We start from the raw sequence: 56951 nt of genomic DNA on the forward strand, positions 1-56951 counted from the left end.
TTCGGCAACCCCGCCAGCGCATAGGAGACCAGTCGCGCACCGAAACTATGCCCGATGAGGTGAATGCGGGGTGCACCGTCAGGGCCCGACAATGAGGCCAGCAGTGGGCCAAGGCCGCGTTCGCCGATGACTCCAGCCCGGTTCTTCATCTCGTAATAGCTCATCGTGCGCAGGATCTCGCGCGCCCCTGACCACAGCCCGGCGAAGGGATTGCCCAGCCCCTGGGCGGAGCTCGTGGATTTCGGTGCCATGGCCGCGGCTTGCCCGAACACCGCGAGCGGATCGCTGTTCACAATGCTCGACTCTCCGCTGTCCTCTTCCGACTGGGGCTTGGTAGTGACGAGTCCGGCGGCCAAGGTGAGGAACTCGATGAGCTTGGCGGACTGCTGCGGTTTCTCGTCGAGCAGCTCGCCCATCGTCTTGAGCTGCTCTGCCTGGCCTGGGAAGCGTGGGGCCAGCGCCGCCGCGAGCTGCGCACCTGTCGAAGGGACCGGCGGCGCGCTATCCGGATCGTCGTCGGGCAGTAACACCGACGGCCAGTTGATCCCCGCGACGGCCACACCCTCTGTGTGGCCGCCGAGCTGGTCGGCGATCAGCGAGAACATCGCGGTGTAGAGCTGGCGTGCTGAAGTCACACTGTTGTTCCATCCGTGCGACATCACGAACAGATCGGTGATGCCCCCCGCCGCCACGGCCGCCGGCAGACCCCCGTCACCGTCGCCGGTGGCGTCATTGAGTGAGCCGTCGGCATTGAAATCCGGTTCGTAGTAGGGCAGTCCGCTAATCGTTACCGTCGTTGTCATGACGTCCTCGCTTTTACGTGTTGGATAGTGCGCGCATCAGGTCGACCAGCCCGGCGCCCTGGAAGAACTCGTGGCGCCCCAGATCGACGGCCGACTTCAGGAAGATCTCCTTGACCTCCTGCGGTTTACCCGCGAACTCCGTGCGGGCCGACAAGAAGGCAGCGATCGCACCCGAGACGTGCGCGGCGGCCATCGAGGTCCCGCTGTCCTCGATGTAGTTGGCGGCTCCTTCGGTGCCGTCGTCCTTCAACAGATCAATGCCCTCGGCCATGAGACCGGTTGCCGCAGAGGTGATCCGCTCGCCCGGCGCCACCAGGTCGGGTTTGCGTCGGCCGTCGAGAGTCGGCCCCTTGGAGGAGTCGAAGGTGACACCGCTGGTGTGTGGCCGGTATCGGTGGACCGAACCGACGGTGATGGCGGTGGCGGCATTGCCGGGGTCGGTGATGGTGGACAGCTGCCCGTACACGTCGGCCGTCGTTCCGAGAATCGCAGCACCCACACCGGCCGCGGCGGTGCCGGCACCCAGGTTCCCCGCGCTCACGACGCACACCACGCCGGAGCCGGTAAGCAGATCGAGTTCACGACACAGTGGACTTTGACCTGCCGCGTAATCCCTTGGCATCCAGCCGCATCCCAGTGACAGATTCACGCCGTGAATCTGTAGGTCATTGCCGTAGCTGTTGATCTCACGCACGTAGTTGAGGGCATCGATGAGCACGCTCGACAGCGTCTTGCCGTCGTCGTCGAGGACCTTGAGGCTCACCAGGTTGGCGTGCGGCGCCACCCCGGACAGCCGCGATCCCTGTGCCAGCATCCGCGGAACCCATTCCGGAAGTCCCTCGGCCGTCGGCTGGGTGGAGGCGATCCGGATGAGTTTCGGGTCGGTGGGTGATTCGCCCGCGATGATGCCGGCCACATGGGTGCCGTGTCCGTACACGTCGACGAGGGGGCCCTTCGAGGCTTCCGGAGTAAGCGTGAAGTCCTTGTGCAGGGGACTCACGGAGTCTGCGGTGAGGGTGCCGTTGGCAGCGAAATGCGGGTGCTCGGCATCGATTCCCGAATCCAGCACCGCCCATACGACGCCGGTGCCCCCGGAGCCATAGGTACGGATCGCCGCGTCTGCCTTGATCGTCGTGAGCGAGCGGTCCAGATGTGCCTCGACCACCAGGTCGGGCCACACCCGCCGGATCAGCTGCAGTGCTTGTTGGGCGCTTTTGGCGCTCGAGGACTTGGCGCCCCCTCGGACCAGACGCTGGATCTCGTCGGGGGTGAGCATGCACCGCACATAGTGGCGGCCGACGGGCGTTGGCGCGGGTGGCTCGTCGCGCAGCACCCGGTGGAACATGTGCAGGAATTGATCCCGCACATCGTCGGGGTCGACACCAGCACCGACGAGAAGCTCGATCAGCACCATCCTGCGGTCGTCATTGTCGGTGACCAATGCCTTGGCCTCGCCCGGCAGCGCCGTCTGCGGATCGGCGAGCACCATCGGGCTGATGACAGAGGGCCGCTTGGGGCCGCGCGGCACCGGGCTAGTCACCGCACACCAGGCATGAATCCAGTGGGGATCATCTGACGATTGTGGACCCAATGGCCCTGGCCGGTCATGAGTATTCGACTACTCGGTCGGCCCGTTGGCCCACGCGGGCGTCCACGGTGCAAAGGGGTTGGCGACACCGGTCAGCGCGGGCTGCAGGGACGGGAAGTGCCGGAGCAGGACCGAGCGCATCGAGTTATCCCTGACCCACGCAATGCCTTCCGGGGTGTAGATCTCGGGCCGGAAATCGGTTGTAAAGAATCTGTCGCTCTCCAGCCGTCGGGACGCCATCAGCACGAAGATCCGGAAAGCTGTGTCGCTGAACCCAAATCCTTTCGGTTTGGGCTCTGCGTACAGCCCGATCATCAGGTCTACCCGCTCCACGTCGCCATAGATCGCCGCGAGTTCCCGGGCGACCACCGGGTCGTCGGTGAGTTCGGTGAAGGAAGACACCGGCCGCAGCCGCAACATCCGCCGGAACTGGTTGTAACGGGGCACACCCCGTTCACGGACCCGAAGCACGTCGATGGCGGCGAGGTCCAGAATCGACCCGTCCGGTCGCTCCAGACGCTGCAGATGGCGCGGGAAGTTATGCAGGGTCAGTGCGCCCGGATTGGCACGACCGAACGAATAGATGATGTTCTCTATCGAGGTCTCACTGAACCGGGTCCGGACATGTTGGACGGCGAGATCGGGCAACTCCTGCTCGGCGATTACGGAGTCGTCGGATGCCGATCGGAGCACGAAATGATCGGGGATGAGCGGGTGCATCCGGTACACCGCGACAAATTCCTCGGTCAGTGAATAGGGCACGTCATGCAGACTCGTCGGTGAGCCCGGAATGCCGCGCAGCAGAGCATTATGGGGCTGACGGCGGAACAGCTTGCTCAAGCGCTCACCGAGAACGCCGGACCAGTTCGTGTGCATCGCGAACACCGTGGAGGGGTGCCCAATGATCGCGGGGGTCCAGTCGATCGTATGGATTTTCGCCATGAGTGCGGTGTTGACCAGGCGGGCCTTGTCGTACAGCTCTTGATCCGACATTCCCGGGTGGCTGGCGGCCAGCTGCGCGCAGATCGCATTGTGCTCCCGCATGAACAGCGAATGCAGGACGGCCAGACCAACCCAGAAGTTGGCGGTTGTCTCTGATGCGCTGGCCAGCTCTTCGACATCGGCCGGCGGCAGACCGAGCTTGTCCAGCCGCAGTGTGCCTCCGGTCCCGGAGCGCAGCGCGTCGGCGATGGCCCGGGTGCCACCGTAAACCTGCGATCCGTCCCACCAATGGGTGTCCTGGGTGACGAATGTCGGGGGACCTGACGCGTCGGGACAGGGATCGGGCGCGGTGCGGCGTATCTGCATCGGGCGCTGCGGCCACGGATCGTCCTCATCGAGTGGCAAGGCCCAGGGCTCGGACTCGGCGGTGTTATGACTGAACCAGTCGTGCACCTCGAACTGGATCCACGCCGCCGCCAGCACGTTCAGCGTTGTCGCCGGAATGAACTGGTCACGGGTCAGCAGTCTGCGGCTGATCAGCCGGGGATTCGGGTCCAGGAGTTGCCCGGGAGGTTCCGGGAAGGTCTGTGCCAGTGGTGCGTTGCGTCCGAATCGGCTTCCCGCCGAACCCATGAGCGGGTGATCGAGATTGTTGTAGGTGCCATCCATTGTTCGGGCGGTGCGGTAGCCGGTATTCTCCGGCGGCGGTGATCCGCCCGGTGCCCGTCCCGTGTCGAACAGATTGTCTGCCCGTAATGCGTTGCGTAGCCCGATGAGTACTGCGATACCGAACGCCGGCGGCAGTCTGGACCATCCGACCGACCGATCGATTCGTGTCGCGAGCCACGACGCCAGAATGGCGGCCGAAGTGGCGGGTCTGTCCTTTTTCGGCATACCGATAATGCTGACAAATCCAGTGGCCTGGAACGTGAGTATTGAACTACTCGATCCCAGGAAATTCGGATTTGCGAGAGCGCCGGGAATACCTCGTCATTTCACCTGCATCGATCCCGGTCGCGGCGCAGGATTGAGTAGTCGTGTACTCGTGCGCCCCCCGCCGGCCTTGACGACACTGACCAAGTCACCGTGTCCGACGGATATCGACAGTCTCGGACCACTATTACGGGAGGACTGGACCGCAATGGGCACAACGGAGCGACCACTCGACGCGACGCATACCTACCTTCGGTACGACGAGGACATGAATGTGGCTCCGCCGGGCGAGGAGGAGGCCATCGACAAGATCATCAAGGTATTGCACACGAACAACGAACGGGCCTTCCGGAAGTATCGGCATGCCGTCCGCGATGCACACGCGAAGAGTCACGGCATCTTGCGCGGCGAGCTGACGGTCTACCCGGACTTACCGCCGCACCTACGCCAGGGCATGTTCGCGACTCCCGGTAGATACCCGGTCATCTCAAGGTTGTCTACGACCTCCGGCCTGCTGCGCAGCGACCGGATCCGGGGCGTGCGGGGCCTGGGTATCAAGGTCCTGGGTGTCGACGGTGCGCGTACTCTCCCGGATGACGAGGCCACCACCCAGGATTTCGTCCTGGTCACCCATCGCGAGTTCCTCTTCGCGGGTGCAAAGGCATATCTTCGGCGGGGAATGCCGACTGCATGGTTGCTAGCGCGCCTGCCGGACACCGCGCTCAGGCTCGGTAGCAACCTTCTCGGTGGCGTGGCGAAATTTCTTCCACGCGTGGGACTCTCACTACCGGAATCGGTGGCCGTGTTTGTGCGTCCCAACACGCACATCCTTGGCGACACCTTCTATTCCTCGGCGCCGCTACGGTACGGAGAGTATGTGGCCAAGCTCAGCTACGTACCCCTGTCACCGTCGGTGCGGGAGCTTGAGGGGGTGCTGCTGCCGGAGCCCATTGTCGACGACGAGCTCCGTCACTTGGTCGCAGAGTTCTTCCGGCACAACAGCGCTGAGTATGAGCTGAGGGCGCAGCTATGCACCGATGCCAAGACCATGCCGCTCGAGGATGCCACCGTCGCGTGGCCGGAGGCGGACTCGCCGCACCGGGGAATCGCCAAAATCGTCTTCCCCGTGCAAGATTCATATAGTGCCGAGCGGCAGGTATTTGGCGACGACGTGCTGTCCTTCAACTCCTGGCGTGCCCTGGCCGCGCATCGGCCGCTGGGATCGATCAATCGGCTGAAACTTCGAGTTTACGAGGCATCCAGCAACTTTCGGCATGAGAAGAACGGGGTGTCGCGGATGGAGCCGGCCGGGGTCGAGGATCTGCCGGACTGAGATGGTTGCGATGACACCTACGATCACCAAACCCGCCGCGCAGGAGAAGTTGTCCGGCGGACTGGCCCACGCAAACCGGTATCGCGATCTAGACTCTCTTTCCATGTCGGGGAGCTGGCAGTTGCTCGACCGCCCAACCGAATTCGAGGCTGTCCGCACAACGCTGACGGACAATCTGTCGTGTGGGGTGGTGTTGGTCGGCTCCGCCGGGGTCGGCAAGACAACCCTCGCGCGTACGGTCACCGACTCATTGGGATGCCAGGTTCGCTGGGTGGCATGCACCGAGTCGTCGCGGAGCATTCCACTGGGTGTGTTCGCCCATTGGATACAGACCACTGGGTCGCGTGATCCGGCCGCGCTTATTGCCGCGGCGCGGGAATCCATTGTCGCAACGCCACATCCGATCATCGGAATCGACGACGCTCATCTGCTGGACGACCTCTCCGCGACATTGCTGCATCAGATCGCCGTCGGCCATGCGTGCCGGCTGGTTGCCACTGTGCGTAGCGGCGAGCCCGTTCCGGACGCGGTCACCGCATTGTGGAAAGACGACTACCTGCGGCGGTTCGAGCTCGAGGCGTTCACGAAGGAGCAGAGCGTCGCCCTCGTCGAGTCGGTGCTCGGCGGAGCGCTCGAAGGCCTCAGCGCTGACGTGATGTGGGAGTCATCCGGTGGCAATCCGCTGTTCCTTCGGCATCTGGTGGAAGGGGCTGTCGAGGCCGGATCCCTCACCGCTGTCCACGGGGTGTGGCAGCTGCGCGGCCACACGGTTGTTCCGTCGGGATTGGCCGCACTCCTCGGAGATCGCCTCGAACAGCTGGACGGCGACGTGCTCAATGTGCTGAAACTGCTGTCCTTGTGTGAACCGCTCGATCTCGACACGTTGTGTGAGATCGCCGGGGGCGACGCCCTGGACGGGGCGGAGATCACCGGCTTTGTCCGTGTCGAGGCCGACGGCCGACGGATCAATGTGCGGTTCAGCCATCCGATGTTGGGCGAGGTGGTCCGGCGCAGAGTGGGAACCGCATCGGCGCGACGGCTGCGAGGTCAGCTCGTGCGCGCGCTCCGGGAGCGCGATATCGACTCGGCCGCCAAGCGCATCCGGCTGGCGCAGCTCTCGGTCGACAGCGACGAGGCCACCGACCCCGCTCTCTTGGTCTCCGCGGCGAAGGACGCGGTGTACCTGTCCAACCTGCCAGTTGGGGAGCACCTGGCGCGGTGCGCGGTGGAACGTGACGGCGGACTGCGTGCCGCCGAGGTGCTCTCCCGGGCTCTGCTGTGGCAGGGCCGGCCCGAGGAAGCCGAGCAGGCGCTCGCCGAGTTTGATCCGGACGAGCTCGACGAGCTTTCGCTGGTTCTCTGGGGCCTTCCACTCGTGTCTATCGCGTTCTGGTCGATGGGCGATGTCCAGCGTGCGCACGGGCTGATGGCTCTGCTCCGTGAACGGGTACAGCATCCCGCCCTGAAACTGGTCGTCGATGCGACGGGGGCGGCGTTGGCCGTGCACGAGAATAAGTTCGATGAGGGGCTGGCCGCCGCGACCCTGGTGCTGTCGGACCCGGAGGCTCCCCGGCAGGCAGTGGAATTCGCGGCATTCGGTATCGGGCTGGCGCTGCCCGTCGCCGGACGCGGTGACGAGTTTGAGCCGATCGCGGCGAGGTGCCGCGCTCAGAAACGGTCCACCGACGGCATGATCGCGGTGATGGTGCGCTACTGCGACGTGCTGGCGCTCGTCTACACCGGTCAGCTCCGGCTGGCCGACCGTCGTGTTGCTGAATACACCGAATTCTCCTCGGCCGGACAGTTTCTCGCATGGGCGATAGCGCGCATTATGGCCGGGCTGGTCGCGGTGCACCGCGGCGCCTTCCCTACGGCGATATCTTCGATCGAGCAGGCTCTGGCAGCGCTCAATGCCGAGAGGCCGCTGCCGTGGCAGCTGCCGGCGCGGCTTCTGCTCGCCCGTGCCTACGCGGCACTCGGGAAGGTCGAAGATGCCGAGCGCGTGTTGACCGAGTCGGGGGAACACTCGGGGCAGTTCGTCGCGTTGCACGACCCCCAGCTGTTGATCGCGAAATCATGGCTCGCCGCCGCGCGCGGTGCGGATCGGTCGGCGGTAGACGCCGCCCGGCGTGCGGCCGATGCGGCACACACGGCCGGTCAATACGCGGTGGAGGCGGAGGCCTTGCACCACGCGGCACGGTTCGGTGACCGGACCGTGGGGCGCCGCCTCGAATCACTGATACCGCGGGTTCATGGCCCGTTGGTGGGGCTGTACGCCCGGCATGCGGTCGCGGTCGGCACATCGGACGCCGCGGCACTGGACGCGGTGAGTGGCGAGTTCGAGAACGCCGGCCTGCTGCTCTCGGCGGCGGATGCCGCGGCACAAGCGGTGGCGCTGCGCGGCCGCGATGGGGATAGAAGCAAGTGCGCCGAGTCTGCCGCGCGCGCACTGCGGATCGCAGGCCAATGCGGTGGCGCGGCCACACCGGCGATCCGGGCCGCCGCCCGACCACTGCCGGTCACGGCACGTGAGCGTGAAATCGCGGCGCTCATCGGGGAGGGACTGTGCAACCGCGAGATTGCCGAGCGTCTCACGCTGTCGGTGCGGACCATCGAAGGTCACATCTACCGTGCGTGCATCAAACTCGATGTCGCAGATCGTGATCAGCTTGCCAAGATTGTGTGGAGCGATCTGGCCAACCCTCAGGAATAGACGTACGGCGCGCGATCGGCTGCGCGTCAATCTTCCGTGGTGCCTTCTGATGCTGGTCGCTGAAGAACGGTGCGCTCATGCACCAAGTAGCCGGATGCCACGGAGAAGAGGACCGTGATGGCCGATCCGACGTCTCCGGGTATCTCGATATTGAACTTGCCGAGGACGAAGACCAGGACAACCGAGATCGCACCGGCGGTGCCGCTGGCCGCGACCTTGGTCGTGGGTGCGTGTGACGGCTGCCGGACTGCCTGTCGTTCAAGCATTGTCATGATCGGCCCCTTTGGGTGATAGGTCTTCTCGAACCGTAGGTCCGGCGGGCGGACGCCCACACGAGTAGCGGGCTACTTCGTTCGTTGGGGGCGATGACGTGCCGTCTTTGGGATCGGGCCGGGCTCGCGCTTACCGCCGTCAATGCAGGTAGTGGACCACTCGTTCGAAATCGCACGGCTCTGCCGACTATTGCTGATAGCCGAGCTAGTGCGTCTGTATCCCGTTGGGCGTCTGCGGCTTCCCATCATGTACGTCACGAAAGGACGGACCTAGAAATGACTAACAGCGACTCGCAGATTTACACCGGAAGGCACGTGGTGGTACTCGCTCCGGCGAAGGCACACGGAAATCATGCCAACACCCTTGCCGGCGTCGCGGGCTTTTCGAATATCGCCCACAGCAGTGATTTTCAGAATCAGGCAATGGACATCAGCGCTGTCGTCGACGCCGACGCGACAGTGTTCGACGAGCTGGGGTTGGCGGTTGTCGACTCCGACGCCGAACAGACCGCGGCACTTCAGGCCGCCGCCGAGGCAGGCGACGTGGTGCTGTCCGTGGAACCGGAGCTGATCCATCATGCGCTGACGGTCACGTCTCCCGAGTACCTCAGCGGATATCAGCATGGTGTCTCCGACCTCTTCGCCCGCCTGCAGGCCGACACCGCGATGTCGGCCGCCGCTGAGCTCGCCGCTGCCTTTGCGGATACCGACGCGTCGACGTGGGGTCTGCAGGCAACGAGGACGGACACGAGTTCAAAGACCGGCCGCGGTGTTCGGGTGGCGGTGTTGGACACCGGTTTCGACCCCGCACATCCGGACTTCAAGAAGCGTCACGTGACCATGCAATCGTTTATCGACGGAGAAACCGCCGATGATGGGCACGGACACGGCACGCACTGCATCGGGACCTCCTGCGGGCCGCGTTCCCCTCGCGGAAGCCGCCGTTACGGGGCGGGCACGGAGGCCGAGATCTTTGTGGGCAAGGTGTTGAGCAACGCCGGGTCGGGCGCCGATGGCGGCATTCTCGCCGGTATCAACTGGGCAGTGGCCAACAACTGCGCCGTTATCTCGATGTCATTGGGAGCCAATGTTGACAAGACATCTCTTGCCTACGAGACGGTGGGACAGCGAGCACTCGATCGCGGATCGCTGATCATCGCCGCGGCGGGAAACAACGCGAACCGACGGGTCGGAAACTACGGCTTTGTCGGAGTGCCCGCGAATAGCCGGTCGATCATGGCCATCGCCGCGCTGGATTCGTCGTTGAACCCGGGCTGGTTCTCGGCGCGCTCGAGCACCAAGACGAAGGCCGCCGGCCGTATCGACCTTGCCGGACCGGGTGTCGATGTCTACTCGTCGTGGCCGATGCCTAAGCGCTACAACACGATCAGCGGCACCAGCATGGCCACGCCCCATGTGTCGGGTATCGCGGCACTGTGGTGCGAGGCCACCGGTCTCACCGGCAGGCAGTTGTGGGCGGTGCTGTTGCAGCACGCGGCGCCGCTCAACGTTCCGGCCGTCGACGTCGGCTCCGGGCTTGTGCAGGCCCCACAGTGACGGGACAGCGGGTCACCGTGACGATCGACGAGTGTGATTTCGACGGCACAGTGGCCGCGTTGCGGGCCGCCGGCATGGCGGGTATGCAGGTACACCGCGAGATCGGTGTGGTGTCCGGCGATATCGCGAATGCCGCTGCACTGGTGGATATTCCCGGAGTAATGGTCGTGGAGCCGGAGGGGCGAACGCATATCGCGCCACCCAACGCGGATATCCAATAGCGGCACGAGAGGGAAAGGGGGCTGTGCGGCGCCGCACAGCCCCCTTCGTGGTCGGCACTAACCGGCTAGCCTGCGCGCATGCAGAGCCCCGATGCCGCCACGGGTGACACGGTGGATTGCTGCCCGGCGCTGACTGCCAATCGACACCGTAATGGGGCCGGGGCCGACGGGCTGCGGGCGAACCTCGATGGATTCCAGGTAGGTGGCCGCAACACCGGGGAGTGCCCGCAGATGCTCGGCGAGTCGATCGAATTCGGGGCCGGCGGGTGCGGTGACGACGAAGATGGATCGAAGCTCGGGTGGCACGCCCGCCGCGTTGGCGTGAAGGGGCGCAACGGTGCGCCCGGCGACCCGGACAGACTCGAAAATCGTTGTAGCGGAATTTATTCCACCCGGATGCTCACGGAGGTCGTGAGCAGGACCGGCCTCTACCAGGATGAGCAGGTTGACGTCCGGCGAGACGCTGTGTGGGGCAGTTCGCGTAATCATTTCTGCTCCTCCCGGCAAGGGCCGTGCGGTTCGGTTTCGTTGTGTCAAAGCGATACACAGAATCCTGACCTGACGCGATCTCGATGACGCGAGTAGCGAGGTACCCCAAAACGGGGCGTGGTGCGTGCAGTGGGCCGTAGGGCGCGGTGCCCTCCCGGTAAAGGCAGCGCGCTGGGTGCCGCGCCGCACGCAAGTACGAGAGTGCAGAAGTCGTAGCGCTGCTTACCTGCATGCACCGCACGTTCATCCATATCGACGCGGTCAACCGCCGTGTTGCCGATGAGTTCGATCGCCCGCTCGCCGTACCAAGATTGAGGATGCAAGAAGATGTCATCGGTCCGCAGCTGCAGATACTGCTTGCTCAGCGGCGGGCGTTCATAGGGGGCGTCGGTGTCTGCGGTCAGTATCAGCACCGATATGTGCGCGTCATGCTCGCGGAATGATTCTGCTGCCGCGACGCCTGCCGGGCCACTGCCCACGATGATGATTAGGCCTGGTTCACTCATGGCTCTCGGATACCCGCATTGGCGTCTCTCACACGGGTGATACGCGACCGAAAGCGGATGGGTCTGCCCCCCGGTGGAGCGGTTTTGGATCCGCCGACGTCACCGGGTACCCTCGTGAGGGCTTTATGCCCCCTTAGCTCAGTCGGTAGAGCGTTTCCATGGTAAGGAAAAGGTCAACGGTTCGATTCCGTTAGGGGGCTCGGTGGGCACCGGGAGAGTTGGGCAGTGGGATGTTGAGCTCGATCGGAACGCCGTCATGGCGGTGTAGCTCAGCTGGTTAGAGCGCACGACTCATAATCGTGAGGTCGGGAGATCGAGCCTCCCCACCGCTACCACCCGTACATAGTCAACGAACGAAAGAGGGCAACTGCAGTGGCCTCCAGCACAGACGTCCGGCCCAAGGTCACCTTGGCTTGTGAGACGTGCAAGCACCGTAATTACATCACCAAGAAAAACCGGCGCAACGATCCTGACCGGCTGGAACTGAAGAAGTTCTGCCCGAACTGCGGATCGCACCAGCCCCACAAAGAGTCGCGCTGATCGCGCTTCTCTTTGGCCTTCCCGTGTCGTCTGAACGTGACACGAATAGGCAAGCCTTACTTGGTATCGGTCAACATCAGTAGGTAGGTTCCGCCCCGTGGCTTTATCGCAAGATCTCGTCGGAACGCACTACCGATACCCCGACCACTACGTGGTCGAGCGGGAGAAGATTCGCGAGCACGCCGAAGCTGTGAAGAGCGATCACCCCGCCCATCACGAAGAGGCCAGTGCTGCTTCTCTCGGCTACGGCTCGCTGGTCGCAACGCCGACCTTCCTCTGCATCTTCGGGTACACCGCTCAGGCAGCTTTCTTCGAGAACGCAAATATCGGGATCAAGGACGAGAAGATCGTCCAGGTTGACCAGGAACTCAAACTCCTGCGCCCGATCACGGCCGGCGACAAGCTGTATTGCGATGTGTACCTCGACTCAATCCGACGCTCGTTCGGTGCCGACATCATCGTCACCAAGAGCCTCATCACCAATGACAAGGGTGAGCTGGTGCAGGAGCTGATCACGACTCTTGCCGGGCGCACTGCAGAAGACGGAGAAGAAGGCGGGTTCAACTGATGGCACTGCGTGAGTTCAGTTCGGTCAACGTGGGAGACCAGCTGCCGGAGAAGATGATTCCGCTGACACGGCAGGATCTTGTGAACTACGCCGGAGTCTCCGGCGACCTCAACCCGATCCACTGGGACGACGAGACCGCCAAGCTGGTGGGGCTTGAGGACGGCGCCATCGCGCACGGCATGCTGACCATGGGCCTCGGCGGCGGCTACGTCACTGAGTGGATCGGCGACCCGGCAGCGGTTACCGAGTACAACGTGCGCTTCACCAGTTTCGTCACCGTCCCCAACGACGGTGTCGGCGCGGAGATCGTCTTCAACGGTCGCGTGAAGTCGGTCGATCAGGACACCAAGTCGGTGACCATCGCGCTGACCGCCACCACCAACGGCAAGAAGATCTTCGGCCGCGCTATCGCGACTGCGACGCTGGCGTAGTCGTGGCGCTCCAACTCGACGTCGTCGGAATGACGCACAAGTACTCCCAGACCTATGTGGTGGGCCGGGAGAAGATTCGCGAGTTCGCGAAGTCGGTCAAAGCCGTAGACCCGGCGAGCCACGACCCCAAGGCGGCAGCCGAACTCGGACATGGGGGTCTCATCGCACCCCTGGCCTTCCCGGCCGTCATGGCGCTACTGGTGCAGAAGGAGTTTTTCCGCACCTATGACGTCGGCATGGAAACCATGCAGATCGTGCATTCCGAGCAGCGGTTCGTGTACCACAAGCCCATCACCGAAGGCGACGAGCTGTCCTGCGACTTTCAGGTGGACTCCCATAAGGAGGCTTTCGGCGTGGACATCGTGACCACCCGCAACGTCGTCCGCAACCAGAACGACGAGCTGGTCATGGAGGCGTTCACGACCCTGATGGGTCGCGACTCAGAGCGGATGGCCGACATCAAGCTCATCTGAGCGTGCCGCCGTCTTCGCCAGGCCGAGGCAATTTCAGTCTGGGGATAGCGTCGGGGTACACTCGAGATTCGGGGTTTTCCCACCACAACGCGCCTGTCGGGTACTCGGGAGGCGCGTGTGTTGTGTGAGGCCCCGGCCAACCGGGTTGGCATGCCAGCCATAGGGGTGTAGCTCAACTGGCAGAGCAGCGGTCTCCAAAACCGCAGGTTGCAGGTTCAAGTCCTGTCACCCCTGCAACATCCTGGGGTACGTACTAGGGAACGACGAGATCACTCGCCGAAAGGTAAGAGAGGTACGGAAGGGCATGAGCGACGAGCTAGACGAGTCCGGAGTCGACAGCGACCGGGCCGTCACCTCGACCAAGCCGCTTCGTCCGACGGGTAAGCGGACCCGCCGTGCTGACGCCTCGATCGCGGCTACGGAGCTCACCGATTCAGGTGCCTCCGAGACCGGTGAGGTGAAGAAGAAGGCTAAGAAGCCGGCCGCCAAGAAGGACAAGACGGGGCCGTCGCGCAATCCGCTCGTCCAGCTGTGGGTATTCCTCAAGCAGGTGGTTGCCGAGCTGCGCAAGGTCATCTGGCCGAACCGCAAGCAGATGGTCAGTTACACCTCGGTGGTGCTGGTCTTCCTGGTGTTCATGGTGACCCTGATCGGTGTGATCGACCTGGGCCTGGCCCGGCTGGTCATGCTGGTGTTCGGGTAGTAGAGAGACGAGAGAGGACGAACGGTGACGACCTTCGACGGCGACGCTACGAGCGAGCCAGAAGACACCGCGGATACCGCTGTATCGGTTGACGTGGTGGATGAGAGCACCGAGACCGAGGAGACGGCGCAAGAGCCGACCGCGGATGTGCCGGCCGCCGAGGCTGAGACCGACGAGGATGCCGACCCGGCCGTCACGTTGAAGGCTCAGCTGCGTCGTGAGCCGGGCGAGTGGTACGTCGTTCACTCGTACGCCGGATACGAGAACAAGGTCAAGGCGAACCTGCAGACCCGTGTCCAGAACCTGGATGTCGGCGATTACATCTTCCAGATCGAGGTGCCCACCGAAGAGGTGACCGAGATCAAGAACGGCCAGCGCAAGCAGGTCAACCGCAAGGTGCTGCCCGGTTACATTCTGGTCCGGATGGAACTGAACGACGAGTCGTGGGGCGCGGTCCGCAACACCCCCGGTGTCACTGGATTTGTCGGCGCGACCTCACGTCCGTCGCCGCTGTCCCTCGACGACGTGGTGAAGTTCCTGCTGCCGCAGACTCCGGCCAAGAAGCCCGCCAAGGGTTCGGCGGCTGAGACCGCAGCCGCGGCGGCCGAGACCGGTGGTCTGGAGCGTCCGCTCATCGAGGTCGACTTCGAGGTCGGTGAGTCGGTCACCGTCACCGATGGTCCGTTCGCGACGCTGCCGGCCAGTATCAGCGAGGTCAACGCCGAACAGCAGCGCCTCAAGGTGCTGGTGTCCATCTTCGGCCGCGAAACCCCTGTCGAGCTCAACTTCACCCAGGTGGAGAAGCTCTAACAAGACTTCGGACCGCGTCACGGTCCGCGGAACCTCCGGTCGAATAACGGCCGGAACACGGAAGGAAAGTAAGGAAACACCCAATGGCCCCGAAGAAAAAGGTCGTCGGGCTGATCAAGCTGCAGATCAAGGCCGGCGAAGCCAACCCCGCGCCTCCGGTCGGTCCCGCGCTCGGTCAGCATGGCGTCAACATCATGGAGTTCTGCAAGGCGTACAACGCCGCGACGGAGTCGCAGCGCGGCAACGTCATCCCCGTGGAGATCAGCGTCTACGAGGACCGCAGCTTCACCTTCGCTCTGAAGACCCCGCCCGCCGCCAAGCTGCTGTTGAAGGCCGCCGGTGTGCCCAAGGGTTCCGGTGAGCCGCACAAGACCAAGGTCGCCAAGGTGACCTGGGATCAGGTGCGCGAGATCGCCGAGACGAAGAAGGAAGACCTCAACGCCAATGACATCGACGCCGCCGCCAAGATCATTGCCGGCACCGCGCGCTCGATGGGCATCACGGTCGAGTAGCACGCACAGCGCCGAGTAACACCGAACACCCAGTGGTAAGGCCCGCTTCGGCCTGCACGACCACGAACCAACGATTGATTGGATACCCATGAGCAAGAACAGCAAGGCATATCGCGAGGCCGCCGAGAAGGTGGACCGCGAGAAGCTGTACACCCCTCTCGAGGCCGCAAAGCTGGCCAAGGAGACGGCGTCCAAGAAGTACGACGCCACTGTCGAGGTCGCGATGCGCCTCGGCGTCGACCCCCGCAAGGCTGACCAGATGGTCCGCGGCACCGTGAACCTTCCGCACGGTACCGGTAAGACCGCTCGCGTCATCGTCTTCGCGGTGGGCGACAAGGCGGAAGCGGCCGCGGCCGCCGGTGCCGATGTTGTCGGTAGCGACGACCTGATCGAGAAGATCCAGGGCGGCTGGCTGGAGTTCGACGCGGCCATTGCCACCCCGGATCAGATGGCGAAGGTCGGTCGTATCGCCCGTGTCCTGGGACCGCGTGGTCTGATGCCGAACCCCAAGACCGGCACCGTGACCCCCGATGTCGCCAAGGCCGTCACCGACATCAAGGGCGGCAAGATCAACTTCCGCGTCGACAAGCACTCCAACCTTCACCTGATCATCGGCAAGGCCTCGTTCGATGCCGAGAAGCTGACGGAGAACTACGGTGCCGTGCTGGACGAGATCCTGCGTGCCAAGCCGTCGTCGGCGAAGGGCCGCTACCTGAAGAAGGTTGTCGTCACCACCACGACGGGCCCGGGCATCCAGGTTGACCCGAGCGTGACCCGGAACTTCCTCGAGGTTCAGTAGCCTCCCGCGCACATTTTCTGCACAGGCCCCCGTTTCCCCTTCATATCGAGGGGGAAACGGGGGTTTTGTCGTGAGTAGGGACCAAAGACCGTAGCGGCCCAGATCCTTCCCGCCCTACCGTTGAAGAATGGGGTACCGGGAAGGAATGTCATGATGGCGCGCTCTGTCCCACTGCAGGGCAGCGTGACCGCCGGAGCGCTGGTCCAGGCGTCGGCACTGATCGATAGCACGCTGCTCGCGTCTGGCGGTTCGCAGCGCACCCCGGACATCGTGTCGGCCCGTCATCTGCTGGATGCGATATCGCATAGCGACAAGAACATCGGTGATCAACACGTGGTTGGGCTGTAGCGATGCCGGTGCTGGATTCCGTCGCGGATGCCACACTGGGTGTGGCAAGCGGAAGGGTTACGGACATGATCACAGTGTTTCTTGTCGATGATCACGAGGTGGTGCGCCGCGGTCTGGCGGATCTGCTTGAAGAGGAAGAGGACTTCTCGGTGATCGGTCAGGCGTCCTCGGTGGCCGAGGCGATGGCGCGTATCCCCGCACTACAACCGGACATCGCGGTGCTGGACATTCGGCTTCCCGACGGTAACGGAGTGGAGCTGTGCCGCGAATTGCGGTCCAGGTTGCCGAATCTCAACTGTTTGATGCTTACCTCGTTCACCGATGAACACGCCATGCTCGACGCGATCATGGCGGGTGCCGGCGGATACGTCATTAAGGACATCAAGGGAATGGAGCTGATCTCCGCGGTCCGCACCGTCGGGGCAGGACGCTCGCTGCTGGACAATCGGGCCGCTGCCGCGTTGATGAACAAGTTACGCGCGGCGGCCGACAACCCGTCGCCGCTGGCGGGGCTCACCGCCCAGGAGCGGACGCTGCTGGAACTGATCGGGGAGGGGCTCACCAACCGTCAGATCGCGGAACGAATGTTCTTGGCGGAGAAGACTGTCAAGAACTACGTCTCGCGTCTGCTCACCAAACTGGACCTCGAACGCCGGACACAGGTTGCCGTGCTCGCCACCAAACTCTCGCGCGAGAATCACGGACCGCAGGGCTGACGGGGTTCGTGGTCAGTCCGGGTCAGGGTGTGCGAGAGTTGATTTGTGGTCGAGGACGTTGGTGCGCAACCCAATCGGATGACGGCGGAGCTGGCCCATTTGCAACTGCATGAATTGCTCGCGGAGGTGCAGGGCAGGATCGAGCAGATTGTCGATGGCACGCGGGGGCGTATGGATGCCCTCCTCGACGCCGTCATGGCTGTCAGCTCGGGGCTGGAACTGGACGCGACCTTGCGGGAAATCGTCTGTGCGGCATCGGAGCTCGTCAGTGCCCGGTATGGCGCACTCGGTGTGGTGGGATCGGACGAGAAGCTGGCGGAGTTTGTCTACGAGGGTATCGACGAGGCAACCCGCGAGCGGATTGGCGCGCTGCCCACGGGCCACGGTGTGCTTGATGTCGTGATCGACGAAGCCAAGCCGCTGCGGCTGCGGGATATCGCGGCGCACCCGGCCTCGGTCGGCTTCCCCACGAATCACCCGCCCATGCGGACCTTCCTGGGTGTACCCGTGCAGGTGCGCGGTGAGGTATTTGGACGGCTGTATCTCACCGAGAAGCTTGATGGACAGGAGTTTACCGAGGACGACGAGGTGGTGGTGCGTGCGCTGGCGGGGGCGGCCGGTATCGCGATCGAGAACGCCCGCCTCTATCAGCATGCCCGGCGTCGTGAGCAATGGCAGCGTGCCACTGCGGATATCACCGCTGAGCTGCTCGGTGGGGTGGACCCGGGCAAGGCACTGCATCTGGTGGCTTCCAGTGCGGCACTGCTCGCGGAGGCAGATTTTGCGTTCATCGCGCTGCCCGTCAGTGACGAGGAGGATACCGCCGAACTGGTGGTGTCGGTCTGCGAAGGCGAGGGCTCAGAAGTACTGTGCGAGAAGGTGATACCTGTCGACGGGTCAACCTCCGGGAGCACTTTTGTCGATCATGAGCCGCGGAACGTGGGCCGGCTCGAGGTCAACCTAGCCGACGGCACGGACTTGGCGTTCGGGCCCGCCCTGGTACTTCCGCTCGGCGGAGGGGGGTCGACGGCGGGTGTGTTGATCCTGCTGCGCACGGTGGGATCGGTGGCCTTCGACGAAGAGCAGCTCGATATGGCGGCCTCCTTCGCGGGGCAGGCGGCGCTGGCGCTGGAACAGGCCGAAGTCCGTCTGGCCAAACATGAACTGGATGTGCTGGCCGATCGTGATCGCATCGCCCGTGACCTGCACGACCACGTCATCCAGCGGCTGTTCGCCGTCGGCCTGGCGATGCAGGGCACTCATCGCCGGTCCGTGGATCCGATGGTGGCGGCTCGCCTCGCCGACCACATCGATCAGCTGCACGACGTGATCCAAGAGATCCGGACCGCGATCTTCGATCTGCACACCAATGACGAATCTTTGCGTGCCACATTGCGTTCCACCATCAACGAGCTCACGGCCGATACTGGGCTGCGGGTATCTGTGCGCATGAGCGGGCCATTGGATGTGATACCCGCCAGCACGTCCGGTGATGCCGAGGCCGTGGTGCGTGAAGCCGTGAGCAATGTGGTCAGGCACGCCCGCGCCCGGGAGTTGTCGGTGACGGTGGCTGTGGACGACGAGTTGGTTATCGACGTGGTGGACGATGGCATCGGGATGCCGGAAGTGGTCGCGCGCAGCGGCCTGAGCGGGCTGGCGAACCGGGCCGCGGAGTCGGGGGGCACGTTCAGTGTGTCGGCGATGGACACCGGCGGCACTCGGCTGGTGTGGTCGGCACCGCTGCCTTAGCCGCCGCATTCGGTGATGCGGCGCTGCAGAAACTCGCGTCCCGGATCGGATCCGTTGGTGGCCAAGGCCGTTCGGTACCACGCGGCGGCCTCAACGTGTCGGCCGGCACGTCGAAGCAGATCGGCGCGGACGGTAGCCGCCAGATTCGATCGAGCTAGACGTGGATCGTGGGCCACCTTCTCCAGCGCCGCCAGTCCCGCATCGGGGGTGTCGCGCAGGCCGATCGCCAACGCCCGATTCACTAGCACCACAGGCGAATGCGTCATGGTCGCGAGCCGGTCGTAGGCCCGGCAGATGGCGTGCCAATCGGTCTCCTCCCAGGTTGGGGCCGTGGCATGCAGCGCGGCGATCACCGCCTGCGGCAGATAAGGGCCGGTCGAGCCCGCAGCTTCTCGCAACTGACTCAGCCCGCGGGCAACGCGATCGCGATCCCACCGGGCACGGTCCTGCTCGTCTAGGGGTACCAGTGCGCCGTCGCGATCCATGCGCACCCGGCGCCGCGAATCATGCAGCAGCACAAGCGCAGCCAGCGCGTTGGCTTCCCGCTCCTGTGGCATGAGCTTGCACAGCTCACCGGCCAGGCGCACGCCCTCATCGCACAACTCGTCGCGAATGGCCGACGGTCCGCCCGTCGACCAGTAGCCCTCGGTGAACACCGAATAGATGCAGCTGAGCACGTGCGGAGTGCGTTCGGGCAATAGCTCGGTGGGCGGTACCCGTAACGGAATGTTGGCCGTACGAATCTTGGCCTTGGCGCGGGTGATCCGCTGACCTATAGCGGCCTCGCTGTGCAGCAGCGCCCGGGAGATCTCGGCCACCGTCAGGCCCGATACCAGCCGCAGCGTGAGGGCCAGCTGCGACACTCTTTCCAGGGCGGGATGGGCACAGGTGAACATCATCCGTAGTTCGTCGTCCGGCACGGAGTGAGGATCGGAGACGTCGGTGCGGGCGGTGATGTCGTCGAGCACGGCGGCCAATTCCTTTCCCGGACGCAGTGTCTCGCGCCGTAGCCGATCACGCGCCCGATTCCGTGCGGCCGTCAACAACCACCCGCCCGGATTATCGGGCAGGCCGTCGCGCGGCCAGGTGCGCACAGCGTCGGTGCACGCCTCCTGGACGGCGTCCTCGGCGACAGTGAGGTCTCCTGACCACCGTGCGATGGCAGCGACCGTTGGCCCCCACTCCCGCCGGAAGACGCCGTCCAGATTGGTCATCGTGGATGAGACGTGTGTGCGAAGACCATGTGGTTCGCCTAGAAACCCGAGACACCGGTGAGCTGCCGCAGTTGCACCGCGGATGCCGGCAGCTGAGCGGCGAGCTCGATGGCTTGGTCGCGGCCATCGGTGGCGAGCACGTAAAAACCATTCGCGATCTCGGTTCCCTCAACGTACGGGCCGTCAGTGAGAACGGTCTCTCCGTCGCGCACCCGGACCGTGGTGGCCGTGGACGGGGGATGCAACGGTCCCGCGATCTTGATATGCCCACTTGCCTTCTCGCCGAACATCCCGTGCTTGGCCGCCACCGCTTGCCATTCGGGGCTGCCCGGCACATATGCGCGATCTCCGGGCTCCAGCAGGAGTGCGAGCCAACTCGTGGACCCCTGCCCCCCGAATTCTTGGGAGCAGTCGACCAGCGGCCACACTTCGACCGCGCCGCGCTTGGTCTCCGGGATATCCCGTGCCAAGGCAAGGGCGTCATCGAGGTTGTCCGCCTCCAATACGTAGTAGCCGTTCGCCACCTCGGCGCCTTCGGCGAACGGACCGTCCGTGATGACAGGGGCATCGGGTCCGCCGGTGATACGCACGCTGTCGGCTTCGGGATACAGCGCGTCGCCTGCGCGGATCGCCGACGCCGCCTTGGCTTGAAAGTTCAAGTAATCCGTCAGTTCTTGAGCGGCCTCATCGGGTGTGCGTTCCTGCTGGGGACCAATGAGTAGCGCGAGATAATGCATGGTGGAGCCCTCCGTCGGTATCAATGAGCGGAACTCTGCGATCCACTCTCTACTTGTCTGACGAACCGCGCACCACTGATCAGACACTTTCGGTATTACTGGGTGAAGACCTGCTCGGGCGGGGGTGGTGTCTGCAGCAGTGCGGGAAGTACAAAGGTCCGGACATAACGGCGTACCTGATCGGGGTCGTCGCAGCCCGGTATGGAACCCGACAGCAGGCTCATAACCACCGACAGCACATAACGCGAGGCGTCGCCGGCGCTGAGCCCCTCGCGTAGCGGCGCCAGACCGCTGCTGAACATTGACTCGTACAGTCCCGTGAGCATCTGTGACAGCCCGGGTGAGCCGAATATCAGGCTGGCGGCGGTGCTATGGGTGCCATCCGGGTCCGCGAGTGCGCGGAGCAAGGGGTCCTGTGTGGTCTCGGTCGCGACGATGACCATGGACTCGACCACCATCTCGGACCAGTCCCCAAGCGCCATCAGCCGGGGGGCCATCTCCGCGATGTTCGTTGTCGCCCTGCGCACGATGAGCGCGTCCAGTACCTCGTCCCGGTTGTTGAAGTAGCGATACACGACCCCGCGGCTGTACCCGGCCTCACGGGCGACGGCGCCCATGCTGAGTGCTATGACGCCAACGCGGGCCAGCACTCGCTCAGTCGCGTCGAGCAAGTGCGATTGCACCTCTGTGGAGGTCTTGCCGTCTTTGATGGGCCGACCGCGGCCACGTCCCGCCTCGGCAGCTCCCGTGTGGTCCGTCACCGTGTATCTCAATCCCTGTAATTACTAGACAAATATATCGTGCTGTTCTATAAATAGTGCGAGCTGGTCGTCCGTGGTTCTTCCGGACTGGCCTCACTGGTTCGCGGTGGTGGGATGTGCGGTTTGAGGGGTTCGCACTGACAAACTATGGCGGCCAGTCCAGTCGGCACACTATCCAGGCCGGCGTACAAAGGAACTCATGGCGCGAAGTGATGGAGACAGCTGGGAGATCACGGAGAGTGTCGGCACCACGGCGTTGGGGGTGGCCAGCGCCCGAGATGCGGAAACGCGTAGCGAGAACCCGCTGATCAGTGATCCGTACGCCGGTCTCTTTCTCGAGGCTGCCGGTGACGGAGTGTGGAGCATGTACCGCTTCGACGGTGAACCGCCCGCCGCGCTGCTAGCGGCCGAGCCCCGATTAGCCGAGCGCATTGCCGCCATGCGGTCCTATGTCGCGTGCCGCACCAAGTTCTTTGACGACTTCTTCCGCGAAGCGTCCGGGGCCGGTGTTCGACAGTCGGTGATCCTGGCGGCCGGTCTCGACGCGCGCGCGTGGCGACTCGACTGGCCCGCCGATGCGGTGCTGTTCGAGCTGGACCTTCCCACGGTTCTCGCCTTCAAGGCCGACACCCTGGATGCGCAGGCCGCGACGGCGCGCGTTCGCCAAGTCCCGGTTGCGGTGGACCTGCGCGACGATTGGCCCGCCGCGTTGGCGGCCGGCGGGTTTGATGCCGGCGAGCCGGTGGCCTGGATCGCCGAGGGCCTGCTGCCGTATCTGCCGCCCGCGGCCCAGAACTTGCTGTTCGAGCGGATTGATTCACTCAGTGTGCCGGGCAGTCGTGTCGCCGTGGAGAACTTCGGTGAAGGCTTCTTTGATCCGGAAATACTTGCCCGGCAAAGAGAACGGGGGCAGGTGTTCCGGCGTGCCGCCGAGAGTGTCCAAGATCAGGACATTCCCGATGTGGCGGAGCTGTGGTATCTGGAGGAACGTACTGACGCGGGCGAGTTCCTGGCCGGCCGCGGATGGCAGGTGACCAAAGAGACCACGACCGCCCTGTTGGCGCGTCACGGTCGGGGTATCCCCGCCGATCTGCCCGACGCGACCCCGAACTCCGCATTCCTGATCGCGGAGAAGACCGGCTAGGCGAAGACGGTCAGGGCGCCGTGAACCACGTCGATATCGATCGGCAGTGGTGCCACCGGATCCCCATCGGCGTACGCGGTGATGTTGTCGGCGGACAGTCGGACTCGCCGCGTCCGGAAGGTGCTCACCTCGGGCAGGTCGACATGGGTGCCCTTGTAGACGGTGGGGGAGAGCCGTAGCAGGCGCAGCCGCCCACCGGCCGCCACCACCGTCACGTCCAGTAGCCCATCGTCCAGAATGGCGTTGGGACAGATGCGCATTCCGCCGCCGTATGAGGTGCCGTTTCCGACCGCGACCAGGGTGACATCGGTCTCGATCACCTGATCGTCCAATTCGATGCGAAACGGCAGCGGCCGCAGCTTGGCGGCCTCCATTGCCATCGCGATGTCATAACGGCGTCGGCCGCGGGGCCGGCTCATCCGATTGGCGCGATCGTTGACCAACGAGTCGAATCCCGATGCCACCACGGTGGCGAACCACGTTGTGTGTCCGTTGTATTGCACACGCCCGCAGTCGATCACCCGGGTATTGCCGGTCGCGATCACGTCGGCGGCGGCCACCGGATCACCCAGCGGGATGTCCAGCATGCGGGCGCAGTCGTTTCCGGTACCGATCGGGATCACGCCGAGCGCCACCGGGGTGGATGCGACCGCCTGTAGCGCGATGCTCACCAGACCGTCCCCGCCCGCGGCGATGATTCCGCGGGCGCCCGTGCGGGCGGCTTCCTGTGCGAGGGCATGCGATTCCGATGCCGACGACGCCGCGTGATGTGTCACCGTCAGTCCGCGCGCACGCAGATGCGCGATGGCGGCGTCGGCTGCTTGTGCTGCGCCGTGGCCCGCGGCCGGGTTCGTCAGGACGGTGAGATGGGTCATCGGCGCTACTCGCTAACAGGAATAAGCTTGCCGGGGTTAAGAATTCCCCGCGGATCGACGGTTCGCTTCACCGCCTGCAGGATCTCGATGCCGAGCTCGCCGACCTCATCGGCAAGCCACGGCTGATGATCGCGTCCGACGGCGTGATGGTGCGTGATGGTGCCGCCCGCGGCGACGATGCTATCACCCGCCGCCTTCTTCGCCTTACCCCATTGGGTCATCGGATCCTCGGCGGCCGCGCACACCACGGTGAAGTAGAGCGAGGCGCCGGTGCGATAGGTATGCGAAATGTGGCACAACACCAGCGGCGGGGTGCCTTGGGCGCCAAGGGCTTCGGCGAGTGCTGTGGTAACCGCCGTACGTAGAGTGGCCAGGTTCCGCCATGAGGTTGCGGTCTCCAACGTCTCCACCACAGCGCCCGCATCGATGAGTGCATCGCGCAGGTACGGCGCATCGAATCGGCCGTGATTCCAGGCCTTGCCGGGCTCGTCGCCGAGCGCGGTGCCGCCGGCCGCGGTGAGAACGGCCGCTACTTCGGCTGAGCGGGCCTCGACGTGCCTGCGGGTGCCCTCGACGGTGGTGATCGCCAGCACTCCGGTAGCGGGGTTCTTCCCGCCGATGTCCTTGGCCAGCGCGAGATTGAGCCCGCTTTCGGCTTCATCGGACAGCCGCAGCACGGTGGGTGCGGCATCGGATTGGACGAGTGTGCGCAGCGCCTGAGCCCCAGCATCGAAGGAAGGGAAGGACCAACCCTGGTACCAGGTGTCTTCGGGGAGTCGATGCACGCGCACGGTCACCTCGGTGATGATGCCGAGTGCGCCCTCGGATCCCAGGAAGAGCTGCCGCAGGTCCGGGCCGGCCGCCGAGGCGGGCGCCCTGCCCAGATTGAGATCACCGCGCGGTGTGGCGATCCGGACCGCATCCACCATCGCGTCGAAGCGCCCGTATCCGCTGGAGGCCTGCCCGGAAGAGCGGGTGGCGGCGAAACCGCCGATGCTCGCGAATCTGAAGCTCTGCGGAAAGTGTCCGAGCGAAAAGCCCTTGGCGCCCAGGAGTTCTTCGGCCTCGGGCCCTGTCGTTCCGGGCAGCAGCACGGCCGTTCCGGATTCCTCGTCATGGGAGACCAGGCCGGACATCCGCCCAAGATCCACTGCGATGACTGCGGTGAATTCGCCGCGCGCGGGGTCCAGCCCGCCGACCACGCTGGTGCCGCCGCCGAACGGTACGACCGCGATGGCCTGCTTGCCGCAGAGCTCCAGGAGTGCGGACACCTCGTCATGCGATGCCGGGTAGACGATGGCATCGGGCGCCTCCTGGACGCCGGTGGAGCGCCGGCGCAGCAGGTCCGGGGTGCTCTTGCCGCCCGAATGCCGTAGCCGGGCACCGTGATCGGTGCGCACATGTTCCGTGCCGAGCAGATCGGACAGGGCGGTCAACTGCTCGTGGGTGAGAGAGCAGGGGGACAGGGTGACGGTCGATTCGTCGCGGCTGACCGGATCCCGTTCGGGAATGCCCAGCGCAGACGCCAAGAGCGTCTTCACCTGAGGTGAGAGAGTCTGTCGTTTTTCGGCCACGCCCCAGGCGTCCCACTCCATCATGCGTTACAGTATTACATAGGATGGCAAGTTGTAACGCAGATTTTCTGGTGAAGGTGAGGTGACATGACGGTCGAGACGACAGACATCGCCGGGGTCGCGGAGATCCCGGCGGATCCCGTCACTGAACGCATCCTCGATGCCGCGCTGTCCTGCGTCACCGAGTTCGGGGTGCGTCGGACCACACTGGTGGAGGTCGCCAAGCGTGCCGGTGTCAGCCGTCCGTCGGTGTATCGGCGCTGGCCCGATGTGCGCTCCTTGGTCGCCGATCTGCTGACGCGAGAAATGGCCTCGATCCTGCCCGCGACCGGACAGGGGCATGCGCGCGATCGACTAGTCCAGTCGGTGACAGGTCTAGTCACCCAGGTGCGTGAGCACTCGATTTTCGCGGCAATCCTGCGCTCCGATCCCGAACTCCTGCTGACCTACATCGTGCGGCGGTTGGGCACCAGCCAGCGCGCCCTCATCGGCTGGACCGCGCTGCTCATCGCCGAGGGCCAGGCGGACGGATCGATTCGCACCGGTGGCCCTGAGCAGATGGCGGCGATGGTGCTGCTGATCGGCCAATCGGTTCTCCAGTCGGCGCGCATCGTCGCCGACATTCTCTCGCCGGATGAGCTGGTGAATGAATTGGCCGCTGCCATCGACGGATATCTCGCGGCTTGATCCGCCCCTTAGGAGAGTTCATGACAACCCAGCTCAACAGCACACGACGCAGTGCCGATCTCGCCGCGCTGGCCGGTGGCGCTCCGGTTGACGTCCTCGTCGTCGGCGGTGGTATCACCGGCGTCGGGGTGGCACTCGACGCGGCGAGCCGCGGCCTGCGTGTCACGCTGGTCGAGAAGCACGACCTTGCCTTCGGCACAAGCAGATTCAGTTCCAAGCTGGTGCACGGCGGATTGCGCTATCTCGCTTCGGGTCAGGTGGGTATTGCCAGGGAAAGTGCGATCGAGCGGCACATCCTCATGACGCGTACCGCCCCGCACCTCATTCACCCGCTCGCGCAGGTGGTTCCGCTGCACCCGGCGGTGAGCATGTTCAGCCGGACCCTGGTGCGGGTGGGATTCGTCGCGGGGGATGGGTTGCGCAGGCTCGCGCACACCTCGGCCGACGTGCTGCCCCGCTCACGCGCGATCGACGCGGGTGAAGTCATCCGCCGGGCCCCGACCGTGCGGCGCAACGGACTTCGCGGCGGGTTGATGGCCTTCGACGGGCAGCTCGTCGACGATGCACGGTTGGTGGTGTCGATCGCGCGCACGGCGGCGGGTCTGGGTGCCCGCATCCTCACCAGAGTGTCCGCCGAGCAGGTCACCGGCGACGGTGCGGTGCTCCGAGACGAGCTGAGCGGCAATACCATTGCGGTACGGGCGGGTTTGGTCATCAACGCCGCCGGGGTATGGGCCGGCCAAGTCGATCATGACATTAAGCTGCGTCCTAGCCGTGGGACACACCTGGTGTTCCGCGCGGCGACCTTCGGTGGACTTACCGCCGCCCTGACTGTTCCGGTGCCCGGCACGATCAACCGTTTCGTGTTCGCCCTGCCCGCCATCCACGATCGGGTATACCTCGGGCTCACCGACGAGCCGGCGCCCGGTCCGGTACCGGATGTGGCCGAACCCTCTGCGGGGGAGGAGCAGTTCCTCCTCGACACCGTGAACACGGTGCTGCAGACCTCACTGTCCGAATCGGATGTGGCGGGACGTTTTGCGGGGCTGCGACCCCTGCTCGACGGTGATGACTCCGCGACCGCGGACCTGTCCCGTAAGCATGCGGTCCGGGTATCTGATGCGGGTGTCGTCAGCGTGGTGGGCGGCAAGCTGACCACCTATCGCAAGATGGCCGAGGACGCCCTTGACGCGGGTCTGGAACGCCTGCGGCTGGCGGCCTCGGAGTGTGTGACGCAAAACCTGACGGTGGTGGACGACTGGCCGGGTGCCGTCGGTACCCGGGTGGTCGAAGATGTCGATATCACCCGTGAACAAGTCGAATTCGCGCTTACTCATGAGGGTGCGCTCGACACCGATGATGTTCTCGATCGTCGTACCCGTGTCGGGCTCGTGCCCGCCGACAGGGAACTGGCTGTCGGCGAGGTTCAGAGTCTCGTCGACTCCTACTTCTCGCAGGTGAACTGAACTACGTCGATCCAGCCCTCCCGGAACGCGTCGGCGCAACCTGTGAGGTACTTGATGTACCTGTCGTAAACCTCTTGGGATTGAAGGGAAATCGCTTCATCCTTGTGTGCGACCAGGTTCTCGGCCCAGCAGTCCAGGGTGCGCGCATAGTGTAGTTGCAGGGCCTGGTGGCGGGTAACGCGGAAGCCCGCCTGCGCGGCGTGCTGGTCCACCATCGGCACGGAAGGTAAACGGCCACCAGGGAATATCTCGGTGAGCATAAAGTGCATGAATCGAACCCGCGACATCAGTAGCGGAACTCCCCTGCGCTTCAATTCCTCCGGGTGAAAGCTGACAATGGTGTGCAGCAACATCTTTCCGTCATCCGGCAGTATCCGGTGGGCCATCTCGAAGAAGCTGGCGTATCGCTCATGGCCGAAATGCTCGAAGGCGCCGATGCTGACGATTCGGTCGACGGTGCCCTCGAACTCCTCCCACCCGGCCAACCGAACCTCGTGCGTACGCGAACTTTCGGTGGAGTCGAGAAGCTTGGTGACGTGCGTGAATTGGTTCTTGCTGAGGGTCAGGCCGATGACATTGACGTCGTAGTACTCGAGGGCGCGTTTCAGGGTGGAACCCCAACCGCAACCGACGTCCAGCAGGGTCATCCCGGGCTCTAGACCCAGTTTTCCGAGCGCGAGGTCGATCTTGGCCCGCTGTGCCTGCGTGAGTGTCAGGCTCTCGGGCTCGAAGTATGCGCAGCTGTAGGTCCTACTGGGGTCGAGAAACAGTGCGAAGAAGTCGTCAGACAGGTCGTAATGTGCTTGTACATCAGAGAACTTGGGGGTCAATCTGGACATGCGACGGCCTCTCGCGAGAGATGGCGCTGTGCCCCGAACGGCGCGCGTGCGATTGATCGGATCTAGGGGTGGCTGTTACCCCATGCCGAGGCTAAAGCATGACCGCAGCAGGTACAAGGGTTCCGCGCAGAATTAACAGCTAGTTTGATCCTGACGAAATCGTTCCCTACGGGACCTAATTAGCGGTCCGCGGCCTCGGATTCCGTTGCGTCCTCGGCGGGCTCTGATCGGGCGAAGTTCTCGGTGAGCTTGGCAATGACCCGGTTCCACAGCGGTTCGGGCAGATCGTGGCCCATTCCGTCGATCAGTGCCAACCGCGCGCCGGGGGTGGCGCGCGCGATGGCGCGCGCACCCGAAGGGCGCATCAGCTTATCTGCCCTGCCGTGCAAAACCAGTGCGGGCGAAGTGATTCGGTTGTTGAATGGCACCAGGCTGCCGGTCCCCATGATCGCGGCGAATTGCCGGGCGAATCCCTTGGGGTAGTAGCTACGGTCGTAGTACTCGGCGGCGTGTAGATATGACTTCGCTTCGGACTGGCGGTATTTCGGACTGCCGATGGTTCGGCCCACCTGCACGCTGTTGGCGATGATCTGCTCGCGGGTGGCGTCGGCGGGTGGGGGCGTCAACAGGGCCATCAACTGACGTGGTCCGGGCGGCGGCAGGAACGGCTGGTTGTTGCTCGACATGATGATGCTGACCGTCTCGGTCCGGTGAGGATGCTCGGCGGCGAAGACCTGCGCGATCATGCCGCCCATCGAAGCGCCCACGATATGTGCCTGCTCGATGCCGAGATGATCGAGTAGACTGGCCGCGTCGGCCGCCATATCCACCAGGGTGTACGCGGTGTCGGCAATTTTCACTCCGGCAAGGAATTTCGCCATGGTGGGAAGGAGTGATCCGCCACCGGCGCGTACCCCGTCGAGCTTCGTCGATAGGCCACAGTCCCGGTTGTCGAAGCGGATGACACGGTGGCCCTGGTTGGCGAGCTGCTGGCAGAACTCGGTGCGCCAGAACACCATCTGCGCGCCGATGCCCATGATGAGTAGCACCGCGGGGTCGGCTGGGCTGCCGAACTCCTCGTAGCACAGCTCGATATCGCCGATCTTGGCGGTGCTGGCCGTCATCTCAGATGTCTCCCTCGCGGTTGTGCTCACGGCTGATGTCGACAATGAAGTTGCCGAAGTAGCCTGTGAGTTCGGGGTCTTCCATCATCTGCCAGCGCGGCGCCAGCAGCTTCATGTACCGCTCGACGTACAGGAATTGCTTGCCGATGAGCACCAGCTCACGCGGTAGCTTGACGTCGTATTGCTCAGCGAGTGCGGACAGCTGCTTGCCAATCTCCGAATATGACATGTCCCCAAGGGATTTCATGGTCAGTGGAGTGGCGAAGGCCTGCATGTCCCGGGTGCCCTTATCGGCGTCGCCGGGATTGCCGACAGCGCCCAGCAGAACCACGATCTTGCCCGCGGCGCGATGATCCTTCTTGACCAGTAGCGCGTGAATCAGCTCGCGCAACAGCCAGCGGGTCCGTGGGTCGATAAATCCGACGATGCCGAAGTCGAGGAATACGATCCGGCCCTCGTGGTCCACGAGAAGATTTCCCGCATGCAGGTCGCCATGGAACAAGCCCTGGCGCAGCCCGGATTCGAACACCGAGAACAACAACGACTTCACCAGCTCGGTGCCGTCGAAGCCCGCCCTGCGGATGGCCGGCGCGTCGTCGATCCGGATGCCGTGCACCCGCTCCATGGTGAGCACCTTGGATGTCGTGTAGTGCCAGTGCACATCCGGCACCCGGATGTTCTTGCCGAGCGACGAGGTGTGCAGGTGCTCCACCCAGGTCTGCATGGCCTGGCCTTCGGCAAGGAAATCCAGTTCCTCGGAAAGGTTTCCGGAGAAATCGTCCACCACGTCGCGGGCGGAGAGCATCCGGCCCACCTTGCCTAGTTCTAGTAGCGCCGCTCCGCGCTTCATGATCTGCAGGTCGGCCGCGACCCGGCGGCGGATCCCCGGACGTTGGATCTTGACCACCACGTCCTCGCCGGAATGCAGTGTCGCGTAATGCACCTGGGCGATCGACGCGGATGCGAACGGCTCTGAGTCAAAGCTGGCGAAGAGCTTTTCGGGTTCATCGCCGAGCTCGGAGATGATGAGTTCTCGAATCTGGGCTGAATCAGCGGGCGGGACGCGGTCGAGCAGCCCCCGGAATTCACGGGACAGCGGCTCGCCGAACGCGCCCGGACTGGACGCGATGATCTGGCCGAGCTTGACGTACGTGGGACCCAGATCGGAGAAGGTCTGGGGAAGCTCGGCGATGACCTTCTGCTCGAAGCTGCCCTTCTTGGTGATCTTGCCCAGCACTCTGCCCGCGGTGCGGGCGACCTGCCAGCCTGTGGTGCCCAGCCGCGCGGCCTCGGAGAGCAACGCCACGCGCCCGAGCGGTGCAACCTGACGTCCACGGCCTTCACCTACGCTCCGGCCGGAACGTTCTTGGGCAGTCATGAAATGCAAGTGTGCCGCATCATGGCCGTGCGGCCCTAGTCAGTCCTGCACACCGAGCCCCGCGAGGAGCCCCGCGAGCGGGCGGTGCCCCTGTCAAAAGTTGCCAACAACTCCGTGGTCACGGGCTCCCACACGGGCTCGGGCAGATCGTGGCCCATGCCTTCGATGAGCGCGAACCGCGAGTTCCGGATGTTCTTGGCCACCACCCGCCCGTTCTGGTACGGCACCAGCGGGTCATTGCGGCCGTGGATCACGACCGTCGGGGCGGTGATGGCGCGGGTGAAGCGCAGCAGGCTGCCGGTGCCGAGGATGGCATCGAATTGGCGCACGGTACCCACCTTGTAGTCGCTGCGGGCCCGGTGTTCCAGGATGCGCTGTCGCAGTGCCTCGCGGGAGGGCAGGTTGTCGGGCCCGTTGTAGACGATGCCGGTGTTCACCTCGAACTCGAGCCATTCCTCGGGCGTCGCGTTCTTACCGGGGGCCGTCATGGCGGTCTTGATGAGTGCCCAGGACGGCAACCGTGAGAATGGGCGGCCGGTCGCCGAGTAGATGATGCCGACGGAGTTGACGCGCTCGGGGTAGGTGCCTGCGAAGACCTGCACGATCATCCCACCCATCGAGGCACCCGCGATATGCACGGTGTCCAGGTCAAGGTGGTCGATGAGGGTACGGACGTCCTCGGCCATGTCGAGGAGCGTGTACGGGACCTCACTGCCCACGCCGAACGCGTAGCGGACCACCCGGCGCTGGACCGATCCCGGCGCCTTGTGCCCGTGCAGCTTCGTCGACAGCCCGCAATCGCGGTTATCGAAGCGGATCACGCGATAGCCTCGATCGAGGAGTCGCTGGCAGAACCCGTCCGGCCACATCGGGAGCTGCGCCGCTACACCCATGACGAGGATGACCGCGGGATCGCCCGGGTTGCCGAGGTCTTCGTAGAAGAGCTCGATATCGCCGTTACGTGCGATGCCTGATCGAGTGGGAACTTCGGAGGACAACGGCACCATTCCTGGATACCACGCCGTTTTGGATGATCGCCCCCATCTGCGGTAATCTCTCAGAGCTCCACCGAAGACCGTCGGTCACCTCTCGCGAGGTTGAAGGTTCAGGACATGTCCTGACGGCCCACGCAGGAGGACGAGGTTTAGACTCGTGGACCAAAAGTCCGCGGATTTTCACGCCCCGACCTGTCTGCGTCGGGGCGTTCGTCATTTCAGACTCCTTCTCGATCTCAGGCCGTCTTGTCCCAGGTGCAGCGACCGAAACGAGATGAGGAGGCAATACATGGCCAAGACTGAAAAGGTCACCGCCGTTGCCGAGATCACCGAGCAGTTCAAGGATTCAACTGCGACCGTGATTACCGAGTACCGCGGCCTGTCGGTGTCCGCTCTGGGCACCCTGCGTCGCTCCCTCGGAGCTTCCGCCACCTACTCCGTCGCCAAGAACACGCTGGTCAAGCGTGCGGCTGCGGAAGCCGGTGTGGAGGGCCTGGACGAACTGTTCAGCGGCCCAACGGCAATCGCGTTCATCAAGGGTGAGCCCGTGGACGCTGCGAAGGCCATCAAGACCTTCGCGAAAGAAAACAAGGCTCTGATCATCAAGGGCGGCTACATGGATGGCCGCGCCCTGTCAGTTGCCGAGGTTGAGCGCATCGCCGATCTGGAATCGCGCGAGGTGCTGCTGGCCAAGCTGGCCGGCGCGATGAAGGGCAACCTGGCCAAGGCCGCCGGGCTGTTCAACGCCCCGGCGTCCCAGGTTGCACGCCTGGCCGCCGCCCTGCAGGAAAAGAAGGCCAGCGAAGAGGCGGCGTAGAAGCGCCCCTTCGATCCGCCAGTACCAACCAAACCTGTTGTAAATCAAGGAAGGAACCAACATCATGGCAAAGCTGAGCACCGAGGAACTGATCGATGCTTTCAAGGAGCTGACGCTGCTTGAGCTGTCCGAGTTCGTCAAGACCTTCGAAGAGGTCTTCGAGGTCACCGCTGCCGCTCCGGTCGCCGTCGCCGTCGCCGGTGGCGCTGCCCCGGCCGCCGAGGCTGCCGAGGAGCAGAGCGAGTTCGACGTCATCCTGGAGAGCGCCGGTGACAAGAAGATCGGCGTTATCAAGGTTGTGCGCGAGATCGTCTCCGGCCTGGGTCTGAAGGAAGCCAAGGACCTGGTCGACGCAGCCCCCAAGCCGCTGCTGGAGAAGGTTGCCAAGGAGGCCGCCGAGGACGCCAAGGCCAAGCTCGAGGCTGCTGGCGCGACGATCACCGTCAAGTAGTTCGCAGTACGTTTCGAAACCTGGCCCCTGGGAGTCTTCGGACTTCCGGGGGCCGGTTTCGTTTTCACCCCGCACACTCGATTCCGTGATCGTCTCTTTGCTCATCGGCGTGGGCTGCTTCCTGCTGCTCCTCGCGGTGCTTCGCGCCCGGCGTCGTCGCGCTCCCGAGGCGGTCGTACCCACGCCGCGAACGCAGACGTCCACCGATGACGAGCTGCGCAGGCAACTGCTAACGCGTCTTGCCCGGGATATGCGAGCTCCCGCCGCGACAGCGGTCCGTGCGGTGGCGGCCCTGCGGGATACCGCGGTGTCGGCACCGGCACCGACCACCGTGCCGATTAGCCACGAAGACCCCGACGAATTGTCCTGGGCGCCGCTCTAGATCGGCGCTAGGCCAGCGCGGCGATTCGGGCCGCGGCGGTGGCGGCCGAGCTGCTGAGCTGTTCGGGCGTATCGCCCAGTGCGATAAGCAGATCCGTGGTCATGGAGCCCAGTACCGGGCCGACCGCAGCGCCGTCTTCGCCCCAGAATCCGGCCAGTTCCAGCATGACAAACCCGTGCATGATGGTCCAGAACTTGGCGGCGGTCGCGGAGACCTTCGCGGCATCGTCGGGTGAGCCGTCGATCCGGCCCGCGGCCATGGCGCGCTGCACGCTGCGATAGAGCTGTGTGGCGCTGGCATGCTGGGGTGTCAGGTGCACGGTGTTGAACATGTTGCGGCTGGGGGCGTTGATGCCGTGCGCGCTCGTGACGCCGAACATCAGCCGGTACATGTGCGGGTGGTCGATGGCGAACTGGCGATAGACCATGCCCGTCACCATGAAATCGGCGATGGGGTCGTCGGTCTGGGGCACGTCGGACTGTGCTGTGGCGAACTGGCGCAGGCCTTCCTCGGCCACCTCGGCGATGAGCTCGCTCATGCCACCGAAATAGGTGTAGACCGCCATGGTGGAGGTGCCGGCGGCAGCGGCGATCTTCCGCGTCTGCAGCGCGTCGGGGCCCTGTTCGTTCAGCAGCTGTACGGCCGCGGATACCAGGTCGACCCGGGGATTGCGGGCGACGGTCCGGTCGTTTCCCTGACTGTTCCGCGGTATGGATGAGCTCATGGTCTTGCCATGTTCGCACAACGAGAGTACGTTCACCATAACGGCGTAATAACAATGTTATGCCAGCCAGTCAGCCCCTGGAGGACACGATGACCGCCACAGTCCAACCCACCGCCACAGAGAGTCCGTATCTGACCGGAGTCTGGGAGCCGGTTCAGCAGGAAGTGACAAGTACGGACCTGAAAGTCACCGGCACCATTCCGGACTACTTGGATGGGCGTTACCTGCGTAACGGTCCCAACCCCGCCACCGAGGTGGACCCCGCGACCTACCACCTGTTCAGCGGAGACGCGATGGTGCACGGCCTGTCGCTACGCGATGGGAGGGCGCAGTGGTACCGCAATCGCTGGGTGCGTACCGCGGCAGTGCGCAAGGCACTTGGTGAGCCGGCGGTCGCGGTCGGTACCTCGGCGGGCACATCGCTGATCGGACCCAACACCAATACGCTCAGTCATGCCGGTCGCACCTTGGCGTTGGTGGAGGGTGGTATCGCCAACTACGAGCTCACCGAGGAGCTGGATACCGTCGGGGCCTGCGATTTCCAGGGGACCCTGCCGGGTGGATATACCGCCCATCCGAAAATTGATCCCGATACCGGCGAAATGCATGCCGTTTCATACTCTTTTGCGCGCGGTAACACCGTCCAGTATTCGGTCATCGATGTCTCGGGCAGGGCCCGCCGTACGGTTGACATCAAGGTCCACGGTTCTCCGATGATGCATGACTTCACCCTCACCGAGAAGTACGTCGTCTTCTACGATCTGCCCGTCACCCTGGACACCTCGATGATCACCAAATCGGTGCCGATGCCGGCGATTCTCCGCAAGCCTGCCCAGCTGGTCATGCAATCCGTGATTGGCAAGATCAAGATCCCCGGCCCGATCGCGGCCAGGGCGAGTCAACTCTCGGGGAAGTCGCCCTCGATTCCATACTCATGGAATCCCAAGTACCCGGCCAGAATTGGTGTGATGCCGCGTGAGGGAGGCAAATCCGATGTGCGCTGGTTCGAGATCGAGCCGTGCTACGTGTTCCACCCGCTCAACGGATACTCCGAGATGCGTGACGGCCAGGAGGTCGTGGTGATCGATTTGGTCCGTTATGACTCCATGTTCTCCGCCGATGTACTCGGGCCCAGTGATGCGCGTGGCCTGCTCGACCGTTGGGTCATCAACCTGGCCAAGGGCACGGTCACCATGGAGCGTCGCGATGATCGCCACCTCGAGTTCCCCCGTATCAACGAGAAGCTGACTGGCAAGAAGCACCGGTACGGCTACCTGCCCTGCATCGCCGGGGCATTCGAGTCCGACGCCAAGGTAGATGGCAGCCTGGTCAAGTTTGACTATCAGACTGGCACCGACTGCCGGACTGCGCTTGATTCGCTTGCGGTCGGCGAGATGTCGTTTGTGCCGAATCCTTCGGGAACGGCCGAAGACGACGGTGTGCTCGTCGGGTTCGGTCTCAGCGCCGGTACGTCCGAGGGCAAGTTCGTGGTGTTGGACGCACAGACTCTGGAGCTTGCCGCGACGGTCGATCTGCCGCAGCGAGTTCCGGCAGGCTTCCATGGCAACTGGGACCCCCGCTAAGACGATGGACGGCCCCTTGCCGGAGTCGTTGCGCTACACGGACGGACGGTAGGTCTGTGAGCGGAGGCTGGAGCTGGATACGACGGCGGCGCCGCTGGCGGAGCGCCGTCGTATCGCCGGAGTGCTGCATGCGATACATCGGCCATGGTTCGCGATCCGGGTGCCTCGCGGTGTGGGCGTACTGACCACCATCGGCAGAAGATCCGGGAGTCCGCGCATCACGTATGTCAAGGCGGTGCGCGATGGGGATAGGGCATATCTGGCCGCGATAACCGGTCGGCACACCCTGTGGGTCAAGAATATTCAGGCCAGACGGACCGCACTCCGGGGTGGCTCGGCCGATCGCACCTGGCGACCCGGTGTGCGACGCGGCTCGCGAGCGATTCTGTGGTGTCGTACATCCCTTCGATTACGTCGAAAACATGTTCCACCGCAAGGGGTTGCCATCGCGACGCAAGGTTGTTGAACTGCATCGCGCCTGGTTCGAGGGTGGGACACCACTTGTCGTCGAACTCGATACACGCGCGTGACGCCGTCGGGAAATCGCCGCTGAAACCGCGCGATCGCGTCACACTCGTGACATGGAGATCACCTCGGCCGTCAGCGCCATCCTCGGGGCGTTCGGGCTCTCGGGTGCCGCCGGATTGAATGCTTGGCTGCCGCTGCTCGCGGTGGGTGCCGCCGACCGATTCGGGTGGATCGAGCTCGGGCCGTCGTACGGCTGGCTGTCCTCTGCTCCGGCGCTGATCGTTCTTGCGGTCATTTTCGTGCTTGACCTCATCGGCGACAAGATTCCGGCCCTCGACTCGGTCCTGCATGCGGTCGGCACATTCATTGCACCGGCGTCGGGAGCCATTCTGTTCACCGCGGAAACGAGCCTTTCCTCGAATCTGCCACCGGCGGTGGCCGCAATCCTCGGCGCCATCACCGCCGGCAGTGTGCATGCCGGCCGAACGGTCGCACGCCCCTTTGTGACGGGCACCACTGCGGGCGTGGGGAATCCGGTGGTCTCGACCGCCGAAGACGGCACCTCGCTGATGCTGACGATCCTCGCTTTGGCGGTGCCGATTCTTGCGTTTGTCGTGGTGCTGGTGCTCGTGATCGCCCTGGGATGGGTGGCCTTCCGGGCGATCCGCTGGGCGCGTGGCAGGCGCAGAACCGACTCAGCCAGCCCGTAGATAGCTCTCGCGATAACGGCTATCGCAGGACGAATGTGGATGGGGCTCATAGAGTGATCAAGACGAGAGAATGAAGGTGACATGAATCTGGCCGTACGGCACGTCTTTATCGCTTGCGCCGCGCTACTGGTGGCGAGGGTGACCATGCTGGACCACGGTCTGGCGGCGGTGTGGGGAGTGGACCGGGGTGATGACGCCCTCGGCACGGTTGAGTGGGCGACCGTCGCGGGTGACGTGGTGGCAGTGGTGACATTGCTTGTGTTCGCCCGGTTGGGAAATCACATTCGGCCGACGACCTTTCTGGCCGCCGGACTGGTGATCCTGGGCCTGTCGACGGCCGGGTCGTTGATACCGGGATCGGCGACATTACTTGCCTGGGTCATGCTGGTTTCGGCACTGGGCGCCGGGCTGACCGTGGTGGCCTCGATGCTGATCGTGCTGCATTCGACACCTAGGCAGGGCCGCGGTCTGTCCTTGGGATTCTGGGTGGCCATGTATCCGTTGGCCATGCTGGCGGGTCAGGTTTTGGACATCAACTCGCCGCAGAACTGGCGCCCGATCACCTACGGGATCCTCGCGGCGACCGTCGTGGTGCTGGTGGTGGTTCTCACCCAGCCGCACCGCGAATTCGTCGGCACCTTCGACACCTTCGACCTCGTTGGTGCCCTGCTGTGGCTGGTTGGGGTGTCGGCGCTGGCCTGGCTCCTGATCGACGAAGCCTCGCCGGTGCGCGCGGTGATCCTCGCGATCGTCGCTGTGGTGTCCTTCGGTGCGCTCTTCGCACAGACGCGGCGCAGGGGCTCGGCGGCACTGATCGCCGCGGATGTGCTAACTCGTCCGGTTGTGCTGGCGGCACTGCTGGCCATCACCGTGCTCACCTTCCTGGTGCGGTTCGCAGACTTCGACCATGCGGCCATGTGGTGGTCGATCGATCGCGAGCGGGCACCCTCGGACACCCCCGCGCTCGCCCTTTTTGTCTCCGGACTGGTCTTGGCTCCGGTTGCCGGGTACCTCATCGACGCGGGCAAGCGCACGCTCGTCGCGGTGCTGGGTGTGGCGTTGCTGGTGGCTGGAGTGGTCGCGACCGTCGTCGAACTGGATGCCGCGACGACAGAGGGCGGATTGTTACTGGGCTTGCTGTTGTCCGGGGCCGGTATCGCGACGCTGGCCGTCTACCTTTTCTACGCGGTGTTCCACGGGGTTTCGCCTGTGCAGCTGACGGTGGTCGGAGGCCTGGCGGTCACAGCTTCTGCGCTGGGTGTAGTCCTGGGTCAGTTCGTTCGGCAGCGCGCAGAGGTGGATCTGCTGACTGGATATGGCCTCACTCATCCGAGTGTCTTCGCCGATGTCGTCGGGCTGATTGTCGTGCTCATCGCGCTACTGGCCGGGGCACTGCTCATCGTTGAGCGTCGACGGCATGCTTCTACGGACACGGAGCCCGCCGACAAGTAGTCGTCGACGCGGGGGCGGGCGAACTCACGGGAGACCGGCAGTAGCGTGCACTAGGCGCGTAGCGCCTAGTTATCACAGTCGGCCAGTCGACGGGCTGGTCTGGACACAAACGCGATGCAGCTCCTGGGCATGCGCTAAAGTGATCCGAACCACAGCCTGGCCGGGTTGGTGGTGAAGTGTGTGTGTCGCGGAAGGATCGCCTGGTGGGTGCAGAAGTCTCCGTTGAGGGTTTGACCAAGTCCTTTGGTTCACAACGAATCTGGGAGAACGTCAGCTTGTCCCTGCCACCGGGTGAAGTCAGCGTGCTGCTGGGGCCGTCCGGTACCGGTAAGTCCGTCTTCTTGAAGTCGCTGATCGGGCTGCTGCGTCCGGAGCAGGGCGCCATCTACGTCGACGGCACCAACATCATGGAGTGCTCCTCGAAGGAGCTGTATGAGATCCGCAAGCTTTTCGGTGTGATGTTCCAGGACGGCGCGCTGTTCGGCTCGATGAACCTGTACGACAACACCGCCTTCCCCTTGCGTGAGCACACCAAGAAGAAGGAATCCGAGATCCGCGACATCGTCATGCAGAAGCTTGACGTCGTGGGTCTGACCGGCCATGAGACCAAGTTCCCCGGCGAGATCTCCGGCGGTATGCGCAAGCGTGCCGGCCTGGCCCGCTCGCTGGTGCTGGACCCGCAGATCATCCTCTGTGACGAGCCGGACTCCGGTCTGGACCCAGTGCGTACCGCCTACCTGAGCCAGCTACTCATTGACATCAACGCCCAGATTGACGCCACGATCCTGATCGTGACGCACAACATCAACATCGCCCGTACCGTGCCGGACAACATGGGCATGCTGTACCGCCGCCAGCTCGTCATGTTCGGCCCCCGCGAGGTGCTGTTGACCAGTGACGAGCCGGTGATCAAGCAGTTCCTGAATGGCCGTCGTATCGGTCCGATCGGTATGTCCGAGGAAAAGGACGAGGCCACGATGGCCGAGGAGCAGGCGCACCTCGACGCCGGACACCACGACGGTGGTGTCGAGGAGATCGAGGGTGTACCGCCGCAGATTCAGGCCACCCCGGGTATGCCGGAACGTGCGGCTGTCGGGCGTCGTCAGGCGCGGGTGCGTGAGATCATGCACCAGCTGCCGCCCAACGCGCAGGCCGCGATCCAGGACAGCCTCGCCGGTACCCACCAGTTCCCTGTGCACGACTACGGCGACGAACCCGCCGGTGTCGCCACCGCCACGCTGGCGCCGCCGCAGACCGAGCAGCCCACGCAGACCATCAACACGGTCGACGACGACGCTCCCACGGGCCAGATCCCGCCCGTCCGGGGGTAGTAGCGGCCCTGGTGAATCCGGGGTTGATATTTGCGAACACGCGTTATCGAATAGGGGTCAGCCCTGTGACGTGTGAAAGTGGTGCCGACTATGACAGTCGAAATGAAGGCGACATTCTGTCGTATCTGTGAGCCGCTGTGCGGGATGGTCGCCACGGTCGAGGACGGCAAGCTGCTCTCGCTACGTCCCGATAAGGAGAATCCGCTCTCGGCAGGCTTTGCGTGTCAGAAGGGCATTGCCTTCGCCGAGGTGCACAACGACCCGGATCGGGTGACCGTCCCCTTGCGGCGCACCGCCTCAGGTGAGTTCGAACCGGTGGACTGGGAGACCGCGATGGCCGATATCGCGGCCCGGGTGCGAAATATCCACCGCACGCACGGACCGGGCGGGTTGGCCTGGTACTTCGGAAACCCCGGGGCATTTAGCTACTCGCATGTCATGTGGCTTCAGCTGATGACCAACGGGATGGGCGGGGGGTTTCACCTGTTCACGGCCGGCTCGCAGGACATCAATAATCAGTTCGTCGCCAGTCAGCTGCTGTACGGATCGCCGCTGGTGTTTCCCATCCCTGACATCCCGCGTACCGACCTGCTGGTCGTGATCGGCGCGAATCCCGTTGTGTCACATGGAAGCGCGTTATCGATGCCGCGAATCAAGGACGGGATGCGCGAGGTGGTCAAGCGTGGCGGGCGAGTACTCGTCATCGATCCGCGCCGTACCGAGACGGCCTCGGAGTTCGAGTGGATGGGCATCACCCCCGACGGGGACGCCTTCCTGTTGCTGTCGCTCATTCAGGTGATGTTCGCCGAGGGCCTGGTTCATCGTGAGCGAATCGCTAAGCAAGCCAATGGAATTGATTGGATCGAGGCGCTCTCTCGGGAATTCACGCCCGAATCGACTCATGCGCAGACGGGGATCGACCCGGTGACGGTGCGCCGGTTGGCGCGGGACCTTGCCGGCACCCCCTGTGCGGCCGTGTACGGGCGCGTCGGGATCTGTCTCGGCGAGAACGGGACGCTGACGAGCTATCTGCTCAATGTCGTGAACCTCGTCGCCGGTAACGCCGATATCCCCGGTGGACAGGTGTTCGGTGGGTACGGGATGCCGGGGGAGCGGTACGCCATGAAGGTCGCAGGCCGGGCACTCGGCGCGATCTACCGGCGTCGCCGCTCGCGCATCGGCGGTTTCCCCTCGGTGCTCGGATCCGAACCTGCGGCCCTGATGGCCAAGGAGATCACCACGCCGGGAAAGGGTCAGGTGCGCGGGTTGTTTGTAAGTGCCGGAAACCCCGTGCTCTCGGTGCCTAACGGTGACGAACTCGAAGGCGCGCTGAAACAGCTCGATCTCATGGTTGCGATCGACCTCTACGTCAACGAGACGAATGCCCACGCCGACTACATCCTGCCGGCCACCACCATGTATGAGCGCGACGATTTTCCGGTCGCCTTTCCATCGATGCAGCCCACTCCGTTCCGTCAGGCCAGTGAGGCCGTCGTCCCACCAGCAGGCCTGGCCAGGCAGGAATGGGAGATCATCGACGATCTAACGGCGCGGCTGTGGCGCATGACCCCACTGCTGGGCGCGGTCCAGGGCGTTCGCAAGCTGATGTCACTTTTCGGTAGGCGCCTCACCCCGCGCCCGATGATCGACGTGGTGATTCGCCTCGGGGAGGGCGGTGACTGGTTCGGGCTGCGGCGGGGCGGTGTCAGCTTCCGCAACCTGGTGGAGCAGCATCCCCACGGCAAAGTGGTGGCGCCGATGGTGCCCGAGGGTGGCCTGCGACGGGCGGTAGTGCACCGCGGCGGCCGAGTGCGGCTGCAGCACAACGACATAGAGCGCGAGATCGCCTCGCTGTCCCGGCGGCGCCGCGATCTGGACTATCCCCTGCGGCTGATCGGGATGCGGGAGATGCGCTCGGAGAACTCATGGATGCACAACTCGCCGATGCTCATGCGTGGCGCGAGGATGCAGCGCGCGCAGCTTCACGTCGACGATGCCGAACGCCTGGGAATCGCCACCGATGACCGGATCCGGATCAGCTCGCCGCACGGAGAGATAGAGCTGCCCGCCGTGGTGACCAAGGACATCGTTCCCGGCGTCATCGCAGTACCGCACGGGTGGGGCCATAACCGGGGCGGTGCGTGGCAGACCGCCAATGCGAACCCGGGCGCCAACGTCAACCTGCTGATGTCCAGCGAGCCAGAGGACCTGGAGTCGCTGGCCGGGATGGCACGGCTCAACGGGGTGCCCGTCAGGGTGGAGCGCGTGTGACGGGTGCGCGGGACCGAGTGCCCGGGGCGGGTAGCGCCGTGGAGCAGATCGAAGGGCTGCTCACGGTCCCGGTGCGCGCTGGGAGTGAGGGCTATCTCGGATGTCATGGGTCCCCAGAACGTCCGCTTGCGGACAGCAGACGATGCAGAATGCCGTTTTCAGCTGGGTGTATGACAGGTGCTGGCGGTCGTTCGCGTTCGCGGTCCTGACCGCGCGGTCGGGAACCCACGAGGCTCAGCGGGCGCTGCTACCTGCTGGCGATCGAGCCGGGCGACCGGGTGCTCGATGTCGCCTGTGGGCCGGGAAACGCCGCACGCCGGGCGGTGTGGTCGGTCGGTGCGGGCGGATTGGTCGTCGGGCTGGATGCTGCGGCAAACATGCTGGCCGAGGCGGTGGCCAATCCTGCGCACCGGTCGCAGGCGCGACAGCTCGGATTCCTGCGTGCCGACGGCCTGCGGCTGCCGTTTCCCGACGGCACCTTCGACGCGGTGTCCTGTTACGGCGCGCTCTACTTCATGGAGGACCCGGACGCGGTGGTCGGCGAGGTGATTCGGGTGCTCAGACCAGGCGGGCGGGTCGCCATTCTCACCTCCTGCCTGCGTGGACCCATGTTCGCCTGCGGGCTTCAGCATCTGTTCGCGCGACCGATGTCCTTTCGCATGTTCGACCGTGTTCATTACCCGCTTCTGCTCGTCCGCCACGGGCTGACCGACCATCGGCAGTACGTCTCCGGGCTCAGTCAGACGCTCGGCGCGGTCAAGCCCGGCTGAGGCGGCCGAAATGGCAAAAAGAAACACCGAAAATACTGGCGCTATCTCTTGACGGGCGGCGCGTGACGAGTCACTCTGTTTGGCAGCACGGACGTTTGCGAATGCAGTGAGGCCGCCAGCCAGCACTGATCCGCAGATTTGACCGGGCAGTTGAAGGCTGCGCGATAGTACGCTATTGTTAGACGTTGCGCTGGCTGCCTCCTGCCCACCTTCCCTCGCCACGACGGTGTTGGTTCATGTTGTGATCGATCGGGTGTGTGTTTGGTCGTTGCTTGCGCAAAACAACGCAGATGCGCGGCAACACTGGAGGACCGATCTTGGCAGTCTCTCGCCAGACTAAGACCGATAACGCAACTACTAACTCCGTACCTGGGGCGCCTAGCCGACTGTCCTTCGCCAAGCTGCGTGAACCGCTTGCGGTTCCCGGCCTGCTCGATGTGCAGACGGATTCTTTTGAATGGCTGGTTGGCTCACCCCGATGGCGTGAGGTTGCGACTGCTCGCGGTGAGGTGAACCCGACCGGCGGCCTTGAGGAGATCCTCACGGAGCTCTCGCCGATCGAGGACTTCTCGGGCTCGATGTCGCTGTCATTCAGCGACCCGCGCTTCGACGAGGTCAAGGCACCCGTCGACGAGTGCAAAGACAAGGACATGACGTACGCGGCTCCGCTGTTCGTCACGGCCGAGTTCATCAACAACAACACCGGCGAGATCAAGAGCCAGACGGTCTTCATGGGTGACTTCCCGATGATGACCGACATGGGCACTTTCATCATCAACGGCACCGAGCGTGTGGTCGTGTCGCAGCTGGTCCGTTCGCCCGGTGTCTACTTCGACGAGAACATCGACAAGTCGACCGAGAAGACCCTGCACAGCGTCAAGGTCATCCCCGGCCGCGGTGCGTGGCTCGAGTTCGATGTCGACAAGCGCGACACCGTGGGTGTGCGCATCGATCGCAAGCGCCGTCAGCCGGTCACCGTGCTCCTGAAGGCGCTCGGCTGGACCAACGAGCAGATCGTCGAGCGCTTCGGGTTCTCCGAAATCATGATGGGGACCCTGGAGAAGGACAACATCGCCGGTCCCGACGAGGCGCTGCTGGACATCTACCGCAAGCTGCGTCCGGGCGAGCCGCCGACCAAGGAGTCCGCGCAGGCTCTGCTGGAGAACCTGTTCTTCAAGGAGAAGCGCTACGACCTGGCCCGCGTGGGCCGGTACAAGGTGAACAAGAAGCTGGGCCTGGGTGGCGCCAACCCGGCTCTGGTGACTGCCACCACGCTCACCGAGGAAGACGTCGTCGCCACCATCGAGTACCTGGTGCGTCTGCACGAGGGCCAGACCACGATGACCGCCCCCGGCGGTCTCGAGGTCCCCGTAGAGGTCGACGACATCGACCACTTCGGTAACCGTCGTCTGCGTACTGTCGGCGAGCTGATCCAGAACCAGATCCGGGTCGGCCTGTCCCGCATGGAGCGCGTCGTGCGTGAGCGCATGACCACTCAGGACGTCGAGGCGATCACCCCGCAGACCCTGATCAACATCCGTCCCGTCGTGGCGGCGATCAAGGAGTTCTTCGGAACCAGCCAGCTGTCGCAGTTCATGGACCAGAACAACCCGCTCTCGGGTCTGACCCACAAGCGTCGTCTGTCGGCGCTGGGCCCGGGTGGTCTGACCCGTGACCGCGCCGGCCTTGAGGTCCGCGATGTGCACCCCTCGCACTACGGCCGCATGTGCCCGATCGAGACCCCGGAAGGCCCGAACATCGGCCTGATCGGCTCGCTGTCGGTGTACGCGCGGGTTAACCCGTTCGGCTTCATCGAGACGCCGTACCGCAAGGTGGTCGAGGGTGTCGTCACTGACGAGATCCGCTACCTGACCGCTGACGAAGAGGACCGCCACGTGGTGGCGCAGGCCAATTCGCCGACCGATGAGAAGGGCCGCTTCACCGAGGAGCGCGTCCTGGTGCGCCGTAAGGGTGGCGAGGTCGAGTTCGTGCCGTCGACCAACGTCGACTACATGGACGTCTCGCCGCGCCAGATGGTGTCGGTCGCGACCGCGATGATCCCGTTCCTGGAGCACGACGACGCCAACCGTGCACTGATGGGTGCCAACATGCAGCGCCAGGCGGTTCCGCTGGTGCGTAGCGAGGCCCCGCTGGTCGGTACTGGTATGGAGCTGCGCGCTGCCATCGACGCCGGCGACGTTGTCGTCGCGGAGAAGGCCGGTGTCATCGAAGAGGTGTCCGCCGACTACGTCACCGTGATGGCAGACGACGGCACCCGCCAGAGCTACCGGTTGCGCAAGTTCGCGCGATCGAACCACGGCACCTGCGCCAACCAGCGCCCGATTGTGGACGAAGGTCAGCGGGTCGAGATCGGTCAGGTCATCGCGGACGGTCCTTGCACCGAGAACGGCGAAATGGCCCTCGGTAAGAACCTGCTCGTGGCGATCATGCCGTGGGAAGGCCACAACTACGAGGACGCCATCATCCTGTCCAACCGTCTGGTTGAAGAGGACGTGCTCACCTCGATTCACATCGAAGAGCACGAAATCGATGCGCGTGATACCAAGCTGGGCGCCGAGGAGATCACCCGGGATATCCCGAACGTCTCCGATGAGGTGCTGGCAGACCTTGACGAGCGCGGCATCGTCCGCATCGGCGCCGAGGTCCGCGACGGCGACATCCTCGTCGGCAAGGTCACCCCGAAGGGCGAGACCGAGCTGACCCCCGAGGAGCGCCTGCTGCGTGCCATCTTCGGTGAGAAGGCCCGCGAGGTTCGCGACACTTCCCTGAAGGTGCCGCACGGTGAGTCCGGGAAGGTCATCGGCATCCGCGTCTTTTCGCGTGATGACGACGACGATCTGCCTGCCGGCGTGAACGAGCTCGTTCGCGTGTACGTCGCGCAGAAGCGCAAGATCTCCGACGGTGACAAGCTGGCCGGACGCCATGGCAACAAGGGCGTCATCGGCAAGATCCTGCCCGTCGAGGACATGCCGTTCCTGCCCGATGGCACTCCGGTCGACGTCATCCTGAACACGCACGGTGTGCCGCGTCGTATGAACATCGGCCAGATCTTGGAGACCCACCTGGGGTGGGTGGCCAAGACCGGCTGGGATATCCGGAAGGACGGCAACGCTGAGATTCCGGCGTGGGCGCAGAATCTCCCCGAGGATCTGCAGTCGGCCCCGGCCGACACCCGCACGGCTACCCCGGTGTTCGACGGTGCCCGCGAGGAGGAGCTGACCGGACTGCTGTCCTCGACGCTGCCCAACCGGGACGGCGAGGTCATGGTGGACGGTGACGGCAAGGCGCGGCTGTTCGACGGCCGTAGCGGCGAGCCGTTCCCGTACCCGGTGACCGTCGGCTACATGTACATCCTGAAGCTGCACCACTTGGTCGACGACAAGATTCACGCGCGTTCGACCGGCCCGTACTCGATGATCACCCAGCAGCCGCTCGGTGGTAAGGCGCAGTTCGGTGGTCAGCGATTCGGTGAGATGGAGTGCTGGGCCATGCAGGCCTACGGTGCGGCATACACGCTGCAGGAGCTGTTGACCATCAAGTCCGACGACACCGTCGGTCGTGTGAAGGTCTACGAGGCGATCGTCAAGGGCGAGAACATCCCCGAGCCGGGGATCCCGGAGTCGTTCAAGGTTCTGCTCAAGGAACTCCAGTCGCTGTGCCTGAACGTGGAGGTGCTCTCGAAGGAGGGCACCACCATCGAAATGCGCGACGGCGATGACGAGGACCTGGAGCGCGCTGCCGCGAACCTGGGAATCAACCTGTCCCGCAACGAATCTGCGTCCATTGAGGACTTTGCCTAACCGAATTCTATCCCGCAAGGGGAAAGGGAGTTTACGTGCTCGACGTCAACTTCTTCGATGAACTCCGTATCGGCCTCGCGTCGGCGGATGACATCCGTAACTGGTCCTTTGGCGAAGTCAAGAAGCCGGAGACCATCAACTACCGCACGCTCAAGCCCGAGAAGGACGGCCTGTTCTGCGAGAAGATCTTCGGACCTACTCGTGACTGGGAGTGCTACTGCGGCAAGTACAAGCGCGTGCGCTTCAAGGGCATCATCTGTGAGCGCTGCGGCGTCGAGGTAACTCGCGCCAAGGTGCGCCGTGAGCGGATGGGCCACATCGAACTGGCCGCACCGGTTACGCACATCTGGTACTTCAAGGGTGTTCCGTCACGTCTCGGATACCTGCTCGACCTGGCGCCGAAGGATCTGGAAAAGATCATCTACTTCGCCGCCTATGTCATCACCGCGGTCGACGACGAGCTGCGCCACAACGAGCTCTCGACACTCGAGGCCGAGATGGAGGTCGAGAAGAAGGCCGTCGCAGATCAGCGCGATGCCGACCTGGAGGCCCGCGCCCAGAAGCTCGAAGCCGACCTGGCCGAGCTCGAGGCCGAGGGTGCCAAGTCCGACGTGCGCCGCAAGGTGCGCGACGGTGGCGAGCGCGAGATGCGTCAGCTGCGCGATCGGTCCCAGCGTGAGCTGGACCGGCTCGACGAGATCTGGACCACCTTCACCAAGCTCTCCGTCCAGCAGCTGATCGTCGACGAGCTGCTCTACCGCGAGCTCGTGGACCGTTACGGCGAGTACTTCACCGGTGCCATGGGTGCCGAGGCCGTGCAGAAGCTCATCCAGAACTTCGATCTCGATGCCGAGGCTGAGAACCTGCGCGAGACCATCCGCAGTGGCAAGGGGCAGAAGAAGCTTCGTGCACTCAAGCGCCTGAAGGTGGTGGCGGCGTTCCAGAACTCCACCAACAGCCCCGGTGGCATGGTGCTCGACGCGGTGCCGGTGATCCCACCGGAGCTGCGTCCGATGGTTCAGCTCGACGGTGGCCGCTTCGCGACCTCCGACCTGAACGACCTGTATCGCCGCGTCATCAACCGCAACAACCGACTCAAGCGACTGATCGATCTGGGCGCGCCCGAGATCATCGTCAACAACGAGAAGCGGATGCTGCAGGAGTCCGTGGACGCGCTGTTCGACAACGGTCGTCGTGGACGTCCGGTGACCGGACCGGGTAACCGTCCGCTGAAGTCGCTGTCGGATCTGCTCAAGGGCAAGCAGGGCCGGTTCCGTCAGAACCTGCTCGGCAAGCGCGTCGACTACTCGGGCCGTTCGGTCATCGTGGTCGGCCCGCAGCTCAAGCTGCACCAGTGCGGTCTGCCTAAGCTGATGGCCCTCGAGCTGTTCAAGCCGTTCGTGATGAAGCGCCTGGTCGACCTGAACCACGCGCAGAACATCAAGAGCGCCAAGCGCATGGTGGAGCGTCAGCGCGCCCAGGTGTGGGACGTCCTCGAAGAGGTCATCGCCGAGCATCCGGTGCTGCTGAACCGTGCACCAACGCTGCACCGCCTGGGTATCCAGGCCTTCGAGCCGCAGCTGGTGGAAGGCAAGGCAATTCAGCTGCACCCGCTGGTGTGTGAGGCGTTCAACGCCGACTTCGACGGTGACCAGATGGCCGTGCACCTTCCGCTGTCCGCGGAGGCGCAGGCCGAGGCGCGCATCCTGATGCTGTCCTCGAACAACATCCTGTCGCCCGCGTCGGGCCGCCCGCTGGCCATGCCGCGTCTGGACATGGTGACCGGTCTGTACTTCCTGACCACCGAGGTCCCCGGCGATACCGGTGCACACACTCCGGCCGCGAAGGACCAGCCGGAGACCGGTGTGTACAGCTCGCCCGCCGAGGCCATCATGGCCCTCGACCGTGGCGCGCTGAGCGTCCGTGCACCCATCCGAGTGCGGCTGACGCAGCAGCGTCCGCCGGCCGAGGTTGAGGCCGAGCTGTTCGAAAACGGTTGGCGGCCAGGCGATGCCTGGGTTGCCGAGACCACCCTGGGCCGCGTGCTGTTCAACGAGCTGCTGCCCCACGGGTACCCGTTCGTGAACAAGCAGATGCACAAGAAGGTGCAGTCGGCGATCATCAACGACCTCGCTGAGCGGTTCCCGATGATCGTGGTCGCGCAGACCGTCGACAAGCTCAAGGATGCCGGTTTCCACTGGGCCACGCGCTCGGGTGTCACGGTGTCGATGGCCGACGTGCTGGTGCCGCCGCAGAAGGCGGAGATCCTGGACCGCTACGAGAAGGAAGCGGAGCGGATCGAAAAGCAGTACCAGCGTGGTGCTTTGAACCACCAGGAGCGTCGCGACGCACTGGTCAAGATCTGGCAGGAAGCCACCGACGAGGTCGGTAAGGCGCTGGAGGAGCACTACCCGGCCGACAACCCGATTACCTTGCTGCCCAAGTCCGGTGCGACCGGCAACATGACCCAGGTGCGAAACCTGGCGGGCATGAAGGGTCTGGTGACAAACCCGAAGGGTGAGTACATCCCGCGTCCGATCAAGTCCTCGTTCCGCGAGGGCCTGACCGTTCTGGAGTACTTCATCAACACGCACGGCGCCCGTAAGGGCCTGGCGGACACCGCGCTTCGCACCGCCGACTCGGGTTACCTGACCCGTCGTCTGGTGGACGTCTCGCAGGACGTCATCGTCCGCGAGCACGACTGCGGTACCGAGCGTGGCATCAACGTGACCATCGCCGAGAAGCTGGACGATGGCACGCTGATCCGCGACGCGCACATCGAAACCTCCGCCTACGCACGGACTCTCGCCGCCGACGCGGTGGATGCCGAGGGCAACGTGCTGGTGGAGCGTGGACACGATCTGGGCGATCCGGCGATCGAGAAGCTTCTCGCCGCGGGTGTCACCCAGGTCAAGGTCCGGTCGGTGCTTACCTGCACCACCGGTACCGGAGTCTGCGCGATGTGCTATGGCCGTTCGATGGCGACCGGCAAGCTCGTCGACATCGGTGAGGCGGCGGGCATCGTGGCCGCACAGTCGATCGGTGAGCCCGGTACCCAGCTGACCATGCGTACCTTCCACCAGGGTGGCGTCGGTGACGACATCACCGGCGGTCTGCCGCGTGTCACCGAGCTGTTCGAAGCGCGAGTTCCCAAGGGCAAGGCGCCTATTGCCGATGTCACCGGACGGGTTCGCCTCGAAGAGGGCGAGCGCTTTTACAAGATCACCATCATCCCGGATGACGGTGGCGAGGAAGTTGTCTACGACAAGCTCTCCAAGCGTCAGCGCCTGCGCGTCTTCAAGCATGAAGACGGCTCCGAGCGTCCGCTGGCCGACGGCGACCACGTCGAGGTTGGGCAGCAGCTCATGGAGGGTGCGGCTGACCCGCACGAGGTGCTCCGTGTCATGGGCCCGCGTCAGGTGCAGGTGCACCTCGTCAACGAGGTGCAGGAGGTGTACCGCAGCCAGGGTGTGTCGATCCACGACAAGCACATCGAGGTCATCGTGCGCCAGATGCTGCGTCGCGTGACGATCATCGACTCGGGCGCAACGGAATTCCTGCCCGGATCGCTCACCGAGCGTGGCGAGTTCGAGACCGCGAACCGTCGCGTGGTGGCCGAAGGCAACGAGCCTGCGGCCGGCCGTCCGGTGCTGATGGGTATCACCAAGGCATCGCTGGCGACTGACTCGTGGCTGTCGGCGGCGTCCTTCCAGGAGACCACTCGCGTGCTGACCGATGCGGCCATCAACTGCCGCAGCGACAGACTGAATGGTCTGAAGGAGAACGTCATCATCGGTAAGTTGATCCCGGCTGGTACCGGTATCAACCGCTACCGCAACATCTCGGTGCAACCGACCGAAGAGGCCCGGGCCGCCGCGTACACGATTCCGTCGTACGAGGATGCCTACTACAGCCCCGACTTCGGTTCTAACACCGGTGCTGCGGTGCCGCTGGACGACTACGGATACAGCGACTACCGCTAAGTCGTAAGCACGAGAAAGGCCCCCGGGTTACACCCCGGGGGCCTTTCCATTTCGCCGCGCAGCGGTCCACGCGCGCCGGAATGCACTCCCGGACACGACGACGAGAACCACGGGTGCGATGAGCCATTCGAGGAACGCGTCGATCGCGATGATCGGCCCGGTTACCGGGCACTGATGTCGGAACTGCGCGTAGAAGAAGCCCTGCACTGCGGTGAGCGCCGCCAGGCTGATCCAAAAGAGCGCCCAGGACTGACTGACGGCGAGGCCCGGGCCGTTGGAATTGCACATGCCGAACGTGGTGATGCCCATCAGGACAGCCACAATGGTTGCGGTGCCGTACACGATCCACCAGCGACAAATGTCCAGGCCGAGTTGTCCGGCGACGATCATGAACGGAAACACCACGGCGAGTATCGGCAATGTCACGCGTCCGATGAACTGTTGGTTGAGCATGCCAGAAGCCTATGCACGTAAGTGAAGTCGGTTCAGCGCACAAATACCTAGCTAGGCCACGCAATTCCACGCGCGTTGTGGACGGTGTGTCCGGGTTTCCCGTGCAATAAGTGTCCACTCACGCAATGATGTTCGGATGACCGTTGCCAATTCCGAGTCCGAGACGCCCGACGCCGGATATTCACGTGGGCTCTCGGCCCGCACGGTGCAGATGATCGCGATCGGCGGTGCCATCGGCACTGGCCTCTTCTATGGCGCCGGTGGTGCGATCGAGAAGGCCGGTCCGGCGCTCATTTTGGCCTACCTGGTTGCGGGTCTGGCCATCTTCGTGATCATGCGGGCACTCGGTGAACTGCTGGTCTATCGGCCGGTCTCGGGCAGCATTTCCGAGTATGCCGAGGAATTCATGGGGCGTTTCGCCGGATTCGCTAACGGCTGGACCTACTGGGCGGTGTGGGCCACCACGTGTATGGCGGAGATCACCGTCGCCGGCGTGTACATCCAACGGTGGTGGCCTGGTGTCCCGCAGTGGGTCACTGCCTTGGCCGTCCTTCTCATCCTGTTCGGGGCCAACCTGATTTCGGTGAAGATTTTTGGCGAGGCGGAGTTCTGGTTCTCGATGATCAAGGTGACGGCGATCGTCGGGATGATCATCATCGGTATCGGTGTACTGCTTCCTATTTCGGGACTCGGGCCGGAATCGGGCCCCACCGTCGCCAATCTCTGGAACGACGGCGGGTTCTTCCCGACGGGATTCAGTCAGGCCCTGCTGAGCCTGCAGATCGTGGTGTTCGCCTATGTCGGCGTTGAGCTCGTCGGTGTCACGGCAGGGGAGGCCGAGAACCCGAAAGTAACCCTGCGTAAGGCGATTAATACGCTGCCGTTCCGCATCGGGTTGTTCTACGTGGGTGCGCTGATCGTCATTCTGTCGATCCAGGGCTGGCAGAACTATCACAAAGGCGAGAGTCCCTTCGTCGCGGTGTTCGAGTACCTCGACATTCCGCAGGCGGCGAACATCGTGAACTTCATCTTGCTGACGGCTGCACTTTCCTCCTGCAACTCGGGCATCTATTCGACCGGCAGGATGGTGCGCAGCCTGGCGCAGCGCGGCGATGCCCCCGCGGGTCTGCAGTCGTTGAGCTCACGCCACGTCCCGATGTTGGCCATCTGCTTCTCGGCACTGGCCATGGGTATCGGCGTGTTCGTCAACTGGCTGTCGCCGGACAAGGCATTCGCCTACATCACGTCGGTATCCACCATTGGCATCATTTTTGTGTGGGGTTCAATCCTGGTGTCCCACTTGATTTACCGGAAGCGGGTCGCCGCCGGGGAACTACCCGCCTCGGATTACAAGCTTCCCGGGGCTCCGGTGACAAATCTGTTGGCGCTGGCCTTCCTGGCGCTCGTGGTGGTGCTTCTGTTCTTCACGGAAGACGGCCGTACCGCGATCTTCGTGGGCCTGGTCTGGTTCGTGATTGTGGTGCTTGGTTACTTTGTGCACCATGACGAACCCGCACGGCACGAAAAGCAAGACGCCTAAGTGCGGTCGGTATCGAGCCTGACCTCCACGGCCACTCGGTCACCGGGGCCCTTGCCCAACTGTTCCTGAATGTCCTTGCGCACCCCGAGCAGGTGCGTGCCGCCGTACGGAGCCAAGGATCCCGTGTACGTCACCGAGCCGTCGAACACGGCTAGCACCGGTACGCGGGCCTTTACTCCGAAGGTGTCGGTCACGGGAAACGGGAACTCGACGAATGCACCGGGGCCCTCGGGCTTCTCAATGGTCGCCTCGAAGGTGATGGTGCCGGGGTCGCGGTACTCCACCATTACGCTCAGGAGCGGACGAGGTCGTCGATCTGGTTGATCGCAGACGACGCGCCCTCGATGACGCCCATGTCCAGCACCTTCTGCAGCGCCTCGGCAGTCTTAAATGTGCTGACGTAGGTTGCCAGGGTGCGGCCGTCCTTCTCGATGAATGTATACAGGTTTTCCGAGACCGGCATGTCGTCCACCGGATTCAGGTCTTCATCGGAGAAGCCGTCCCTGAATGCGAAACTGTTCGGTTCGTCGATCGCCGTGATCTCCCACCAGCCCGCGTACCGTTCACCCGCTGGCCCCGTCATGTAGTAGTTCACTCGGCCACCCGGCGTGAAGTTGTGATCGACAAACGTTGCCGGGCAACTCGGTGGGCCCCATACCTTTTCGAGCTGGCGCGGGTCGGTGTAGATCTGCCAGATCCGGCTGAGCGGCGCCTCGAACTCGGCCTCAATGCTGATGGTTCGGGTGTCGATATCGTGAGTAACGTTAGTGACGGGCATGATTCAGTCCTTTCTCGGTGGTTTGAGCGTCGGTGGTTCGAGTGCGATGAGTTCATCGATGCGGGCGATCCTGCCGCGCCAGAACTGCTCCAGCTCGGTGAGCATGGCGCCGACCGAGCGAACCCCGTCCACGTCGCCGCTGGCCAACTGCTGACGACCGCTGCGCCGTTTTGTCAGCAGCCCGGCCTTTTCCAGCACGGCGACGTGCTTTTGCACTGCGGCGAAACTCATGTCGTAGTTCTCCGCAAGCGCTGAGACCGAGTGCTCACCGGCCAGCACTCGCCGCAAGATGTCGCGTCGGGTGCGGTCGGAGAGCGCATGGAACATGGCGTCGGCCCTGTCCTCATCCGCGGCGGTCACGAATCCCAATGTACAACCATTTGGTTTTATGTCAACATCGTGCGATCTGTGCGACGGCGAGGGCTGTCACCCGAATGGGCGAACCATGTCGTACCTACTGGTGGCGACGGTGTCGATATTGGTATGAGCACCAAAGGCTTTGACGCTATCCAGCATGGCCATCGCGCGTTGGCCCAGCTGCTGTTGATCCAGTGCGCCGTACCAGGCCAGCGGGTCGGTGAGGGCCGGCGAGGGAAACTGTTCGAGCACGATGGCCGAGATCGCGGGCGCGTCATCGGTAACGGCGCGGACTACGAGGTTCTGTTCGTAGCCGATGGTCGATTGCAGGTCGAGCGCCTTCTGAGTGTGCACATCCTGCCATTGCTGTCGCCACGCGTCGAACGGCATGTTGGCGGGCCTGCGTAACAGGGCGATGTTGGTGAAACCCATTGACCGCGAGCCGGGTTCATACTCAGGAGCGGGCAGCGGCACCGATTCTGTGACGAGATATCCGTGCACGTTGGCCGACGCCGCGGCCAGAATTGCCTCGATCTCCCGTATTGCCGGGCCGTATGACTGCTGAACCCACACGATGACGACTGCGGCCAATGGTGGGTCCAGGGTCACCAAGCGCAGGCTGGCGGCACGCACTGCGGCGTCATGCGCGCACAGGGTCAGGCCGTGCACGCCTGCCGTCTGGATCTTGTCGACGACGGCCGTGTGCAGCTGCTCGCACCAATCGTCGGTGGCGGCATCGGACGGTTGGCGCAGCACGAAGACGACCTTCTCCACGCTCTCTTTGTAGCGCAGGAGGGGCTCGCCGAAGTCCATGTGAACAGATCTTGTGCGGTTGTCGCAGAAATGTAACACTGAAAGCATGGCCGATACGCATGTCGTCACCAATCAGGTCCCTGCACTGCACGACTACAACGCGGCGAGCAGTCCTGTGCTGATGGAAGCCCTCATTCGTGAAGGCGGGCAGTGGGGCGTCGAGGAGGTTGTCCAGGTCGGCGCGCTCAATGGCACCGATCGCATGCAACGCGCGGGGGAGCTGGCGAACCGGAACCGCCCCGTGCTGCACACCCATGACCGTTGGGGGCATCGCGTCGACGAAATCGAGTTCGACCCGGCCTATCACGAGCTCATGCGCGAGGCGGTTGCTCACGGGCTGCACGGAGCGCCGTGGGCCGATGAGCGCCCGGGTGCTCATGTCGTCCGCGCCGCCAAGACCGGTGTGTGGACCGCCGATCCCGGCCACATGTGTCCCATCTCGATGACCTATGCGGTGGTGCCGGCGCTGCGTGCCAACCCCGAGTTGGCGGCGATCTACGAGCCGCTGCTGTCCAGTCGGGTGTATGACCCGGTGCTCGCGGTGCCCGCCACCAAGGCGGGGCTGACGGCGGGCATGTCGATGACGGAGAAGCAGGGCGGCTCGGATGTGCGTGCGGGCACGACCACCGCCACGCCGAATGCCGATGGCAGCTACACGCTGGTGGGGCACAAGTGGTTCACCTCGGCGCCGATGTGCGATGTGTTTCTGGTGCTCGCGCAGACGCCCGGAGGCCTGTCGTGCTTCTTCCTGCCGCGGGTACTACCGGACGGCACGCGTAACCGGATGCGGTTGCAGCGCTTGAAGGACAAGCTCGGTAATCATTCCAACGCATCCTCGGAGGTCGAGTATGACGAGGCCACGGCGTGGCTTGTCGGCGAGGAAGGAAGGGGCGTAAAGACCATCATCGAGATGGTGAACATGACGCGGCTGGACTGCACGCTCGGATCGGCCACCAGTATGCGCACGGGCGTGGCGCTGGCCATGCAGCATGTTCAGCACCGCAAGGCCTTCGGCGAGTACCTCATTGATCAGCCGCTCATGCGCAACGTCCTCGCTGACCTCGCGATCGAGGCGGAGGCCGCCACCATGGTCGCGATGCGGATGGCGGGTGCCACGGACCGTGCCACCCGTGGCGATGAAACCGAGTCGCTGCTGCGTCGTATCGGACTGGCAGCCAGCAAGTATTGGGTGTGCAAGCGCGCCACCCCGCATGCCGGCGAAGCCATGGAGTGTCTGGGCGGCAACGGGTACGTCGAGGATTCGGGCCTGCCACGTCTCTATCGCGAGGCACCGCTGATGGGAATCTGGGAGGGGTCCGGGAACGTCAGCGCCCTGGACACGTTGCGCGCCATGGCCACCAAGCCCGAATGCGTCGAGGTGCTGTTCAAGGAGCTTGCGCTGGCCCAGGGGCAGGACGAGCGTCTGGACCGCCATATCAACGGATTGCACACGCAGCTCAGTGATCTGGACTCCGTCACCTACCGTGCCCGCAAGGTCGCCGAGGACATCTGCCTGGCCCTTCAGGGGGCCCTGCTGGTGCGTCACGGTCATCCGGCGGTCGCGCAGGCATTCTTGGCCACGCGGTTGGCCGGCGACTGGGGTGGTGCATTCGGCACGCTCCCCACGGGGTTGGACCTGTCGCCGATTCTGGAGCGGGCGACCGTCAAGTCGGGTAGCTAGCAAGTGGACACCTTGAAGACGATGACCTATGAGGTCACCGATCGCATCGCGCGCATCACCTTCAACCGGCCCGAGCAAGGCAACGCGATCATCGCCGAGACCCCGTTGGAGCTGGCGGCTCTCGTCGAGCGTGCCGACCTCGACCCGCAGGTTCACGTCATCCTGGTGTCGGGCCGGGGAGATGGATTCTGCGGTGGCTTCGACCTGAGCGCCTACGCGGAGGCGAACGACGAAGGCTCGGCGCAGTATTCGGGTACCGCGCTGGACGGGCAGGTGCAGCTGCGCAACCACCTGCCTAACATCAACTGGGACCCCATGCTCGACTATCAGATGATGAGCCGGTTCACCCGAGGCTTCTCGTCGTTACTGCATGCCAACAAGCCAACCGTGGTGAAGGCGCACGGGTACTGCGTCGCCGGTGGCACCGACATCGCCCTGCATGCCGATCAGTTGATCGTTGCCGCTGATGCCAAGATCGGGTACCCGCCAACCCGGGTGTGGGGCGTACCGGCGACCGGACTGTGGGCGCACAAGCTCGGCGATCAGCGTGCGAAACGTCTTCTGCTCACGGGGGACTGCCTCTCGGGTAAGCAGGCCTACGAGTGGGGTCTGGCGGTCGAGGCGCCGGAGCCCGATGACCTGGACGAGCGCACCGAGCGGCTGGTGGCGCGGATCGCGGCGATGCCACTGAACCAGTTGATGATGGTCAAGCTCGCGTGCAACTCGGTGCTCATCAATCAAGGGATCGCCAACAGCGCCATGGTGG

Annotated in this window: 53 protein-coding genes, 3 tRNA genes and 1 pseudogene (2 of these 57 only partly in view); 36 read left to right on the forward strand and 21 right to left on the reverse strand. The window is 64.1% G+C overall.

Annotated elements, in window-relative coordinates; genetic code table 11:
* From B4383_RS02650 to B4383_RS02660, 3 genes are all read right to left on the reverse strand, one after another.
* Window positions 1-803, reverse strand: partial view of a serine/threonine protein kinase gene (locus tag B4383_RS02650; protein ID WP_078288579.1) — the 5' portion only. It extends 472 nt beyond the left edge of the window; 803 of the gene's 1275 nt are visible here — the first part of the coding sequence; its start codon is at window positions 801-803; the stop codon falls past the left edge of the window.
* Window positions 804-816: 13 nt separating this feature from the next.
* A complete protein-coding gene (locus tag B4383_RS02655; RefSeq protein ID WP_078288577.1) occupies window positions 817-2343 on the reverse strand; it encodes a S8 family peptidase in 1527 nt (508 codons plus the stop codon).
* Window positions 2344-2421: 78 nt separating this feature from the next.
* Entirely contained in the window at window positions 2422-4227 is a 1806-nt protein-coding gene (locus tag B4383_RS02660; RefSeq protein ID WP_078288575.1) for a peroxidase family protein, read from the reverse strand.
* A 247-nt stretch (window positions 4228-4474) separates the two neighbouring features.
* Between B4383_RS02660 and B4383_RS02665 the strand changes: the two genes are divergently transcribed.
* The gene (locus tag B4383_RS02665) at window positions 4475-5599 is read left to right on the forward strand and encodes a catalase family protein (protein ID WP_078288573.1); all 1125 of its coding nucleotides are present in this window, start codon (window positions 4475-4477) and stop codon (window positions 5597-5599) included.
* Window positions 5600-5702: 103 nt separating this feature from the next.
* Entirely contained in the window at window positions 5703-8312 is a 2610-nt protein-coding gene (locus B4383_RS02670) for a LuxR family transcriptional regulator (RefSeq protein WP_078288775.1), read from the forward strand.
* Between the two features lie 26 nt (window positions 8313-8338).
* On the opposite strand, the gene B4383_RS02675 is transcribed toward B4383_RS02670, so the two are convergent.
* Window positions 8339-8584: a hypothetical protein gene (locus tag B4383_RS02675; protein ID WP_139360498.1), complete on the reverse strand. Its 246-nt coding sequence runs from the start codon at window positions 8582-8584 to the stop codon at window positions 8339-8341.
* Window positions 8585-8860: 276 nt separating this feature from the next.
* Between B4383_RS02675 and B4383_RS02680 the strand changes: the two genes are divergently transcribed.
* Complete coding sequence (locus B4383_RS02680) at window positions 8861-10141, forward strand: S8 family serine peptidase (RefSeq protein ID WP_078288568.1); 1281 nt, start codon at window positions 8861-8863, stop codon at window positions 10139-10141.
* On the forward strand, window positions 10138-10362 hold the full coding sequence (locus tag B4383_RS02685) for a hypothetical protein (protein ID WP_078288566.1): 225 nt from the start codon (window positions 10138-10140) through the stop codon (window positions 10360-10362). The genes B4383_RS02680 and B4383_RS02685 overlap by 4 nt, the downstream gene beginning before the upstream one ends.
* 189 nt (window positions 10363-10551) lie before the next feature.
* Here B4383_RS02685 and B4383_RS02690 read toward each other — a convergent pair.
* Both B4383_RS02690 and B4383_RS02695 read right to left on the reverse strand, forming a co-directional pair.
* Window positions 10552-10851: pseudogene (locus B4383_RS02690) on the reverse strand (hypothetical protein); the annotation flags it as partial.
* Between the two features lie 44 nt (window positions 10852-10895).
* Complete coding sequence (locus B4383_RS02695; protein WP_078288564.1) at window positions 10896-11357, reverse strand: FAD-dependent oxidoreductase; 462 nt, start codon at window positions 11355-11357, stop codon at window positions 10896-10898.
* 127 nt (window positions 11358-11484) lie between these two features.
* Here B4383_RS02695 and B4383_RS02700 point away from each other — a divergent pair.
* The 14 genes from B4383_RS02700 (at window position 11485) to B4383_RS02765 (ending at window position 19006) form a co-directional block, all read left to right on the forward strand.
* Window positions 11485-11557, forward strand: a tRNA-Thr gene (locus B4383_RS02700).
* 58 nt (window positions 11558-11615) lie between these two features.
* Window positions 11616-11692: transfer RNA gene (locus B4383_RS02705), tRNA-Met, on the forward strand.
* A gap of 37 nt (window positions 11693-11729) precedes the next feature.
* On the forward strand, window positions 11730-11897 hold the full coding sequence (rpmG, locus tag B4383_RS02710; protein WP_030096611.1) for a 50S ribosomal protein L33: 168 nt from the start codon (window positions 11730-11732) through the stop codon (window positions 11895-11897).
* 97 nt (window positions 11898-11994) lie between these two features.
* On the forward strand, window positions 11995-12465 hold the full coding sequence (hadA, locus tag B4383_RS02715) for a (3R)-hydroxyacyl-ACP dehydratase subunit HadA (protein ID WP_078288562.1): 471 nt from the start codon (window positions 11995-11997) through the stop codon (window positions 12463-12465).
* The gene (gene hadB, locus B4383_RS02720) at window positions 12465-12896 is read left to right on the forward strand and encodes a (3R)-hydroxyacyl-ACP dehydratase subunit HadB (protein WP_078288560.1); all 432 of its coding nucleotides are present in this window, start codon (window positions 12465-12467) and stop codon (window positions 12894-12896) included. Before hadA ends, hadB begins: the two co-directional genes overlap by 1 nt.
* Before the next feature lie 2 nt (window positions 12897-12898).
* Window positions 12899-13369, forward strand: coding sequence for a MaoC family dehydratase N-terminal domain-containing protein (locus B4383_RS02725; protein ID WP_078288558.1), 471 nt, complete (start codon window positions 12899-12901; stop codon window positions 13367-13369).
* Between the two features lie 161 nt (window positions 13370-13530).
* Window positions 13531-13603: transfer RNA gene (locus B4383_RS02730), tRNA-Trp, on the forward strand.
* 70 nt (window positions 13604-13673) lie between these two features.
* Window positions 13674-14072, forward strand: coding sequence for a preprotein translocase subunit SecE (gene secE / locus B4383_RS02735; RefSeq protein WP_078288555.1), 399 nt, complete (start codon window positions 13674-13676; stop codon window positions 14070-14072).
* A gap of 147 nt (window positions 14073-14219) precedes the next feature.
* Window positions 14220-14882: a transcription termination/antitermination protein NusG gene (nusG, locus tag B4383_RS02740; RefSeq protein WP_286141942.1), complete on the forward strand. Its 663-nt coding sequence runs from the start codon at window positions 14220-14222 to the stop codon at window positions 14880-14882.
* Window positions 14883-14965: 83 nt separating this feature from the next.
* Entirely contained in the window at window positions 14966-15394 is a 429-nt protein-coding gene (rplK, locus tag B4383_RS02745) for a 50S ribosomal protein L11 (RefSeq protein WP_070909331.1), read from the forward strand.
* 88 nt (window positions 15395-15482) lie between these two features.
* The gene (rplA, locus tag B4383_RS02750; protein ID WP_078288548.1) at window positions 15483-16193 is read left to right on the forward strand and encodes a 50S ribosomal protein L1; all 711 of its coding nucleotides are present in this window, start codon (window positions 15483-15485) and stop codon (window positions 16191-16193) included.
* 153 nt (window positions 16194-16346) lie between these two features.
* Window positions 16347-16541, forward strand: a complete 195-nt coding sequence (locus tag B4383_RS02755) for a hypothetical protein (protein ID WP_139360499.1) — start codon at window positions 16347-16349, stop codon at window positions 16539-16541.
* Window positions 16542-16606: 65 nt separating this feature from the next.
* Window positions 16607-17257: a response regulator transcription factor gene (locus B4383_RS02760; protein WP_078288772.1), complete on the forward strand. Its 651-nt coding sequence runs from the start codon at window positions 16607-16609 to the stop codon at window positions 17255-17257.
* Window positions 17258-17302: 45 nt separating this feature from the next.
* Window positions 17303-19006 (forward strand): GAF domain-containing sensor histidine kinase, encoded by a 1704-nt coding sequence (locus tag B4383_RS02765; protein ID WP_078288539.1) that lies wholly within the window; start codon window positions 17303-17305, stop codon window positions 19004-19006.
* Here B4383_RS02765 and B4383_RS02770 read toward each other — a convergent pair.
* From B4383_RS02770 to B4383_RS02780, 3 genes are all read right to left on the reverse strand, one after another.
* Window positions 19003-20220 carry a DUF6596 domain-containing protein gene (locus tag B4383_RS02770; protein WP_078288537.1) on the reverse strand — a complete coding sequence of 406 codons (1218 nt, stop codon included), beginning with the start codon at window positions 20218-20220 and terminating at the stop codon, window positions 19003-19005. The two genes, B4383_RS02765 and B4383_RS02770, sit on opposite strands and share 4 nt — an antisense overlap.
* Before the next feature lie 38 nt (window positions 20221-20258).
* Window positions 20259-20957 (reverse strand): YciI family protein, encoded by a 699-nt coding sequence (locus tag B4383_RS02775; protein ID WP_078288534.1) that lies wholly within the window; start codon window positions 20955-20957, stop codon window positions 20259-20261.
* A gap of 95 nt (window positions 20958-21052) precedes the next feature.
* The gene (locus B4383_RS02780) at window positions 21053-21718 is read right to left on the reverse strand and encodes a TetR/AcrR family transcriptional regulator (RefSeq protein ID WP_078288532.1); all 666 of its coding nucleotides are present in this window, start codon (window positions 21716-21718) and stop codon (window positions 21053-21055) included.
* 199 nt (window positions 21719-21917) lie between these two features.
* Between B4383_RS02780 and B4383_RS02785 the strand changes: the two genes are divergently transcribed.
* Complete coding sequence (locus B4383_RS02785; RefSeq protein ID WP_078288529.1) at window positions 21918-22862, forward strand: SAM-dependent methyltransferase; 945 nt, start codon at window positions 21918-21920, stop codon at window positions 22860-22862.
* Here B4383_RS02785 and B4383_RS02790 read toward each other — a convergent pair.
* Together B4383_RS02790 and B4383_RS02795 are read right to left on the reverse strand one after the other, a co-directional pair.
* The gene (locus B4383_RS02790) at window positions 22859-23737 is read right to left on the reverse strand and encodes a diacylglycerol kinase (RefSeq protein WP_078288527.1); all 879 of its coding nucleotides are present in this window, start codon (window positions 23735-23737) and stop codon (window positions 22859-22861) included. The two genes, B4383_RS02785 and B4383_RS02790, sit on opposite strands and share 4 nt — an antisense overlap.
* 5 nt (window positions 23738-23742) lie before the next feature.
* Window positions 23743-25335 (reverse strand): FAD-binding oxidoreductase, encoded by a 1593-nt coding sequence (locus B4383_RS02795; protein ID WP_078288525.1) that lies wholly within the window; start codon window positions 25333-25335, stop codon window positions 23743-23745.
* Window positions 25336-25398: 63 nt separating this feature from the next.
* Between B4383_RS02795 and B4383_RS02800 the strand changes: the two genes are divergently transcribed.
* Both B4383_RS02800 and B4383_RS02805 read left to right on the forward strand, forming a co-directional pair.
* Window positions 25399-25998, forward strand: a complete 600-nt coding sequence (locus B4383_RS02800; RefSeq protein WP_078288523.1) for a TetR/AcrR family transcriptional regulator — start codon at window positions 25399-25401, stop codon at window positions 25996-25998.
* A 20-nt stretch (window positions 25999-26018) separates the two neighbouring features.
* A complete protein-coding gene (locus tag B4383_RS02805) occupies window positions 26019-27464 on the forward strand; it encodes a glycerol-3-phosphate dehydrogenase/oxidase (RefSeq protein WP_078288521.1) in 1446 nt (481 codons plus the stop codon).
* Here the strand turns inward: B4383_RS02805 and B4383_RS02810 are convergent.
* The 4 genes from B4383_RS02810 to B4383_RS02825 all read right to left on the reverse strand — a co-directional run bounded on the left by B4383_RS02810 (window position 27443) and on the right by B4383_RS02825 (window position 31812).
* The gene (locus tag B4383_RS02810; protein WP_078288519.1) at window positions 27443-28303 is read right to left on the reverse strand and encodes a cyclopropane mycolic acid synthase family methyltransferase; all 861 of its coding nucleotides are present in this window, start codon (window positions 28301-28303) and stop codon (window positions 27443-27445) included. The genes B4383_RS02805 and B4383_RS02810 overlap by 22 nt on opposite strands.
* Window positions 28304-28482: 179 nt before the next feature.
* Window positions 28483-29427, reverse strand: a complete 945-nt coding sequence (locus B4383_RS02815; protein ID WP_078288517.1) for an alpha/beta hydrolase — start codon at window positions 29425-29427, stop codon at window positions 28483-28485.
* Between the two features lies 1 nt (window position 29428).
* A complete protein-coding gene (locus tag B4383_RS02820; RefSeq protein ID WP_078288515.1) occupies window positions 29429-30733 on the reverse strand; it encodes an AarF/ABC1/UbiB kinase family protein in 1305 nt (434 codons plus the stop codon).
* 107 nt (window positions 30734-30840) lie between these two features.
* Window positions 30841-31812 (reverse strand): alpha/beta hydrolase, encoded by a 972-nt coding sequence (locus B4383_RS02825; RefSeq protein ID WP_078288513.1) that lies wholly within the window; start codon window positions 31810-31812, stop codon window positions 30841-30843.
* Window positions 31813-32089: 277 nt separating this feature from the next.
* On the opposite strand from B4383_RS02825, the gene rplJ reads away from it, so the two are divergent.
* The 3 genes from rplJ to B4383_RS02845 all read left to right on the forward strand — a co-directional run bounded on the left by rplJ (window position 32090) and on the right by B4383_RS02845 (window position 33450).
* A complete protein-coding gene (rplJ, locus tag B4383_RS02835) occupies window positions 32090-32617 on the forward strand; it encodes a 50S ribosomal protein L10 (protein WP_070952066.1) in 528 nt (175 codons plus the stop codon).
* Window positions 32618-32681: 64 nt separating this feature from the next.
* Window positions 32682-33068 (forward strand): 50S ribosomal protein L7/L12, encoded by a 387-nt coding sequence (rplL, locus tag B4383_RS02840; RefSeq protein WP_078288511.1) that lies wholly within the window; start codon window positions 32682-32684, stop codon window positions 33066-33068.
* 85 nt (window positions 33069-33153) lie between these two features.
* On the forward strand, window positions 33154-33450 hold the full coding sequence (locus tag B4383_RS02845; RefSeq protein ID WP_078288509.1) for a hypothetical protein: 297 nt from the start codon (window positions 33154-33156) through the stop codon (window positions 33448-33450).
* Between the two features lie 7 nt (window positions 33451-33457).
* On the opposite strand, the gene B4383_RS02850 is transcribed toward B4383_RS02845, so the two are convergent.
* A complete protein-coding gene (locus B4383_RS02850) occupies window positions 33458-34213 on the reverse strand; it encodes a TetR/AcrR family transcriptional regulator (RefSeq protein WP_078288507.1) in 756 nt (251 codons plus the stop codon).
* A gap of 50 nt (window positions 34214-34263) precedes the next feature.
* Between B4383_RS02850 and B4383_RS02855 the strand changes: the two genes are divergently transcribed.
* From B4383_RS02855 to B4383_RS02895, 9 genes are all read left to right on the forward strand, one after another.
* Window positions 34264-35757 (forward strand): carotenoid oxygenase family protein, encoded by a 1494-nt coding sequence (locus B4383_RS02855; RefSeq protein WP_078288505.1) that lies wholly within the window; start codon window positions 34264-34266, stop codon window positions 35755-35757.
* A gap of 172 nt (window positions 35758-35929) precedes the next feature.
* A complete protein-coding gene (locus B4383_RS27360; RefSeq protein WP_353615622.1) occupies window positions 35930-36223 on the forward strand; it encodes a nitroreductase/quinone reductase family protein in 294 nt (97 codons plus the stop codon).
* Between the two features lie 115 nt (window positions 36224-36338).
* On the forward strand, window positions 36339-36935 hold the full coding sequence (locus tag B4383_RS02865) for a DUF4126 domain-containing protein (protein WP_078288497.1): 597 nt from the start codon (window positions 36339-36341) through the stop codon (window positions 36933-36935).
* Between the two features lie 81 nt (window positions 36936-37016).
* A complete protein-coding gene (locus B4383_RS02870) occupies window positions 37017-38387 on the forward strand; it encodes an MFS transporter (protein WP_078288491.1) in 1371 nt (456 codons plus the stop codon).
* 203 nt (window positions 38388-38590) lie between these two features.
* Entirely contained in the window at window positions 38591-39718 is a 1128-nt protein-coding gene (locus tag B4383_RS02875; RefSeq protein WP_078288770.1) for an ATP-binding cassette domain-containing protein, read from the forward strand.
* A 90-nt stretch (window positions 39719-39808) separates the two neighbouring features.
* Complete coding sequence (locus B4383_RS02880) at window positions 39809-41989, forward strand: molybdopterin-dependent oxidoreductase (protein WP_078288767.1); 2181 nt, start codon at window positions 39809-39811, stop codon at window positions 41987-41989.
* A gap of 254 nt (window positions 41990-42243) precedes the next feature.
* A complete protein-coding gene (locus B4383_RS02885) occupies window positions 42244-42759 on the forward strand; it encodes a methyltransferase domain-containing protein (RefSeq protein WP_286143960.1) in 516 nt (171 codons plus the stop codon).
* Window positions 42760-43049: 290 nt separating this feature from the next.
* Window positions 43050-46580 carry a DNA-directed RNA polymerase subunit beta gene (locus B4383_RS02890; protein ID WP_139360503.1) on the forward strand — a complete coding sequence of 1177 codons (3531 nt, stop codon included), beginning with the start codon at window positions 43050-43052 and terminating at the stop codon, window positions 46578-46580.
* A gap of 35 nt (window positions 46581-46615) precedes the next feature.
* Complete coding sequence (locus B4383_RS02895; RefSeq protein ID WP_078288482.1) at window positions 46616-50563, forward strand: DNA-directed RNA polymerase subunit beta'; 3948 nt, start codon at window positions 46616-46618, stop codon at window positions 50561-50563.
* 27 nt (window positions 50564-50590) lie between these two features.
* Here B4383_RS02895 and B4383_RS02900 read toward each other — a convergent pair whose 3' ends face one another.
* A complete protein-coding gene (locus tag B4383_RS02900) occupies window positions 50591-51016 on the reverse strand; it encodes a hypothetical protein (protein ID WP_078288481.1) in 426 nt (141 codons plus the stop codon).
* Window positions 51017-51152: 136 nt separating this feature from the next.
* On the opposite strand from B4383_RS02900, the gene B4383_RS02905 reads away from it, so the two are divergent.
* Window positions 51153-52556, forward strand: coding sequence for an amino acid permease (locus B4383_RS02905; protein ID WP_078288479.1), 1404 nt, complete (start codon window positions 51153-51155; stop codon window positions 52554-52556).
* Here B4383_RS02905 and B4383_RS02910 read toward each other — a convergent pair.
* The 4 genes from B4383_RS02910 to B4383_RS02925 all read right to left on the reverse strand — a co-directional run bounded on the left by B4383_RS02910 (window position 52553) and on the right by B4383_RS02925 (window position 54465).
* A complete protein-coding gene (locus B4383_RS02910) occupies window positions 52553-52843 on the reverse strand; it encodes a DUF1905 domain-containing protein (protein ID WP_078288478.1) in 291 nt (96 codons plus the stop codon). The genes B4383_RS02905 and B4383_RS02910 overlap by 4 nt on opposite strands.
* Before the next feature lie 5 nt (window positions 52844-52848).
* On the reverse strand, window positions 52849-53334 hold the full coding sequence (locus B4383_RS02915; RefSeq protein ID WP_078288476.1) for an SRPBCC domain-containing protein: 486 nt from the start codon (window positions 53332-53334) through the stop codon (window positions 52849-52851).
* 3 nt (window positions 53335-53337) lie between these two features.
* Window positions 53338-53694, reverse strand: a complete 357-nt coding sequence (locus B4383_RS02920; RefSeq protein WP_078288474.1) for a metalloregulator ArsR/SmtB family transcription factor — start codon at window positions 53692-53694, stop codon at window positions 53338-53340.
* Between the two features lie 66 nt (window positions 53695-53760).
* Window positions 53761-54465 carry a hypothetical protein gene (locus B4383_RS02925; protein ID WP_078288762.1) on the reverse strand — a complete coding sequence of 235 codons (705 nt, stop codon included), beginning with the start codon at window positions 54463-54465 and terminating at the stop codon, window positions 53761-53763.
* An 85-nt stretch (window positions 54466-54550) separates the two neighbouring features.
* On the opposite strand from B4383_RS02925, the gene B4383_RS02930 reads away from it, so the two are divergent.
* Window positions 54551-56185, forward strand: a complete 1635-nt coding sequence (locus B4383_RS02930; protein ID WP_078288471.1) for an acyl-CoA dehydrogenase family protein — start codon at window positions 54551-54553, stop codon at window positions 56183-56185.
* A gap of 21 nt (window positions 56186-56206) precedes the next feature.
* Window positions 56207-56951, forward strand: partial view of a crotonase/enoyl-CoA hydratase family protein gene (locus tag B4383_RS02935; protein ID WP_078288759.1) — the 5' portion only. Its footprint extends 143 nt past the window's final position; the window shows 745 of its 888 coding nt (coding positions 1-745); it begins with the start codon at window positions 56207-56209; the stop codon falls past the right edge of the window.

The sequence above is a fragment of the Mycobacterium sp. D16R24 genome (assembly GCF_002013385.1).
In the GTDB taxonomy this organism is placed as follows: Bacteria; Actinomycetota; Actinomycetes; order Mycobacteriales; family Mycobacteriaceae; genus Mycobacterium.

What these genes read in the sequence shown, in the direction of transcription:
- B4383_RS02870 (WP_078288491.1), top strand. Translation starts at nt 37,017, where the DNA reads ATGAATCTGGCCGTACGGCACGTCTTTATCGCTTGCGCCGCGCTACTG.
- rplJ (WP_070952066.1), top strand. Translation starts at nt 32,090, where the DNA reads ATGGCCAAGACTGAAAAGGTCACCGCCGTTGCCGAGATCACCGAGCAG.
- B4383_RS02910 (WP_078288478.1), bottom strand. Translation starts at nt 52,843, where the DNA reads ATGGTGGAGTACCGCGACCCCGGCACCATCACCTTCGAGGCGACCATT.
- B4383_RS02680 (WP_078288568.1), top strand. Translation starts at nt 8,861, where the DNA reads ATGACTAACAGCGACTCGCAGATTTACACCGGAAGGCACGTGGTGGTA.
- B4383_RS02905 (WP_078288479.1), top strand. Translation starts at nt 51,153, where the DNA reads ATGACCGTTGCCAATTCCGAGTCCGAGACGCCCGACGCCGGATATTCA.
- B4383_RS02695 (WP_078288564.1), bottom strand. Translation starts at nt 11,357, where the DNA reads ATGAGTGAACCAGGCCTAATCATCATCGTGGGCAGTGGCCCGGCAGGC.
- B4383_RS02890 (WP_139360503.1), top strand. Translation starts at nt 43,050, where the DNA reads ATGCGCGGCAACACTGGAGGACCGATCTTGGCAGTCTCTCGCCAGACT.
- secE (WP_078288555.1), top strand. Translation starts at nt 13,674, where the DNA reads ATGAGCGACGAGCTAGACGAGTCCGGAGTCGACAGCGACCGGGCCGTC.
- B4383_RS02755 (WP_139360499.1), top strand. Translation starts at nt 16,347, where the DNA reads ATGGCGCGCTCTGTCCCACTGCAGGGCAGCGTGACCGCCGGAGCGCTG.
- B4383_RS02880 (WP_078288767.1), top strand. Translation starts at nt 39,809, where the DNA reads ATGACAGTCGAAATGAAGGCGACATTCTGTCGTATCTGTGAGCCGCTG.
- B4383_RS02865 (WP_078288497.1), top strand. Translation starts at nt 36,339, where the DNA reads ATGGAGATCACCTCGGCCGTCAGCGCCATCCTCGGGGCGTTCGGGCTC.
- B4383_RS02815 (WP_078288517.1), bottom strand. Translation starts at nt 29,427, where the DNA reads ATGACGGCCAGCACCGCCAAGATCGGCGATATCGAGCTGTGCTACGAG.
- rplA (WP_078288548.1), top strand. Translation starts at nt 15,483, where the DNA reads ATGAGCAAGAACAGCAAGGCATATCGCGAGGCCGCCGAGAAGGTGGAC.
- B4383_RS02915 (WP_078288476.1), bottom strand. Translation starts at nt 53,334, where the DNA reads ATGCCCGTCACTAACGTTACTCACGATATCGACACCCGAACCATCAGC.
- rplK (WP_070909331.1), top strand. Translation starts at nt 14,966, where the DNA reads ATGGCCCCGAAGAAAAAGGTCGTCGGGCTGATCAAGCTGCAGATCAAG.
- B4383_RS02790 (WP_078288527.1), bottom strand. Translation starts at nt 23,737, where the DNA reads ATGACCCATCTCACCGTCCTGACGAACCCGGCCGCGGGCCACGGCGCA.
- B4383_RS02930 (WP_078288471.1), top strand. Translation starts at nt 54,551, where the DNA reads ATGGCCGATACGCATGTCGTCACCAATCAGGTCCCTGCACTGCACGAC.
- B4383_RS02665 (WP_078288573.1), top strand. Translation starts at nt 4,475, where the DNA reads ATGGGCACAACGGAGCGACCACTCGACGCGACGCATACCTACCTTCGG.
- B4383_RS02810 (WP_078288519.1), bottom strand. Translation starts at nt 28,303, where the DNA reads ATGTCCAGATTGACCCCCAAGTTCTCTGATGTACAAGCACATTACGAC.
- B4383_RS02805 (WP_078288521.1), top strand. Translation starts at nt 26,019, where the DNA reads ATGACAACCCAGCTCAACAGCACACGACGCAGTGCCGATCTCGCCGCG.
- rplL (WP_078288511.1), top strand. Translation starts at nt 32,682, where the DNA reads ATGGCAAAGCTGAGCACCGAGGAACTGATCGATGCTTTCAAGGAGCTG.
- B4383_RS02900 (WP_078288481.1), bottom strand. Translation starts at nt 51,016, where the DNA reads ATGCTCAACCAACAGTTCATCGGACGCGTGACATTGCCGATACTCGCC.
- B4383_RS02825 (WP_078288513.1), bottom strand. Translation starts at nt 31,812, where the DNA reads ATGGTGCCGTTGTCCTCCGAAGTTCCCACTCGATCAGGCATCGCACGT.
- B4383_RS02850 (WP_078288507.1), bottom strand. Translation starts at nt 34,213, where the DNA reads ATGGTGAACGTACTCTCGTTGTGCGAACATGGCAAGACCATGAGCTCA.
- B4383_RS02800 (WP_078288523.1), top strand. Translation starts at nt 25,399, where the DNA reads ATGACGGTCGAGACGACAGACATCGCCGGGGTCGCGGAGATCCCGGCG.
- B4383_RS02785 (WP_078288529.1), top strand. Translation starts at nt 21,918, where the DNA reads ATGGCGCGAAGTGATGGAGACAGCTGGGAGATCACGGAGAGTGTCGGC.
- B4383_RS02670 (WP_078288775.1), top strand. Translation starts at nt 5,703, where the DNA reads ATGTCGGGGAGCTGGCAGTTGCTCGACCGCCCAACCGAATTCGAGGCT.
- B4383_RS02760 (WP_078288772.1), top strand. Translation starts at nt 16,607, where the DNA reads ATGATCACAGTGTTTCTTGTCGATGATCACGAGGTGGTGCGCCGCGGT.
- B4383_RS02795 (WP_078288525.1), bottom strand. Translation starts at nt 25,335, where the DNA reads ATGATGGAGTGGGACGCCTGGGGCGTGGCCGAAAAACGACAGACTCTC.
- B4383_RS02675 (WP_139360498.1), bottom strand. Translation starts at nt 8,584, where the DNA reads ATGACAATGCTTGAACGACAGGCAGTCCGGCAGCCGTCACACGCACCC.
- B4383_RS02770 (WP_078288537.1), bottom strand. Translation starts at nt 20,220, where the DNA reads ATGACCAATCTGGACGGCGTCTTCCGGCGGGAGTGGGGGCCAACGGTC.
- B4383_RS02775 (WP_078288534.1), bottom strand. Translation starts at nt 20,957, where the DNA reads ATGCATTATCTCGCGCTACTCATTGGTCCCCAGCAGGAACGCACACCC.
- hadB (WP_078288560.1), top strand. Translation starts at nt 12,465, where the DNA reads ATGGCACTGCGTGAGTTCAGTTCGGTCAACGTGGGAGACCAGCTGCCG.
- B4383_RS02855 (WP_078288505.1), top strand. Translation starts at nt 34,264, where the DNA reads ATGACCGCCACAGTCCAACCCACCGCCACAGAGAGTCCGTATCTGACC.
- B4383_RS02660 (WP_078288575.1), bottom strand. Translation starts at nt 4,227, where the DNA reads ATGCCGAAAAAGGACAGACCCGCCACTTCGGCCGCCATTCTGGCGTCG.